Here is a 56,692-nt window from a genome sequence, read left to right on the forward strand (position 1 = left end):
CGCCCTTACCCCTTGGCAAAGTACGCGGCGGCTTTTTTTAGGATGTCGCGCTCCTCGGTCACGCGCCGCAGCTCGGCCTTCAGCCGACGGATCTCCGCCGAGTCGCTCGGCGCTGCGGCGGCCACGGATAGCGGCGCCGTCCTCCTGGCCGCCTGCACCCAGCCATACAACGTGTGCTTGGGGATCCCGATCCGGGACGCCACGTCCACCACCGTAAAGCCGCGCTCCAGCACCTGCTTCACCGCTTCGGCCCGGAACTCATCCGTGTACTGCTTGCTGTTGCCCATAAACACCTCGGTCATTGCCATCAATTATGGCGTCCGGATGTCTACGAAAAGCTGGTCGGTCCATCGGCCACTTTGACGTACGCCCACTCACCACAGGACTGTCCTTGGTAGTCAGGCTTGAACGTGTAGCCTTGTTGAACGTCGGCAATCTGTCCTAGGCGGTAGGTGATCAAAGGGGTCATTTGGTTTTTCGCTCCTTGCTCTCCAACTGCCGCTCGATCTGCTCCAACGCCCGCACATCCTCCGCATCGGCCGCCAGGCGCTCGGCCTCGCGCCGCCGGGCGTCGAACTCGGCGTACCGCTCCAGCGCGAGGCGCTCGGCCACCTGGGCGCTGATCTTGCCGGCGTGGGTCAGCACATCCCGCTCGTTGAATTGCAGGAAGGCGTCGAGCTTGTCCTCCCACTCGCGCATGGTCATGGTCTTGCGGCGGCGGGCCATGTCCTCGGCGTAGTCGAGGTACATGACGACGATGCGGTTGAGCTCGTCGATTTCGGGCTGCTGCAGGTAGTTCTTGGCCACGGTGACGTCGCCCTGCCGCACGCGGCTGCCCTTGAAGCTCGTCAACCCCATGTTCGGCAAGGCGGGGTTGGCGCGGCCCGAGATCAGTTCGGCTGCCGTGTGCCCGGTGACGGCCCACAGCATCTTGTTCTGCACCTTCTTGAAGAAAAGCTGGGCGGCCTCGGACTTGGGGTCGTAGTCCACGGCGGTGGCGTAGATGTCGCGCACCTTTTGATAGAAGCGTTTCTCGGAGGCCCGGATGTCCCGGATGCGTTCGAGCAGCTCGTCGAAGTAGTCCCAGCCGCCGGGTTCCTTCAGGCGTTCGTCGTCCATGACGAAGCCTTTGACCAGGTATTCGCGCAGGTGGGTGGTCGCCCACTGGCGGAACTGGGTGCCGCGCAGGGAGCGCACCCGGTAGCCCACGGCCAGGATCATGTCCAGGTTGTAGTGCTTGAGCGCCCGTCTGACCTGCCGCCCGCCCTCCTGGCGAACTTGTAAGTGTTCCTTACAAGTTGCCTCGGGCTGGAGCTCGCCCTCGGCATAGATGGCCTTGACGTGCAGGGTGATGTTTTGCGGGGTGGTCTGGAACAACGCCGCCATTTCCGCCTGGGTGATCCAGACGCTGCCGCCTTCGGCGCGCAGGCGCACACTCGCCGCGCCGTCCTCGGTGGTGTAGAGGATGAGTTCGCCCGCCATCAGGCCACCTCCACGCCCAGGGCCTTGAGGTGTTCGCGCATGCGCTCGCGCACGTCGGCCAGCTCGCGCTCGAGCTTCTCGATCTCGCGCTGCACCGCCGCCACGTCGATTTCTTCCTCCTCCTCGAAGGTGTCGACGTAGCGCGGGATGTTGAGGTTGAAGTCGTTCCCGGCGATCTCGTCCAGCGGCGCGACGTAGGCGTATTTGTCGACATTACGGCGCTCGGCCACCGTCGAGACGATCTTCTGGAAGTGCGCTTCGGACAGCTGGTTCTGGTTCTTGCCGGGGATGAACTCGCGGCTGGCGTCGACGAACAGCACGTCGCGCACGTGTTCGCGCGAGCCGCCTTTCTCGCGCGCGCGGTCAAACAGCAGGATGGCCACCGGAATCGAGGTGGTCGGGAACAGGTTGCCGGGCAGGCCGACGACGGCATCGAGCAGGTTTTCCTCGATCATCGCGCGGCGGATGCGTCCTTCGGCGCCACCGCGGAACAGCACCCCGTGCGGCACGACGACGGCGACACGGCCCTCCTGGGGCAGCGCGCGTTCGATCATGTTGGTGATGAACGCCCAGTCGCCCTTGGACTTGGGCGGCACGCCGCGCCAGAAGCGGTTGAAGCGGTCGTGGTCCGCGTGCTCCGCACCCCACTTGTCCAGCGAGAAGGGCGGGTTGGCGACAACGACGTTGAACTTCATCAGCCGGTCGCCCTCGATGAGCGCCGGGCTGTTGAGCGTGTCGCACCATTCGATGCGGGCGGCGTCCTTGCTGTGGATGAACATGTTCATCCGCGCCAAGGCCCACGTGGCACCGTTGACCTCTTCACCGAAGAGGGCGTAGTTGTGACTGCCTTGGGCCTCGACCCATTGGGCGGCTTCGATCAGCAAGCTGCCGGAACCGCAGGAGGGGTCACAGATGCGGTCGCCGGGCTTGGGGTTGGCCAAGGCCGCCAGCAGGCGCGAGACCATCTTGGGCGTGTAGAACTCGCCGGCCTTCTTGCCGGCATCGGACCCGAAGCGTTCGATGAGGTAGATGTAAGTGTTGCCGATGACGTCTTCGGAGACCCTGGAGGGGCGCAGGTCGAGCTTGGCGAAATCTTCCAGCAGGGTCTTCAAGCGGCGGTTGCGGTCCTTGGCCTTGCCGAGGTTGGCCTCGCTGTTGAAGTCAATGTTGCGGAAGACGCCCTCGAGCTTGGCCTTGTTCGCGTCCTCGATGTGATCGAGCACGATGTTGATCAGCTCGCCGATGTTGGGCTCGTTGCGGCGCTCGTACAGCGCGTTGAAGTCGCCCAGGAAGCGGTCGATAACGCGGCTTTCCCCGGTCTGCGGATCTTCCTCCTTCAGCTCGACATACGGCAGGATGAAGCGCTCGCGCTCGAGCTTGCGGCGGATGCGTTCGTCGTCATCGCCGTACTGCGCCTTGTATTCAGCGTAGTGGTCGTTCCAGAGGTCGCTGATGTACTTGAGGAACAGCATCACCAGGATGTAGTCCTTGTACTGCGCGGGATCGACCACCCCTCGGAACGTGTCGCACGCGGCCCAGGCGGTGGCGTTGACTTCTTGTTGAGACAGCTTGTCGGTCATTCCTTGCTCCTTGATGGTCGCTGGGCGGGGCGCCCGCTGCCGTGCACCCCGCTCGTTCATCAGCCAGGGATCTTCTTAGGGTCGTTGCCGTGGCTGTCGGACTGACCGATCTTCCCGTCGCGGTTGTGGATCTTCAGTTCGGACCCCTCGCGCTGGCTCATGCGCCGCGCGGCGTCGATGGCCTCCCGCTTGGTATCGTGGTGAGATCCGGCACGGGTCGCCCCGCCGCGCTTGTTGTCCCAACCACCGTTGGGGTTCGGCACGACGTGCCGCGTGTTGCTGGTTGAAGCCTTGTTGGCCATAATTGGTGCCTCAAACGTTGTGTTGAACGACGTGCCGGTCTGAGTAGGTCCAGTACTCGGGCCGGCTTCCTCACCCGCTGACCATCAGCGGGTCTCCTGTGCTTCACGCAGCAGGATTCCTTCGATCAGCGCCTTTCGGCGCCCCCTCAATTCCTCCAGCAAGGCCGCCTCGCGCGACGAGAACTGTGCGACCTCGACGATGAGGCGCTGCCTCTCCAGCGGCGGCAGTGCGACCTCAAGACTGTCAAGCACACCCTTGCCGATCATCTTCACGGCCGTTCCGGCTGCCCGCCCTGCGAGCGCGGCCTGGGTCGCCGGGTGGTTGATGAACCACTGCAGGTAGGCGGGCTCGACGAGCTCGGTGTTCGGCCGAATCAAAAGCATGGGCGCGGCCAGCACGGCGCGGCCAATGTCTGCCCCCACGAGCGCAGCCGAATTGGTCGCCCCCCGCGACCGAAACAACAGGTCCCCCGCGCGAACCAGATGCCGGTCCTTCAGATCGGGCATATGAATGCGCGCCAAGCCCTCGGGGTGGAGGAGGTTGGCGTCGTCGATGTCCTTCATCTGAATCACGGCGACGTCGCCTTCCGCATCCGTTTCCAGACGGCCGCGGAACGAGTAGCCCATGCGGACCTCGGCGATGTCGACCATCGTGACACTCATAGTGCTGTAATCCGATTTCTGCGCTCGATTTCTTGTTCCATGAGCGAATGGTAGGCGCACAAGACAATCTCGTCAAGTGCTGTAAAGGCGTTTCTGCGGTTTCGTGTCGCCGACCTGTGACCCTGGCGAGGGCGGGCGCGTCCAGATCACCGAATTCGCACCCTCGAGCCCGCCGGCTTGCGATCCTGTTCGGAATCCGGGTTGGACGTTGGTGAGGACTACACCACCACCCTTCCACGCCCAACCTCTATCGGTTGGGCGTTTCTGGGTTCCGCGACGCCACGCGGGGCTGCGGGCCGATCTGCGTGTGCCACGCCGCGGCGCCATGAGGCCCGGAAGCCGATCGACTCGAAAACGACGCCGACTTCACGGCGGCCGAGGTGGTGCGCTGGCTGCGCGATGCGGCGATCGGCAGCACCCTGCAGGTCGTCTCGATCCCGCAGGCTTCGCGTTTGCGATCGACGAAGTCCCCTAGCGAAAGGGCATCGTCAACTCTGGCACCCCAACACTCCGCAAGTAGTCGTACACCGGATCGTAAAACGCCGGCGCGCGGGTGGGGTCGGCATCATCGCCCTGCGGCACCACGATCACCGTGCCCTGCCGGGCGCGGGTAAGCAGCACGCGGTAAGCGTTGACGAGATAGGCACGACGGTCGCCCTTGTGGATCTTGGTCCAGCGGTCGCCGATGAAGCTGTGGTGCGTCCACGCGTTGCCGGCGTGGCGCAGGTCTCCGTCCCACACGACGCAGGTCCAGTCGAGCTCCAAGCCCTGCACCTGAAACTCGGTGGCGACGTCTTCGAGGTAGTAGGAGGACCGCGTGTCCTCCTTGCCGGCCAAGAACCAGTGCACGGGGTCGACCTTCACGCGAACATCGATGGCGTGCGGGCGCAGCCGCTGCGCCTCGGACGACACCACGATGCCGTAGCGCTCGCTGCCACGCGCCCGGGCGCGCAGCCACGCCTTGGCCGCAGCAAGATCACGGGTAACGTGTAGCGGAAAGCGAGCCGTGGCCTCGGGCAACAAGGCCTTGGCACCCTCAACATCGAGGTCGAGCAGGCGATTCACGAATTCGGAGTAGCGCTCCGAGCGGAACGAGCGCACCGAGGTGGCCAGATGCAGCGACGGTATCTCGTGCAGCTTCTTTCGTGCCTGTACCTTTGCCTTGAGCTCAGCCACAGTGGCGTCGCCCTGCCCCAGCTCGGGCGAGACATACACCTCCCACTCGGGGAAGCGGCGCTCCACAGAGCCCAGCCACTCCGCAATCCCAGCCTCGCCGGTGTTGATCTCCTGCCCGTTGCCGACCAAGCACACCACCACTGCCCAGGCAGGATGGCGGTCGAGGCAGGAGATCAGGAACTCCGGTTCCGAGAGGTCGAAGCCCGCCTGCCCGCGCTTGCGCTGCATGAAGCTGGCCGTCTGCTCGCGGTTCCACGCGCGTTGGGCCTCATCGAAGATGGCGACATGATCGACGGGCGGCGCGGTGTTGGCCAACCCGTCATCGCGGAAGTGGTGGACGTTCTGGATGAAACTCTTCACCTGCCGACGCGCCTCACCGATGCCAAGTGCGCGACCCTGCTCTTTCTCGCGGCGCACGCGGTCGCGCGCCAAGGCCTCTTGCAGCACCTGCACCAGGGGGCCGTTTCCTGAAAGGTAGACCGCATGCAGCTCGGCCTCGGCATTGGTGCTCCGCGTGGCAACGTCAAGGCCCACCAGCGTTTTGCCGGCGCCGGGCACGCCGGTGACGAAGCAAATCGCCTTGCGGCCCTGCTCGCGGGCCTGCGTGATCACTTGGCTGATAAAGCCCGAGGTCTGGCCCAGGTTGGCGGCATCGCTGCGCGAGATGTCGGCCACGTCGTGCCGCGCATAGAGCGCCATCGCCGCCTCAACGATGGTGGGCGTGGGCTTGTAGCGGCCGCGTACCCACACCTCGGGATCGATGGCCGGTCCTTCGGCCAACTCCAGTGCCAAAGCGATGCCCCGCCTCAAGGTTTCAGGCGTGCAGCGCATGGGCAGGAACAGATTCGGCACCGCGGCGTCCATCGCGGCCTGCACGGTGACGGCACGGGCCTCCGTGGCCACGAGGACCGGCACCACCGGCACGTCGTGGCTCGTCTCGTGGAAGTGTTTGAGATCGAGCGCGTAGTCGACTACCTGGTCGAGATCGGCGGCCAAGAAGGCCTTGGCCCCGACCTTGAACTCAATGACGAATACGACGTGGCGAAGCACCAGAACCGCATCGATTCGTCGACCGAGACGAGGCACATCGAACTCAAGAAAGAGATGCCCTTCAGTATCAACCGCAGCGAGAGCTTCTCGAAGGCATTCGATGCTGCCCTCCCATGCAGCGACTTGCGACTGATCGACGTTGAATGCGGAGCGCTGAGTCAGTTCCCCAAGCACAGCGCGCGAGTCGGTGACCAGAAAATCGACAAGTGGTCGTCCATAACCGTAGCGGCGGTAGCCGCTGGAAGAAGTCTGCACAGGGCCCATGACGCCTCCCGAATCGGCGCCCAGGATAACCGGGCGCAACCAAGAGGAAGCGGCCCCACATATTCCACCGGTACTCCCCCAGCCTCGTGCAGCGCATGGCTGATCTGCCCGAGCTTGTGGATTTTCACCACCGCCAGCCAACACCCCGACCAGAACGTGACGCCCATCAAACAATCCCGGGGGTGGGTTGCGTTGACGTTGTTTTGCAATTCCAGCCGGAATAGCCTCTGCCGGTGCTCGCCTTCCGGCCGAGGTGCCCGATGCCCGCCCCCCTCCCCCGCCCCGCCGCCGTGCTCGGCGCCCTGCTGCTGGTCCTGCCCTTCGCAGCCCGGGCGCAGAGCAGCTTCATCAGCGATGCGCAGGTACAGCGCAGCGGCCTCTGCCTCGAGGTGCCGGGGGCCAGCACCGCCACCGGCGTGCAGCTCGTCCAGAACACCTGCAACGGCCGCGCCGAGCAGAGTTTCGATTTCCAGGTGCTGGATGCCACCCGGCAGGTCTACCGGCTGCGGGCGCGGCACAGCGGTCTTTGCATCGGCGCGGCCAGCACCGCGGCCAATGACGGCGTGGCCCTGGTGCAATCCGGCGCCTGCTCCACGAGTGATGCTGCCCAGCAGTTCCGCCTCGAACGCATGGCGGCCAGCGGCAACCGCTTCCGCCTGCGCCACCTGGCCAGCAACCGCTGCGTGGATGTCTCCGGCAATTCGACCCGCACCGGCGCCCTGGTGCACCTCTGGACCTGCCAGTCGCTGACCTCCGGCCTCAACCAGAACTGGACGCTCGCTGGCGCCGCCGGTGCCGGCTTCGGCAGCGGCACGCCGGTGAGCGTGGCCCAGGCCGATGCCGCGCGCTTCCTCCAGCAGGCCACCTTCGGCCCCACGGCCACCGAGATCAACCGCGTGATGTCGATGGGCTACGAGGCCTGGATCAGCGACCAGTTCGCCCGCCCGGCCACCCTGCACTTCCCGCTGCACCAGTCGATCCACAACGAACTGGTGCCCTACCTCAGCCGCGAGGACGACCGGAACTGCAAGTTCAGCTGGCCCTGCCACCTCACCCGCCACGACACCTGGTGGTTCGCCGCAGTCCATGGCGAGGACCAGCTGCGCCAGCGCGTGGCTTTCGCGCTCAGCCAGTTCTTCGTCATCTCCGACCAGAGCGACAACGTCGGCTACTCGCAGCAGGCCATCTCCGACTTCTACGACATCCTCGTGGTGCACGGCCTCGGCAACTACCGCACCCTGCTCGAGGAAGTGACCTTGAGCCCGCTGATGGGCCGCTACCTCGGCATGCTGCAGAACGCCAAGGCCAACCCCGCGCAGAACACCGAGCCGGACGAGAACTTCGCCCGCGAGGTGATGCAGCTCTTCAGCATCGGTCTCGTAGAGCTGAACATCGACGGCACCCCGCGCCTCGACGCGCAGGGCCGCACCATCCCCACCTACGACAACACCACCATCACCCACTACGCGCGGGTGTTCACCGGCTGGAACTTCCACAATGCGGCGCGCTGGTGGGACTGGGAAGACAACGTCAAGCTGCCCGGCCTGATCAGCAACATGGCGCCCTGGGAGCAGTACCACGACACCGGGGCGAAGGTGCTGCTCGGCAACCGCAGCGTGCCGGCCGGCGGCACCGCGCGGGCCGACCTGCAGGCGGCGCTGGACAGCCTGTTCCAGCACCCGAACGTCGGCCCCTTCCTCGCCCGCCACCTCATCCAGCGCCTGGTCACCAGCAACCCTTCCCCGGCCTACATCCGCCGGGTGGCCGAAAAGTTCAACGACAACGGCGCCGGCGTGCGCGGCGACATGCAGGCGGTGGTGCGCGCGGTGCTGATGGACCCCGAGGCCCGCGACGCCACGCTGGCCCAGCAGTACGGCTATGGCAAGGTGAAGGAACCGATGCTGCGCTTCTCCGCGGTGCTGCGCGCCTTCGGCGCCCAGGGCCAGGCGGTGTCGGCAAGCGGGCTCGCTCCCACTCGCGCGCTGCTGCGCAACCGCGGGATCGGCGCCGACACCGCCCAGGCGGTGATGAGCTCGCCTTCGGTGTTCAACTTCTACCGCCCGAACTTCCAGCCCACCGGGGAACTGCGGCAGCGCGGCCTGTACGCCCCGGAGCTGCAGATCCTCAACGAGGCGGTGGCGATCAGCACCCTCAACCACTACTACGCCCGGCTGAACCGCACCGACCGCGACGATGCCGGCATCGCCACCACCACCACCGATCCCATCTTCTATACCACCCAGTACCGCTTCAATCTCGCGGCGGAGAAGGCCCTGGCCGCCGCGCCGGAGAAACTGGTCGACCGCCTCGACCTGCTGCTGATGGCCGGCCGCATGCCCGAGGACATGCGCCGGATCCTGATCGATGCCGCCTACGCCATGCCGATGAACGACGGCGGTGGCGACCGGGTGGAAGACCTGATCTTCCTCATCGCCTCCTCCTCCCAGTTCGCCGTGCAGAGGTAAGCCCATGGACCGCATCGACAAGGCGAACGACCGCCGCCGCTTCCTCGCCGGTGCCGGGCGCATCGCGCTCGGCAGCGCCGCGGCCATGGCCACCATGGGCCAATGGCAGATGGTGCAGGCCGCCACCCGTGCCGCGGGCAAGTACCGGGCCGTGGTCTGCGTCTACCTGTTCGGCGGCAACGACAGCTTCAACATGCTGGTGCCGCGCACGGCTTCGGCCCATGCCACCTACCAGGCGGCACGCCCGGCGCTGGCGGTGCCGCAGTCCAGCCTGCTGCCGATCTCGCCCGTGGCAGGCGCGGCCGGCATCGACTGGGGCCTGAATCCGGCCATGCCGGAACTGCGCGCCCTGTTCGAGGAGGGCCGCGCTGCCCTGCTCGCCAATGTGGGCCCGCTCGTGGTGCCCACCAGCAAGACCGACTACCAGCAGCGCCGCGTACCACTGCCGCCGGAACTGTTCTCGCACGTCGACCAGCAGGCCTACTCGATGTCGATGGGCAGCGAGACCGCCGCCCGCCCCGGCTGGGGCGGCCGTCTCGCCGACCGGCTGGAGGCCGCGGGCTACGGCTCGGCCATGCGCCTGCCGATCGGCCTCACGCTCTCCGGCGCCAATGCCTGGATGGCAGGCGCCGAGACCGGCATGTATTCGCTGGGCAGCAGCGGGCCGTCCCAGCTCAACAGCGCGCTGCGCACTGCCACCGACGCGCGCGGCCTGCCGCGCCGCCAGGCCTTCCAGCAGCTGCTGGACGCTGCCCAGCGCGACGGCAACGCCTTCGTGCGCGAGCACGGCCGGATGAACCGCCGCGCCATCGATTTCAGCGAGTTCGTGTTCCAGGCTTTCAACGCCGCGCCCGCCCCCAGCACTCCCTTCCCCACCGGCCGCTTCGGCGACAGCCTGCGCACGGTGGCGCGGATGATCTCGGCCCGCGGCCTGCTCGGCCAGCGCCGGCAGATCTTCTTCGTCGGCCTGGGCGGCTGGGACACCCACGACACCCAGACCACCCAGCATCCGAACCTGCTCGCCCAGCTGAGCCAGGGCCTGGCCGCCTTCTACCAGGCCACGGTGGAACTGGGCGTGGCCGATGCCGTGACCACCTTCACCATGAGCGACTTCGGCCGCACCCTGAACAACAATGGCGACGGCACCGACCATGGCTGGGGCGGCCATGGCTGGATCCTGGGCGGCGACGTGGTGGGCCGGCGCATCTTCGGCACCCTGCCGGAATACGCCCTGGGCTCGGCCCGCGACGTGGGGCGTGGCCGCATGATCCCGACCACGCCGGTCGAGCAGCTCGGCGCCACCCTGGCCCGCTGGTTCGGCCTGGGCTATGGCGATACGCACGAGATCTTCCCCAACCTGCGCAACTTCGGCGCCGGGGCCGATTACCTGCCGATGCTGGCGAGCAGCAATGCGCTGATCGAGGATCCCGAGTTCATGAAGGACCGCCGGCGCGGCTGAGGCGCACGCCGCCCTGACGCCTGGCGCCATACGCACTGGTATGCTCGGCACTTCCCTGCCCGTGGAGTGCTGCGTGCTTCGCCTGCTCGCCCCTGCCTTCGCCCTCCTCTTTCTCGCCGCCTGCGCCAGCGGCGGGCCACCGAAGCGGATCTTCCCGCCCGAACTGCGCGCCCAGGAGCTACGCCTGGACGGTGAGACGGCCACCCTGCAACTGCGGCTCCAGAGCTTCAGCACGGTGCCGAGCGAATGGCTGGCATACGACCTCAGCCTGGAACTCGCCGGCCAGCCGGCGGCCCGCCTGAGCGGCAGCCCAGGCATCAATGTGCTGCCGCAGGCCGCCGAAACCTTCCCGGTCCCCCTGGCCCTCGACCCTGCGGCGCTCGAGCGCGTCCGCAGCGCCTTGGCGAACGGCACGGCCCTGCGCTACCGCCTGCACGGCACCGTTACCCTGCGCCCGAACGGCCGCGCCAGCCCCATCGACTATGGCAGCGCGATCAGCCCAGTACCCGGCCTCGAGGGCGTGCTGCGCTGATCCCACCGGCCCGCGCCCGGCCTCGCTTCCGCCCCTTCCCTCCCCCACGCCTCTCTGACGCCATCCATGAACACCTACAAAGCTCCCCTGCGTGACATGCGCTTCGCCTTGTTCGACGTGATCCAGGCCGAAGCCCTCTACGCCCGGCTCGGCATCGAGGCGGCACAGCGCGACGTGCTCGACGCCGCGCTCGAGGAGGCGGCGCGTTTCAACGAAACCGTGCTCGCTCCGCTGAACACCGTGGGCGACCGCGAAGGCTGCCAGTTCGACAAGGCCAGCGGCGCGGTGAAGACGCCCAGCGGCTTCAAGGAGGCCTACCAGCAGTTCGTCGAGGGCGGCTGGGCCGGCATCACCGCCCGCGCCGAGCTTGGCGGCATGGACCTGCCGGAGAGCTTCGGCGTGCTGATGAAGGAGATGATCGATGCCGCCAACCTCGCCTGGGGCAATTATCCACTGCTCTCGCACGGCGCCACCGAGGCACTGAAGCACCACGGCGAGCCCTGGCAGCAAGAGGTGTTCCTGAAAGCGATCGTGGAAGGCCGCTGGACCGGCACCATGTGCCTCACCGAGCCGCACTGCGGCTCCGACCTCGGCCTTTTGAAGACCCGCGCCGAACCGCTCGCCGACGGCAAGTACGCCATCACCGGCACCAAGATCTTCATCACCGGCGGCGAGCACGATCTGGCCGAGAACATCGTGCATCTCGTGCTGGCCCGCCTGCCCGACGCCCCGGCCGGCACCAAGGGCATCTCGCTGTTCATCGTGCCCAAGGTGAAAGTCGAACGCGACGGCACGGTGGGCGAACGCAACGCGGTGCGCTGCGGCTCCATCGAGCACAAGATGGGCATCCACGGCTCGGTCACCTGCGTGATGAACTTCGATGGCGCCGAGGGCTATCTCATCGGCCAGCCGAACAGGGGCCTCGCGGCCATGTTCACCATGATGAACACCGCCCGTCTCGCGGTCGGCATCCAGGGCCTCGGCCTGATCGACCGCGCCTTCCAGAACGCCCTGCGCTACAGCCGCGAGCGCCTGCAGATGCGCGCGCTCTCCGGCGCGAAGGAGCCCTCGAAGCCGGCCGATCCGATCATCGTGCACCCCGATGTGCGGCGCATGCTGCTCACCAGCAAGGCCCTGGCCGAGGGCGGCCGCCTGCTCGCCTACCATGCCGCCACCCTGGTCGACGTGCTGGAGCGCAGCCAGGACGAGGGCGAGCGCAAGGCCGCCGACGAGCTGCTGGGCTACCTCACGCCCATCGTCAAGGCCTGCCTCACCGAGTGGTCGGTGGAGTGCACCTACAACAGCCTGCAGTGCTTCGGCGGCCATGGCTATGTGGCCGAGTGGGGCATGGAGCAGCTCGCCCGCGACGCCCGCATCACCACCATCTACGAGGGCACCACCCAGATCCAGGCCCTCGACCTGCTCGGCCGCAAGGTCATGCAGCTGCAGGGAGCCGGCCTGAAGCAGTTCCTCGGCATGGTGCAGCGCTTCTGCGAGCAGCAGATCGAGAATGCCGCCCTGGCCGAGTTCGTCGCCCCGCTCGCCGCCCTGGCCAAGGAGTACGCCGATCTCACCCTGGCGATCGGCAAGAAGGCCGCGGCGAACCCGGAAGAGATCGGCGCCGCCTCGGTCGATTACCTGTTCTACTCCGGCTACCTCGCCCTCGCCTACTGGTGGGCGAAGGCCGTGGCCACCGCTGAGGCCGGCGACTACCCCGCCGAGTTCAAGGCCATGAAGCGTGAGACGGCGCGTTTCTACTTCCAGCGCCTCCTGCCGCGCACCCGGCTGCACAAGGCCGGCATCGAGGCCGGCGCAGCCTCGCTGATGGGGCTGGATGCCGCGCTGTTCGACAGCTGAGCCCGGCGCCGGGGCGGGCTCCTCCGCCCCGGCAGCCCGGCATGCGCGGAAACGAAAAACCCGCCGGTGACGGCGGGTTTTTCGTGCCAGGTGATGTGGTCGGGGTAGCCGGATTCGAACCGACGACCACCAGTCCCCCAGACTGGTGCGCTACCAGGCTGCGCTATACCCCGAGAGGTCCCGCCGTGGCGGGGCGCGAAGTATAGCCGAGGGCGGGGCCGCTTGGCGACAGGCGGGCAGCACGCACGCCGGCGGCTCAGGAAGACCTCAGGGCTTCAGGAGCAGGAGCAGCGACTCCAGTTCCTCGCGAAGCTCGCGCAGGGCGGCAGGATCGACCCCGCCGCGTGCCCTGGCCGCGGTGGCCGGCGCCTGCTTCTCGCTCTCGATGCGCAGGCGCGCGCCGCCGATGGTGTAGCCCTCTTCGTAGAGCAGGCTGCGGATCTGGCGGATCACCAGCACGTCCTGCCGCTGGTAGTAACGGCGGTTGCCGCGGCGCTTCACCGGCTTGAGCGTGGGGAACTCGGTTTCCCAGTAGCGCAGCACGTGCGGCTTGACGTCGCAGAGCTCCGCCACCTCGCCGATGGTGAAGTAACGCTTCGCCGGGATCGGCGGCAGTTCGCGGTTACTTCCCGGGTCCAGCATAGGCGTCCACGCGCTCCTTGAGCTTCTGGCCGGGGCGGAAGGTCACCACGGTGCGGGCGAGGATCGGAATCTCCTCGCCGGTCTTGGGATTGCGCCCCGGACGCTGGTTCTTGCGCCGCAGGTCGAAGTTGCCGAAGCCCGAGAGCTTCACCTGCTTGCCCTGCTCCAGCGAGCCGCGCAGCACGTCGAAGAAGGCATCGACGAACTCCTTGGCCTCCCGCTTGTTGAGGCCCACGTCCTCGAACAGACGCTCCGCCATTTCCGCCTTGGTCAGTGCCACGCCGGTCTCCCGTCAGCGAAGTCGGGCGCCGCAGTCGCGCTCCAGGGCCGCCAGCGCGGCCTGGACCGCCCGATCGACGTCCAGATCGGTCAGGGTGCGGGAAACATCCTGCAAAATCAAGCCCATAGCGAGGCTTTTGAGCCCGCTTTCGAGCCCCTTGCCGGCGTAGCGGTCGAACACCCGCACTTCCCGCAGCAGGGGGCCCAGGGCGGCTTTCAGGCTGGCTTCCAGCCGCGCCCAGGGCAGGTCCTCGGCCACCACCACGGCAAGATCGCGGCGCACCGCCGGGAAGCGCGAGAGCTCGCCGGCCTTCGGCACCGCCCGGACCTCGAACCGGGCCAGGTCGAGCTCGGCCAGCACCACCTCGTCCTCGAGGTCCAGGGCCCTGGCCAGCGCCGGATGCAGGTGGCCGACGAGGCCGATCGCCTCTCCCTCCAGCCGCACGCGGGCGCTGCGCCCCGGATGCAGCCAGGGCAGGTCGGTGACCGGCTCGAAGGCCAGCGCCGCCGCGAGCGGGCCGGCCAGGGCCTCGAGATCGCCCTTGAGATCGTAGAAATCGACCTCGCGCGCCGGCACCGCCCACTGCTCGGCCTGCGCGCTGCCCACTGCGGCGAAGGCGAGCCGCCGGGTCTCGACGGGCGCCTCGCCGGCCGTGGCCGGGGCATGGAAGACCCGGCCGATCTCGAACAGGCGCACACGGCTCTGCTGGCGGGCGAGATTGCGGCGCAGGGCCTCCACCAGCCCCGGCAGCAGCGAGGTGCGCATGGTGCCGAGATCGGAGGCCAGCGGATTGAGCAGGGCCACGGCCCCGGCCTCGAGGCCCCAGCGCTGCAGCAGGGCGGCATCGACGAAGGCGAAGTTGATCGCCTCGCTGTAGCCGCGGGCGGCCAGCTGGCGGCGCAGGAAGGCCTCCGGCAGCCGGGTCTCGGTATGGTCGGCGAGCGGGATCTCGCCGGAGGGCAGGGCCGCCGGCACGGTGTCGTACCCGTGGATGCGCGCCACCTCCTCGATCAGGTCCTCCTCGATGGCGATGTCGAAGCGGCGGCTGGGCGGGGTGATGCGCCAGCCTTCGGCCGTGGTCTCGACCGCCATGCCAAGGGCGCCGAAGATGCGCGCCACCTCGGGCTCCGGCACCTGCTGGCCGAGCACGCGGGCAAGGCGCTCGCGGCGCAGCATCACCGGGGCGCGGCGCGGCAGGTCGGGCTCGTTCACCGCCTCGACGACCGGCCCGGCCTTGCCGCCGAGGATCTCCAGCACGAGGCGGGTGGCGTATTCCAGCGCCAGGCGCGGCAGCTCCGGGTCCACGCCGCGCTCGAAGCGGTGCGAGGCATCGGTGTGCAGGCCGAGCCTGCGGGCCCGACCGATGATGGCCGAGGGCGCGAAATGCGCCGACTCGAGGAAGACCCGGGTCGTGCCCTCGGTGATGCGGGTATCGAAGCCGCCCATCACGCCGGCCAGCGCCACCGGGCGGTCGGCGTCGGTGATGACGAGGAACCCGCCGTCGATCGCGACCTCGCGTTCGTCGAGCAGCTTGAGCGACTCACCCTCGCGGCCATGGCGCACGCCCACCGGCCCCGTCAGGGTGTCGGCGTCGAAGGCGTGCATCGGCTGGCCGAGCTCCAGCATCACGAGGTTGGTGATGTCGACGAGCGGGCTGATCGGCTTGAGGCCGCAGCGCTTCAGCTTCTCGGTGAGCCAGACCGGCGAGGTCGCGTTCGGGTCCAGGCCTTCGATGAGGCGCCCGCAGTAGCGCGGGGCGTCGGCGCCAGCGTTCAGCTCCACGGGCAGCATCGCTGCCGAGGTCGGGGCCACCGGCGCCGCCTCGAAGGGCCTCACCCCGGCTCCCAGCGCGGCCGCCACGTCGTAGGCGATGCCGCGGACCGAGAAACAGTCGGCGCGGTTCGGTGTCAGTTTCAGTTCGATGCGCGCGTCCGGCAGGCCGAGATAGGCGCTGAGCGGAGTCCCCACGGGCGCATCGGCAGGCAGTTCGAGCAGGCCCGAAGCATCGGGGTCGATGCCGAGCTCCTTGGCCGAGCACAGCATGCCGAAGCTGTCCACGCCGCGGAGCTTCGCCACCTTGATGCCGAGGCCGCCCGGCAGCATCGCGCCCACGGTGGCCAGCGGCGCCTTCAGGCCCGCGCGCGCGTTCGGCGCGCCGCAGACGATCTGCACCGTCTCGCCGCCGCCGGTCGCCACCGTGCACACCTGCAGGCGGTCGGCTTCCGGATGGCGCACGGCCTCGAGGATCTCGGCGACGATGACGCCCGGCAGCTCGCCGCCGATCGGCTCCACGCCTTCCACTTCCAGTCCGATCGCCGTGAGCGCCGTACACAGCGCCTCGCGGTCGGCCTCGACGGCCACGTGCTCGCGCAGCCAGCTTTCGTTGAACTTCATGCGAACTGCCCCAGGAAGCGGACGTCGTTGTCGAAGAAACTGCGCAGGTCGTTCACGCCATAGCGCAGCATGGCAAAGCGCTCGACGCCGAGGCCGAAGGCAAAGCCGGTGTATTTCTCGGGGTCGATGCCGCAGTGGCGCAGCACGTTCGGATGCACCATGCCGCAGCCCAGCACCTCCAGCCAGCGCGTGCTGCCATCCGGCTGCTGCCAGGCGATGTCCACCTCGGCGGAGGGCTCGGTGAAGGGGAAATAGCTCGGGCGGAAGCGCATCTCGAAGTCACGCTCGAAGAAGGCGCGCACCAGCGCCTTCAACGTGCCCTTGAGCTCGGCGAAGCTGACACCCTCGCCGACCACGAAGCCCTCGATCTGGTGGAACATCGGGGTATGGGTCTGGTCGCTGTCGCTGCGGTAGACCTTGCCGGCGGCGATCACCCGCAGCGGCGGCGTTTTGCCCTGCATGGCACGCACCTGCACCGGCGAGGTATGGGTGCGCAGCAGGTGGCCATCGGCGAAGTAGAAGGTGTCGTGCATCGCCCGCGCCGGGTGGTGCGGCGGGAAGTTCAGGGCCTCGAAGTTGTGCCAGTCGTCCTCGATCTCGGGGCCGTCGGCGAGGTCGTAGCCCAGCCCGCGCAGGATGCCGGTGAGGCGCTCGATGGTGCGCGAGACGGGGTGCACCACGCCCATGCCGCCGTCGCGGCCCGGCAGGGTCACGTCGATGCGCTCGGAGGCGAGCCGGGCCGCGAGTGCCGCCGCCTCCAGCACGGCCCGGCGTGCGGCGATGGCCTCGCCGATCGCGTCGCGCGCCCTGTTGATGCCCTCGCCGGCCGCCTTGCGCGCTTCCGGCGGCAGGCTGCCGAGGGACTTGAGGAGGGCAGTCACCCGGCCGCTCTTGCCGAGCAGGCCGACGCGCAGCGCTTCGAGCGCCTCCAGCGTCGGAGCGGCGGCGATATCGGCCAGGGCGGTGGTGGTAAGGGATTGCACGTCGCTCATTCGGGACGACCCCAGGTGGTGACGACCCGCGCCGGAAAGACGGGGCCCGGAAAAACGAAAGGGAAGGACTTGCGCCCTTCCCTTTCGCGTTCGGGAACCGGCCCGCGCCCCCCCACTCGGGGCTGGCGGCGGGACGGCGCCGGATTACGCCACGAGAGCGCGCTTGGCCTGCTCCGCCACGGCCGCGAAGGCCGCCGCGTCGTGGATGGCCAGATCGGCCAGGGCCTTGCGGTCCAGCGAGACGTTGGCCTTCTTCAGGCCATTCATCAGGCGGCTGTAGCTCAGGCCGTTCAGGCGGGCCGCCGCGTTGATGCGGACGATCCACAGCGAACGGAAATCACGCTTCTTGCGCTTGCGGCCGATGTACGCGTACTGCTGGGCCTTGGTGACGGCCTGCTTGGCGACGCGGAAGACCTTGCGGCGGGCGTTGTAATAGCCCTTCGCAGCGGCGATGACCTTCTTGTGGCGGCGGCGCGCCGTGACACCACGCTTGACTCGTGCCATGGGTCAGTCCTCCTCAGAGATAGGGCAGCATGCGGTCCAGGCGGCCCGCATCCTCGGCACGGACGTGGTTCGTCTGCCGCAGGTTGCGCTTCCGCTTGGTCGCCTTCTTGGTGAGGATGTGGCTACGGTTGGCGTGGCCGCACTTGTACTTGCCGGAGGCCGTCTTGCGGAAACGCTTGGCGGCAGCCCGGTTGGTCTTGATCTTGGGCATAACGGGTCCTTTCGGAGTGCTGTTGACTGGCCGGGCGACGGCTCGGGGCCGCGCTTTCCTTCCTGCCCGGACCGGCGGTACCGGGGCGCTGCGGGCAGCGCCCCGGGGATCCTCGCTGCCCGCGCCTCGCGGCACGGACACCCCGCGCAAGGCGGGAACCGTGGATTATGGAACGGAAACGCCCGCCTTGGCAAGGCGGGCGCTCATCGTCCGGCGGGGGCCGGCCGCCGCACGGCGGCGGGCGGGATTCAGCCCTTCTTCTTCGGAGCCAGCATCATCACCATCTGCCGGCCCTCGAGGCGGGGCCGCTGCTCGACGACGACCTCGTCGCGCAGGTCGTTCTCGATCTTCTCCGCCATGGCGATGCCAAGCTCCTGGTGGCTCATCTCGCGGCCGCGGAAGCGGATGTTGATCTTGACCTTGTCCCCGTCCTCGAGGAAGCGGCGGATGTTGCGCAGCTTCACCTCATAGTCGCCCACGTCGGTGGTGGGGCGGAACTTGAGTTCCTTGATCTCGACCTGCTTCTGCTTTTTCTTGGCCGCCGAAGCCTTCTTCTGCTGTTCGAAGCGGAACTTGCCGAAATCCATGATCCGGCAGACCGGGGGGTCTACGTTGGGCTGGATCTCGACGAGGTCGAGGCCGGCGTCCTCGGCCATGCGCAGGGCCTCGTCCCGCGACAGGATGCCGACGTTCTCGCCTTCGGGACCGATCACGCGCACGCGGGGGACGCGGATCTCGTGGTTCCGACGATTGGGCTTTTCAGTGCTGATGGGGCAGTCTCCAAGGGGGTGCGGGCCGGCACCGTTCAGGCGCCGGGGCCATTCTCCGCCGCCAGCCGCGCCGCGAACGCCGCAACCGGCATCGACCCGAGGTCGGTGCCCTCGCGGGTACGCACCGCGACCATGCCGGCCTCCTTCTCGCGGTCGCCCACGACCAGGAGGTAGGGCACTTTCTGCAGCGTATGCTCGCGGATCTTATAGCCGATTTTCTCGTTCCGCAAATCGGATTCGACCCGGAAGCCTTGATTCATAAGGGTTTTCCGCACCTCGGCGACGTAATCGGCCTGGGCGTCGGTGATGTTCATCACCACCGCCTGCACCGGGGCCAGCCAGGGCGGGAAGGCGCCGGCATGGTTCTCGATCAGGATGCCGATGAAACGCTCCATCGAGCCCACGATGGCCCGGTGCAGCATCACCGGGTGGCGGCGCTGGCTGTGCTCGTCCACGTACTCGGCGCCGAGGCGCTGCGGCATCATGAAGTCCACCTGCATGGTGCCCACCTGCCAACTGCGGCCGATCGAATCGCGCATGTGGTACTCGATCTTCGGGCCGTAGAAGGCCCCCTCCCCCGGCAGTTCCTCCCACTCGACCCCGGCCGAGCGCAGGGCGGCACGCAGGGCCTCTTCCGCCCGGTCCCAGGTGGCGTCGTCGCCAAGGCGCGATTCCGGGCGCAGGGCGATCTTCATGGCGATGTCGGTGAAGCCGAAATCGGCGTAGACCTTCATCGCCTGGCGGTGGAAGGCCGTCACCTCGGCCTCGATCTGGTCCTCGGTGCAGAACACATGGCCGTCGTCCTGGGTGAAGCCGCGCACGCGCATGATGCCGTGCAGGGCGCCCGAGGGCTCGTTGCGGTGGCAGGCACCGAACTCGCCGTAGCGGATCGGCAGGTCGCGGTAGCTGTGCAGGCCCTGCTTGAACACCTGCACATGGCCCGGGCAGTTCATCGGCTTCAAGGCATAGGTGCGCTTCTCCGACTCGGTGAAGAACATGTTGTCCTTGTAGTTGTCCCAGTGGCCGCTCTGCTTCCATAGCGAGACATCGAGCACCTGCGGGCAGCGCACTTCCTGGTAGCCGGAATCCCGGTAGACGCGGCGCATGTACTGTTCCACCACCTGCCACAGGCGCCAGCCCTTGGGATGCCAGAACACCAGGCCCGGCCCCTCCTCCTGCACATGGAACAGGTCCTGGGCCTTGCCGATCTTGCGGTGGTCGCGCTTCTCGGCCTCCTCCAGCTGGTGCAGGTAGGCCTTGAGGTCCTTGTCGTTGAGCCAGGCGGTGCCGTAGATGCGGCTCAGCATCGGCTTGCTGGAATCGCCGCGCCAGTAGGCGCCGGCCACCTTCATCAGCTTGAAGGCGCGCAGCTTGCCGGTATCCGGCACGTGCGGACCGCGGCACAGGTCGGTGAACTCGCCCTGCGAGTAGAGCGAGAGCTCCTCGTCGGCCGGGATGGCCTCGATGATCTCGGCCTTGTAATGCTCGCCAAGGCCGCGGAAGAAGGCGATGGCCTCGTCGCGCGACTTCACGCTGCGCGACACCGGCAGCTGCTCGGCGACGATCTTCTGCATCTCGGCCTCGATCTTCGGCAGGTCCTCCGGGGTGAAGGGACGCTCGTAGGCGAAGTCGTAGTAGAAGCCGTTGTCGATCACCGGCCCGATGGTGACCTGGGCCCCGGGATAGAGCCTCTGCACCGCCTGGGCCAGCAGGTGGGCGGTGGAGTGGCGCAGGATCTCCAGCGCGTCCGGGTGCTTGTCGGTGACGATCTCCAGCGCGGCGTCACGCTCCAGGCGGTGGCTGGTATCGACCAGCCGGCCGTCGACCTTGGCAGCGAGGGCGGCCCGGGCAAGGCCGGCACCGATCGAGGCGGCGACCTCGGCCACCGTGGTGCCGGGCTCGACCTCGCGCCGGGAACCGTCGGGAAGGGTGATGGCGATCATGGGAGGCTCCTGTCGGGCCGCGGCGGGGCTGGCCGGACCCGGAAAAGAAAAAGGGCGCACAGGCGCCCTTTTCGGAATTCCAGAGGGGACTGCGCGGGACTCGAACTCAAGGGTATCCGGTGCGCGTCATGGTGATCGTGTTCGTTCGAACTACGACTCTCTGGTGGTTCGGAGTGTGGTGGGCGGTACAGGGTTCGAACCTGTGACCCCTACCATGTCAAGGTAGTGCTCTACCGCTGAGCTAACCGCCCGTCGGGCCCCGAGCATCCCCGGGGCCAGCCGAGTCGGGCATTGTACACCAGATTCCCGGAAGGCCGGCAAGACCGTATCAGCCGGCGAGCAGCCCCGCCTTCAGGCGGTGGATCTGGTCGCGCACCTCGGCCGCCTGCTCGAACTCGAGATCACGGGCGTGGCGGAACATCTGCGCCTCGAGTTCGGCAATACGCTTCGCCACGGCCTCGGGGTCGGTCCAGGCGCCGGCTTCCGCCGTGGCGCCGGCAAGGACGGCCTGCCCGGAACCGCGCCCGCGGGCCTTGCCCCGCCCCTTCGCGGCCTCGGGCTCGGCACGAGCGCCCTCCATGATGTCGCGGATCTCCTTGCGCACCGTCTTCGGCACGATGCCATGCTCGGCGTTGTAGGCCGCCTGCTTCTCGCGGCGGCGCGCCGTCTCATCGATCGCCGCCTTCATCGAGGGCGTGATGCTGTCGGCGTAGAGGATGGCCTTCCCGCGCACGTTGCGGGCCGCCCGGCCGATGGTCTGGATCAGGCTGCGTTCGGCGCGCAAGAAGCCCTCCTTGTCGGCGTCGAGGATGGCCACCAGCGAGACCTCGGGCATGTCGAGGCCTTCGCGCAGCAGATTGATCCCCACCAGTACGTCGAAGGCGCCGAGCCGCAGGTCACGCAGGATCTCGACCCGCTCCACGGTATCGATATCGGAGTGCAGGTAGCGCACCCGGATGCCATGCTCGCCGAGGTAGTCGGTGAGGTTCTCGGCCATCTTCTTGGTCAGGGTGGTGACCAGCACCCGGTCGCCCCAGCCCACGCGCTCGCGGATCTCCGAGAGCAGGTCGTCGACCTGGGTGGCCACCGGCCGCACCTCGACCTCGGGGTCGAGCAGGCCGGTGGGCCGCACCACCAGCTCCACCACCTCGCCCTGCGAACGCTCGAGCTCGTAGCTGCCCGGAGTGGCCGAAACGAAGATGGTGCGCGGCGAGCGCCGCTCCCATTCCTCGAAGCGCAGCGGCCGGTTGTCGAGCGCCGAGGGCAGGCGGAAGCCGAATTCCACCAGGGTTTCCTTGCGCGAGCGGTCGCCCTTGTACATGCCGCCGAGCTGCGGAACGGTGACGTGCGACTCGTCCACCACCAGCAGGGCATCGGGCGGGAGATAGTCGAACAGGCAGGGCGGCGGCTCGCCCGGCATGTGGCCGGTGAGGTGCCGGCTGTAGTTCTCGATGCCCTTGCAGAAGCCGATCTCGGCCAGCATCTCGAGGTCGAACTGGGTGCGCTGCTGCAGGCGCTGGGCTTCCACCAGCCGGTTCCTGGAATAGAACCATTCCAGCCGCTCGCGCAGCTCGTCCTTGATGGTCTCGATGGCATCCAGCACCGTGCGCCGGGTGGTGACGTAGTGCGACTTCGGGTAGATCGTGAAGCGCGGCAACGGGCGCAGCACCTCGCCGGTGAGCGGGTCGAACATCGACAGGCGCTCGATCTCGCCGTCGAACAGCTCGATGCGCAGGCACTCGTCCTCGATCTCGGCCGGATGCACGTCGATGGTCTCGCCGCGCACCCGATAGGTGCCGCGGCGCAGTTCCATGTCGTTGCGGGTGTACTGCATCTCGGTGAGGCGGCGGATCAGCTCGCGCTGGTCGAGCCGGTCGCCGCGCACCAGGTGCAGCACCATGCGGAAGTATTCGTTCGGGTCGCCAAGGCCATAGATCGCCGAGACCGAGGCCACGATCAGGGCATCGCGCCGCGACAGCAGGGCCTTGGTGGCCGAGAGCCGCATCTGCTCGATGTGCTCGTTCACCGCGCTGTCCTTCTCGATGAAGGTGTCGGTGGAGGGCACGTAGGCTTCGGGCTGGTAGTAGTCGTAATAGCTGACGAAGTACTCGACGGCATTCTCCGGGAAGAAGGCCTTGAACTCCCCGTACAGCTGCGCGGCCAGGGTCTTGTTCGGCGCCAGCACCAGAGTAGGCTTCTGGATACGCTCGATGACGTTGGCGATGGTGTAGGTCTTGCCCGAGCCGGTGACGCCGAGCAGGGTCTGCGCTGGGAGGCCGGCCTCGAAGCCGGCTACCAGGCGCTCGATCGCCGCCGGCTGGTCGCCGGCGGGGCGATAGTCGGAATGCAGGACGAAGCGCTGCTCCATGGCCTCAGCCGTACCGGCGCGCCACGTACTCGTCGATGATCGCAACGAACTCCTGCGCGATGTTCTCGCCGCGCAGGGTCGTGGCCTTCTCGCCATCGATGAACACCGGGGCGCTCGGCGCCTCGCCGGTGCCCGGCAGGGAGATGCCGATGTTGGCGTGGCGCGACTCGCCGGGGCCGTTCACCACGCAGCCCATCACCGCGAGGCTGAGGTTCTCCACGCCGGGATGCTTCAGCTTCCACTCCGGCATTCGCTCGCGCACGTGTTCCTCCACCCGCTTCGCCAGTTCCTGGAAGAAGGTGCTGGTGGTGCGACCGCAGCCCGGGCAGGCGGTGACCATCGGCGTGAAGGCGCGCAGGCCCATGGTCTGCAGCAGCTGCTGGGCGACGATGACCTCCTGCGTGCGCGACTGACCGGGCTCGGGCGTGAGCGAGATACGAATGGTGTCGCCGATGCCCTCTTGCAGCAGCACGGCGAGCGCCGCCGTGCTGGCCACGATCCCCTTGCTGCCCATGCCGGCCTCGGTGAGGCCGAGATGCAGCGGATACTCGCAGCGGGCGGCGAGCTCGCGGTAGACGGCGATCAGCTCCTGCACACCGCTCACTTTGGCCGAGAGGATGATGCGGTCCTTCGGCAGGCCGAGCTCGACAGCCCGCTCGGCGGAATCCAGCGCCGAGCGCACCAGGGCCTCACGCAGCACCCGGGCGGCGTCCCAGGGCTCGGCGCGCTTCGCGTTCTCGTCCATCAGGGCGGCGGCGAGGGCCTGGTCGAGTGAGCCCCAGTTGGCGCCGATGCGCACCGGCTTGCCGTACCGCAGGGCCTTCTCGATGATCGCCGCGAACTGGGTGTCCTTCTTCTTGCCGAAGCCGACGTTGCCGGGATTGATGCGGTACTTCGCCAGCGCCTCGGCGCAGGCCGGGTGCGCTTCGAGCAGGGCATGCCCGTTGTAGTGGAAGTCGCCGATGATCGGGACATCCACGCCCATCATCTGAAGCCGGTCGCGGATGTGCGGCACGGCGGCGGCGGCTTCCTCGTTGTTGACGGTGATCCGCACCTTCTCCGAGCCCGCCCGCCACAGCTCGGCGATCTGCTGGGTGGTGGCCTTGATGTCGGCGGTGTCGGTGTTGGTCATCGACTGCACGACCACCGGAGCGCCGCCGCCGACGACGACGCGCCCCACGCGGACGGGAAGGGAACGGCGCCGTGGCGCCGGGCTGGCGGAACTCATGCAGGAACTCACTCAGGCCGGCGCATCGGCCGGGGTGTAGCGGTAGAGAAAGTAGTCGCCCAGGGCCTGGGCGAGGCGCAGGCCCTTGAGCGTGGGGCCGGGCCGGGCATCGAGCAGGCGCTCGGCCTCGTCCTGTTCGCGGCCCACGTGCAGGGTCTCGCCCTGCGGCAGGCGCTGGGCGGTGAGATAGAGCCACTCATTGCCGCCGTAGGGCGGGCGCAGCTCGAGCGCCCGGACCGGGCTGCGGGTGGACGGCGCATTGCCGGCCAGGGCCACGGCCGCCGCGCTGCGCGAGAGCAGCTCGACGCCGGCCATCACCTGGCCATCGGCCTCGTAACGCAGCCAGCGCAGCAGACCGAGCATCCAGTCGGCCTCCTCGTCCTCGCCGGCGACCTGGATGCCGATGACCTCACCTACCCGCAGCCGGAGCTGCGGGTCCTGGGCCCAGCGCATGCGGTAACCGCCGAGGCTCTGGTCGACGACGGTGGCCGGCACGCGGACCGTGCGGGCCATGTTCTCGGCGCTGGCACTGGCCCAGGCGGCACGCTGGGCCTCCTCGATGCGTCCCTCGAGCACGTGGCGGGCAAAGGAATCGAAGTCGCGGCCGCCGCTGGCCTCGAAATGCAGGCCGGAGAGGCCGAACACGGTCTCCACCCGGTGCCCGGCCTCGAGCCGCGAGAACTGCCGCGAGGCCGCCTGCGAGAAGGCACGGCGCAGCTTGCGCAGGCCATCCACCGGGAACTTCACCGGCATGCCGTGATCCGGCACCACCGTGGCCTCGTCCTCGCCGCCCGCGGCGAGCGCGGCCTCCACGGCGGCGGCGAAGTTCACCAGATCGAGATGCCAGCGCGCCGGCGCCTTGCCGCCCGGCCCCTCGTCGGCATCCTCGGCCACGCCGACCGAGGTGCCGGAGGGCTCCTCGCGCAGCGGGCTGCGCGGGGCGAAGGCCTCGCACATCAGCCAGACCCGTTCCTGCTCGGCCTGCGAGAACGCCCGCGGGCTGCACAGGGCGAACAGCAGCACCCGCACGTAGGCCTGGTGCAGGGAAGGCTGGCCGGGCACCAGCGGGTCGTCCACCGGGCGGCGGTCGAGCTCGCGCAGTTCGGCGAAACGGAGGCTGCGGTGCAGGCCGCGCCAGGCCTCGGGCGGAAGTTCGGCATACACCCGCCAGGCTGCCCGCATGGCCTCGACGTAATGGTGCACGGCGCGCGCCAGGGCCTCGCCCACCCGGCCGCCGCGCAGCCAGGGCAGGCTGCCCGAAGGGGCGCAGAGATCGGCAGCCGCCATGCGGTAGGCATGGGCGAGGCGGAGGTGCAGCTGGGCGAGTTCGCCGGGCAGCGCGGCAAGCTCGCCGGCGAGGGGCAGTGGCTTGCCGGCGGTCTGCCGTTCGACGAAGGCCGCCGCCTCGAGCACCAGCGGGCGCAGCACATCGGCCACTTCATGCCGCGCCGCGCCTTTCTGCAGGGGCTGGGTGGCAAGCCCCTCGAGGGCTCCGAGCAGGGCGCGGCGCGTGGCATGGGCATCGGCACGAGGCAGGGCCTCGGCCCAGGCGGCAGCGCGCTTGCCGTCGACGGCGAAGACGGGCTCGGCCCGGTGGCCGGGCGGAAGGACCTCCCCCAAACGTCGATACACTTCGCTCATGCCGTACCGTCCTGTTCCGAGACCCCCAGTGTACCGTTGCCCGCACGGAGGCACGGCATGAACGGAGGGGGCACGCGCCCGGCCCTGCGCCCTGCGCAGCTCAATGCCCTGGCGCGCGATCTGCTCGAGGGCAGCTTCCCCTCGATCTGGGTGGAGGGCGAGATCTCCGGCCTCGCCCGCCCGGGCTCGGGACATCTCTACTTCAGCCTGAAGGACGAGCGCGCCCAGGTGCGCTGCGCGATGTTCAAGGGCAAGGCGCAGTGGCTGCGCTTCGCCCCGCGCGACGGCATGCAGGTGCTGGCGCGCGGCACCCTTACCCTGTACGAGCCCCGGGGCGACTGCCAGCTGCTGCTGGAGCACCTGGAGGAAGCCGGCGAGGGCGCGCTGCGCCGGGCCTTCGAGGCGCTGAAGGCGAAGCTCGAGGGCGAGGGCCTGTTCGCGGAGGCGCGCAAGCGCCCGCTGCCGCGCTTCGTGCGCCGTCTTGGCATCCTGAGCTCGCCGAGCGGCGCAGTGATCCGCGACATCCGGAGCGTGCTCGCCCGCCGCTGGCCCCTGCTCGAGGTGGAGCTGCTGCCGGTGCCGGTGCAGGGGGCGCAGGCCGCCCCGGCGATCATCGAGACCCTGCGCGCCGCCTATGCCGCCGGCCGCCACGACGTGCTGCTGCTGGCCCGCGGCGGCGGTTCGCTGGAAGACCTCTGGTGCTTCAACGACGAGGCCCTGGTGCGCACCCTCGCCGCCTCGCCGGTGCCGGTGGTCTCGGCCATCGGCCATGAGGTGGACTTCACCCTGGCCGATTTCGTCGCCGATCTGCGCGCCCCCACCCCCTCGGCCGCCGCCGAGCTCTTGGTGCCGGACCGGGGCGAAATGCGTTCGCGCCTTCAGCACCTGCAGGCCCGCCTGCGCCGACGCCTCGACCAGGCGATGGAGCGCGCGCGGCAACGCGCCGACCACGCCGGCCTGCGGCTGCAGGCCGGGCATCCGCGGCGCCGGCTCGAGCGCGGCCGCGAGCGCACCGCTGGCCTGCGGCAGCGCCTGCAGGCCACCCAGACCGCCCGCCTCGCCCGCCGCCAGGCCGCCCTGGATGCCCTGGCCCGGCGCCTTGCCGCCCAGGCTCCGGCTCTGCGCCTGCAGCGCCTGCGGCAGCGGCTGGCCTTGCTGGGCAACCGCCAGCACACCGCCCTGCGCCGCGGCCTGCAGGCCCGGCTCGGCCTGCTGCGCGAGCTGGGCCGCGGCCTGCATGCGGTGAGCCCGCTCGCCACCCTCGGGCGCGGCTACGCCATCCTGCAGCGCGAGGACGGGCAGGCGGTGCGCGCCGCCAGCGAAGTCGCCCCCGGCGAGCCTCTGGAAGCGCGGCTGGCGGAAGGCCGGCTGCGGCTGCGCGTGGACGGAGCCGCGCCGTGATCCCCACCCCGCTCTGGCTGGCGAACCGCCCGCGGGCCACCGGGCGCACCCGCCCGCTGCACGATGCCTGGACCGGGCAGTGCATCGCCGAGGTGGCGCAGGCCGGTCCTGCCGAGATCGAGGCCGCGATCGCCGCGGCAGAGGCCGCCCGCCCGGCCATGGCCGCCCTGCCCGGCTGGCGCAGGCGCGAGGTGCTGGAGCATCTGCTCGCGCGGGTGGCGGCGAATGCCGAGCGCCTTGCCGCCACCCTCACCGCCGAGAGCGGCAAGCCGATCAGCGCGGCCCGGGCGGAAGTGGCCCGTGCCCAGGCCACCCTGCGCGAAGCTGCGGCGGAAGCCGGTCGCCTCGATGGTCTTGCCCTCGACCTCGACCGCGATGCCGCCACCCGCGGCTGGCAGGGCTTCACCCGCCGGGTGCCGGTGGGCGTGGCAAGCCTCATCACGCCCTTCAACTTCCCGCTCAACCTGGTGCTGCACAAGCTGGCCCCGGCGCTGGCCGCCGGCTGCCCGGTGCTGCTGAAACCGGCTCCGGCCACCCCGCTCTCGGCCCTGGCGCTCGGCGAGTGGCTGGCCGAATGCGAGCTGCCCGAAGGCGCCTTCTCCCTCCTGCCCTGCGCCAACGAGGACGCCGCCCCGCTGGTCGAAGACCCGCGCATCGCCGTGCTCAGCTTCACCGGCGGCCTCGTCGGCTGGGAGCTCAAGGCGCGCGCCGGCCGCAAGCGCGTGGTGCTGGAATTGGGCGGCAATGCCGCCTGCATCGTCGATGCCGACCCCGGCGCCCCGCTCGGGCACGTGGTGCGGCGCCTCGTGGCCGGGGCCTTCGGCCAGGCCGGGCAGAGCTGCATCAGCGTGCAGCGGCTGATCGTGCACCGGCAACTCCTGCCCGCCCTGCGCGAGGCGCTGGTCGAGGCCGTGCAGGCCCTGCCCCACGGCGACCCGCGCGACCCGGCCACGGTGGTGGGGCCGATGATCGACGAGGCCGCCGCCCGCCGCCTCGAGGCGAGGATCGACGAGGCCCTCGCCCGGGGTGCCACCCGCCTCGCCGGCGGCCCGCGGCAGGGCGCCCTGCTGCCCGCCACCCTGCTCGAGGGCGTGCCGCCCGATCTACCGCTCTACCGCGAGGAGGCCTTCGGCCCGGTGCTGCTGCTGGAGGCCGCCGAAGACTTCGAACACGCGCTGGCCCGCGCCAACGACAGCCGCTTCGGCCTGCAGTGCGGCCTGTTCACCGCCCGCCTCGACCACGCCCTGCGGGCCTGGGAGGCGCTGGAGGTAGGCGGCGTGGTGGTGGGCGACGTGCCTACCGTGCGCGTCGACCGCATGCCCTACGGCGGGGTGAAGGACAGCGGTCTTGGCCGCGAGGGGCCGCGCTGGGCCCTGGACGACTTCAGCGACACGCGGCTGCTGGTGCTGGCGCGGCCGTGAGGAGCGCGCAGCCGCCGGAAGCAGACGACCCCGGCGCCGGCCTCCCTGCCCCGATGCGACAATGACGGGATGAGCGATACCGCCCCGTCCAAGCCCACGCCGCGCCAGAGCGTCGATTCCCTGCGCGGCCTGCTGCCCTTCCTCGCCCCGCACAGGCGCCTGATCGCCGCCTGGCTCGGCGCGCTCGCCCTGTCCTCCACCGCCACGCTCTCGCTGCCGGTGGCGGTGAAGCACATGATCGACCGCGGTTTCGGCGGCGGCGACGGGATCGACCGCTGGTTCGCCCTGATGTTCGCCGTGGCGCTGGTGCTGGCCTTCGCCACCGCCCTGCGCTTCTACTTCGTCTCCCTGCTCGGCGAGCGGGTGGTGGCCGACCTGCGCGGCCGGCTCTACGGCCACCTGCTCTCGCTCGACCAGGCCTTCTACGACCGTTCGCGCTCGGCCGAACTGGTGTCCCGGCTCTCGGCCGATACCGAGCTGCTGCGCGGCGTGGTGAGCAGCAGCATGTCGGTGGCCCTGCGCAGCATCGTCACCGTGTCCGGCAGCCTCGTCATGCTGGTCGTCACCAGCCCGAAGCTGGCGGCGCTGGCCATCATCGGCATCCCCCTCGCCGTGCTGCCGGTGGTGCTCGGCGGCCGGCGCGTGCGCAAGGCCAGCGAAGCCACCCAGCACCAGGTGGCCGAGGCCAATGCCCGCGCCGGCGAGACCCTGGGCGCCATCCACACGGTGCAGAGCTACGCCCGCGAGCCCTTCGAACGCGAGCGCTTCGCCGCCGCGCTCGCGGCCACCCTGGTGGTGGCGCGCCGGCGCATCCGCCTGCAGGCCCTGCTCACCGCGGTGGTGATCGTGCTGTTCTTCGGCGCCATCGTCGGAGTGCTCTGGACCGGCGCCCAGGCGGTGATCGAGGGCCGCATGAGCGCCGGCACGCTGGGCCAGTTCATGCTCTACGCCCTGATCGGCGCCGGCTCGGTGGGCGCCCTGGCCGAGGTCTGGGCCGAGGTGCAGCGCGCCGGCGGCGGCATGCAGCGCATCGCCGGCCTGCTGGCCGAGCGCCCGGGCGTCACCGCGCCGCCCCGGCCCACGCCGCTGCCGCCGACGGTGCGCGGCGCCATGGCGCTGCAGGGCGTGCGCTTCCACTATCCCTCGCGCCCCGGGCAGCCGGCGCTCGACGGCGTCGACCTCGAGCTGCGCCCGGGCGAGACGGTGGCCCTGGTCGGCCCCTCGGGCGCCGGCAAAAGCAGCGTGCTGCAACTGCTGCTGCGCTTCTACGACCCGCAGCAGGGCCGTATCACCCTCGACGGCATCGACCTGCGCGAGCTCGACCCGCTGGCCCTGCGCAGCCAGATCGCCCTGGTGCCGCAGGACCCGGTGATCTTCGCCGCCTCGGCGGCCGAGAACATCCGCTACGGCCGGCTGGAGGCGAGCCGCGAGGACATCCTGCGCGCGGCGAGGCTGGCCGAGGCCGACGAGTTCATCCGCGCCCTGCCGCAGGGCTACGAGAGCGAGCTCGGCGAGCGTGGCGCCCGGCTCTCCGGCGGCCAGCAGCAGCGCATCGCCATCGCCCGCGCCCTGCTCAAGGACGCCCCGGTGCTGCTGCTCGACGAGGCCACCTCGGCCCTCGATGCCCAGAGCGAGCACATGGTGCAGCAGGCGCTGGAGCGGCTGATGGCCGGGCGCACCACGCTGGTGATCGCCCACCGCTTGGCCACCGTGCTGCGCGCCGACCGTATCGTGGTGATGGAGGCCGGCCGCATCGTCGACATCGGCACCCATACCGAGCTGCTGGCGCGCAACGGCCTGTATGCCGAGCTCGCCCGGCTGCAGTTCGGCTCTGCCGGCGCGCCGGCAGGGGCGCCATCGGCTACCCTCACGCCCACCGCCTGAGCAAAGCCCGCATGCACGCCGACGCCCTGCCCGAGCCCGAACGCAGCCACCGCGCCATCGCCAGGCTTGCCGCCCTGGCCGAACTGCGCGGCTGCCCCGGCGATCTTCTGCCCCCCCTGCTCGTCGAACTCATGGAGGCCATCGGTGCCGACGGCCTCGGCTTCGAACGCCGCGAGGGCGAAGCCCTGGTGCAGGTGGAGGGCGTGGGCAGTTTCGCCGCCCTCGCCGGCTGCCGTAGCGCCCTTGCCGCCAGCCTCGGTGGTGCTGCCCTGCTCAGCCGCAACCTGGCCGTGGCCGCGGATGCCATGCAAGACCCGCGGGTAGACCGCGCCCTGTGCCTGCGCAGCGACTCCGGTTCGCTGGCCGCCGTCCCGGTGGATGTCTCGGGCCATCCCGCCGGGGTGCTGCTGGCGGGCTGGCGCCGGCCGCATGCCGCCGGCGAACCCGCCCTCGGCCTGCTGCGCATCGGCGCCGGCCTGCTTTCCGGTCTGCTGGCCCGGCACCTGCTCGGCGAGCGCGGCGAAGACCCGGCGCGGCTCATGGCCTCGGCCTTCGCCCAGACCCGCCACGAGGAGGCCGCGCGCCGCCGCCCGGATGAGCTCGACGTGCTCACCGGCCTGCTCGGGCCGGCGGCCTTCGAATCGGCCCTGGCCAGCAGCGCGGCGCACTGGTCGCCGAGCCAGAACAGTGCCGTGCTGTTCATCGACCTCGACCGCTTCCACCGGGTGAACGAGGCGCATGGCCATGCCGTGGGCGATACCGTGCTGCAGCGGGTGGCCGACGTGCTGCGCCGCTGCACCCGCGGCCATGACGTGGTAGCAAGGCTCGGCGACGACGATTTCGCCGTGCTGCTCAACCGCCTCGGCGACCCGGCCCTGCAGGCCGCGGTGGCGGCCGAGCGGATCATCGACGCCGTGCTGGCCGACAACCTCACCAACGAGGGCATGCCGCGCATCGAGCTGTGCATCGGTGCTGCCCTGATCGACCGGGCCGGCCTGGATGCCGCCCGGGTGATGCGCGACGCCGAACACGCCCTGCACGCCGAGAAGTCGGGGCGCGGCTGATGCCGTGCCGCCCGCTGCCGCAGGCCTAGCCGAGCCAGTCCTCGCCGGCCTGCCAGGCCGCCCGGACGGCCTGCCAGGCCCGTGCCGGCACCGGGTCGCCGGCGAGCCGCCACAGCCCGCGTCCCGGGGCCTCCACCATCGGCATCGCATCGAGGCGGCGCAGCAGGGCCTCCAGCGACCATTCGCGCCGCTGGCGCGGCATGCCGGGGCGCCACCAGGGCTGCCCGGCGGTCTCGAACACGATCCGGTCGTCCTCGAAGGCGAGGAAGAACGGCAGGCCACCGAAGTGCTCGCCGGGGCGGGCATGGAGCCGGTGCTGCCGGCGGTCGAGCAGGGCGATCTCCCAGTCCTCGATGGCGGGGCCATGGTGGAAGCGCGCGGGCAGGCCCTCCCGGTGCCGGGCGAAGAGCAGCCAGCGGCCATCGGCCGAGCCGATCATTCCCTGCGCCACGCCGCCGACGGCATGCCCTTCGGCCGTGAGCAGGCCGCCCAGCAGGCGCGGTTCCTGCTCGCGCGGCCAGGCATCCTGCCAGCGGTCGCGGGCGCCGAAGAGCAGCACGGGCGGCGCCGACGGCGGGCGATACTCGACATCGCCGGGCTGCAGCGGCGAGACCGGCGCGCAGCACTCGACCCAGGGCGGCAGAAGGCGCAGGCACCCCGCCCCGGCATCCAGCTGGGCGCGCCGGCCGCGCAGCACCAGCAGCCGGCCCGGAGCGGCCTGGCGGCGGTTCCAGGCATTGTGCTCGGGTGGCCCCTCCAGCGGTCTTAAAGGCTCCGGCAGGTCCTTGGCCGGCTGTTGCCCGCACAGTTCGGTCCATTCGATCTGCCCCTGGTGCACGGCCCGCAGGCGCAGTTCGGCCACCGGCCGGCGCAGGGTGGATACCCGCCCCGAGGCGAGATCGACCAGATGGAGTTGCGATGCCAGAGCGCGGCCGAGCACGCCCTGCAGCACGACGAAGCGCCCTGCCCCGTCCAGCCAGCGCGGCACCGGGCTGATGCCCTCGAGCACGAGCCGTTCGTGGCGCAGCCGGTACGGGCGCTGCTCCCGCGGATCGACCGGCGGCCCCATCGGCTCGAAGACGAGGCAGGGACCCGCAGGATGGCGGGCAAGCAGGGGCTGCAGGCCAGCCGCATCGGCGGGATCCTGCAGGGTACGGAGGCCGGACAGCGGCACGCTGGCCTCGACTTCCTCGAACACCGGCCAGCCCTGTTCATCGACCCTGCAGAACCACGGCAGGGGGCCCGGCGTGAAGTGCTCGTCGAGCACGGCGGCCGAAGCCCGGGCGGGGAAGGACACCCCCGGGAACGGATGGACCGGATGGGCGATTTCCACCCCTTCCTCGCGCAGGGCGGTCGGGCGGGCGGCGCCGAGTCCGGGAATGCCGCGCTCCCAGGTCCTGCCGAAATCGAGCCAGCGCCCCTCGCCACGGGCATGCCACAGGTACCAGCCGGCTGGCGGAACACCGCCTTCGAGGGTCTCGCTGGCGGGAAACAGGGCGGCCCTGCCGTCTTCACGCCACAGCACGGCCTCGAGGGCGCCATGCGACAGGATGAGCGGCAACGGACCGGCCTCGCTCTCGATCCGCCAGTCGGGCTGCTGGGCGTACAGGAGAGCATCGCCCACGTCGAGGATGCGTTCCCGCTCGATCAGGGCGACCCGCCTCAGGCCGGCGGCCGCAGGGCCGAACGCGGCCTCCGTCGGCGGCACCGGCTCGCCCTGCGGCCACCACAGCCCATCGCTGCGGCACACATAGGCCCGGACCCGCTCGAAGCCGAGCTGCGCCAGCCGGGCCGCACTGGTCGGCCCCGAGCACAGCCGGGCCACCAGGCCCGCCCGCCAGGGCCCGCGGAACAGCAGTCGCGCCGGCAGATCCACCACATGGATGGCCTCCTCCTCCTGCCCCCCCACGACCCACCAGCGCCCGTCATCGCTCAGGCCCCACTCCTCGCCCGACAGGCACAGGGCCACCGACAGGGTATGGATGAAGGTGTGCGGCGGCCCGCCCATGCCGCGCTCCCCGGCCGCCACCGTGAGGACCTTCAGGCCGGTCTCTCCGAGCGGCCGCCAGTCATCGGGCGCGTCCCGGGAAGCTTGCAGGGGCACGGAGGACGGGGCGGCCCTGAGCAGGGGCGGCAGCGGGTCCCGGGGCTCGAAGCGCCGGCCGATCCAGCCCAGCGGCAGGAGCAGCAGCAGGCCGGCCAGGAGCGCCAGCAGCACGCCCAGCAGCCACCCGTGGGTGGCGGCCAGCGATTTTCCGATGGCCAGGGCAGCGCCGATGGCGGTCGCGGGCGGCAGCGACAGCAGCCCTGGCAGGCCGAAGCGCGGCCCGAAACGCCGCTGCCCCAGGCTCTGTCCCAGCAAGGCGAGGAGGGCAAACGCGTAGAGCGCCAGCATCGGGGCGGGCGGCAGCACGGCCCCCAGGCCGATGGGAACCAGGAACGCCAGCAGCGTCAGGCAACCCCGCCCCATGCCCCGGAATGCCGGACTCAGAACGCCAGCGCCCGCAGCAGCCGCGGCAGGGGCTCGGTGGCCGCGGCCATGTTGGCCAGCACGTCCTCGAGGGTGATGACCTCGTCCTCCGGCGCACGGCCCGCCGCCCAGTTGGCGACGATGGCAAGGCAGGCGTAATCGAGCCCGAGCTCGCGGGCCAGCGCGGCCTCCGGCATGCCGGTCATGCCCACGAGGTCACAGCCGTCCCGGCGCAGGCGCTCGATCTCGGCCTTCGTCTCCAGCCGCGGCCCCTGGGTAGCCCCGTAGCAGCCGCCGTCCACCACCGGCACCCCGGCAGCCGCGGCGGCGGCCAGCAGGGCCCGACGCAGGGCCGGCGTGTAGGGCTCGCCGAAATCCACGTGCAGGGCCTCGCCCTCGCCATCCCAGAGGCTCACGGCGCGGCCATGGGTGTAGTCGATGAGCTGGTCGGGCACGCCGATCACCCGCGGGCCCCAGGCCTCGGTGATGCCGCCGACCGAGTTGACCGCGACCACCCGGGTCGCGCCGAGGGACTTCAGCGCCCAGAGGTTGGCGCGGTAGTTGATGCGGTGCGGCGGCACGGCATGGCCCTCGCCGTGGCGGGCGAGGAAGGCGATGCGGTGCGGGCCGAAGCCGCCCACCCGCACCGGCGCCGACGGCGTACCCCAGGGTGTCTCGACGGCATGGGTCTCCACGCCTTCGAGTTCGGCCAGCCGGTACAGCCCGGTGCCGCCGATGACGGCGAAGTCGATCGCCCTGTCCGCGCCACTCATGCCTTCGGCTCCCAGGCGTAGATGGCCGGCAGGTTGCGGCCCTGTTCGAAGAAGTCCATGCCGTAGCCGTAGACGTAGAAATCCGGCACCTCAAGACCGATGTGGTCGGCCCGCGCACCGGGCGCGCAGCGCCCGTGCACCTTGCGGCAGAGCACGGCCACCCGCACCTCCGCCGCCCCCTGGTCCTGGCACCACTGGGTGATGCCGACCAGCGTATTGCCCTCGTCGAGGATATCGTCCACCACCAGCACACGCCGTCCTTTGAGCGAGACCTGCGGACGGTGCAGCCACACCAGGGTCTCGCCGGCGGTCTTGCCGCGGTAGCGGGTGGCGTGCAGGTAGTCGAACTCGAAGTCGATGCCGGCCTCCAGCGCCAGCCCGGTGGCGAACAGCATCCCGCCATTCATCACGGTCAGGAACAGCGGCGGCTCGGCGGCAGTGGCATAGGCCGCGCGCAGCTCGGCAGCCACCCGGCGGATGGCAGCATCGATGGCGGCGCGGTCGTGGAGGATGCGCGACTCGCGCAGGGCATCGGCGAGCAGGGGGCGGCTCATGCAGTGAACTCCGGGCCGGACAGGGCCTGCTGGATGGCGGGCCGGCGGGCATCGGCGAGCAGGCCCTGCCAGCCGAGGGCGCCACGCCCCATCAGGCCGACGAGGGCGGCCATATTCCCGGGGCCACGGCCCTCCATCGCCCGCAGGCTGTCCGGGACCAGGGCCGGGGCGCAGACCAGCACCACATCGCAGCCGGCATCGAGGTGGGCATCGATGCGTGCCTTCACCCCGCCGGCCGATTCCGCCGCGGCCATGCCGATGTCGTCGGAGAAGGCCACGCCGCGGAAGCCCATGCGCCCGCGCAGCACGTCCTTCAGCCAGAACGGCGAGTAGCCGGCCGGCTCCGGAGCGACCGCCGGATAGGTGACATGGGCCAGCATCACCGCCTCGGCCCCGGCCTCGATGCCGGCGGCGAAGGGGACGAGGTCCTCGCGCTCCAGCACTTCCAGCGGCCGGGGGTCGATCGCCGCATCGAAATGCGTGTCCTCGCGCACCGAGCCATGGCCGGGGAAGTGCTTGAGCGTGGCCGCCATGCCGGCGGCGTGCATGCCCTGCACGTAGGCACGGGTGAAGGCGGCGACCACCTGCGGGTCGGGATGAAAGGCGCGGTCGCCGATGGCGAGGTTGCCGCGGCCGAGATCCACCACCGGGGCGAAACTGAGATCGAGGCCGATGGCGCGGATCTCGCTCGCCATCAGCCAGGCATGCTCCTGCGCCAGGCGCAGGGCCGCCCCCGGATCGCGCCCATGGAGCGCGCCGAAGGGCGCCAGCGCCGGCAGTTTGGTGAAGCCCTCGACGAAGCGCTGCACCCGGCCGCCTTCCTGGTCCACGCACAGCAGCTGCGGCCGCGGCGCGGCCTCGCGCAGGGCAGCGGCGAGCTCCGCCACCTGCCCGCGCGAGGCGAAATTGCGCTTGAACAGGATCACGCCCGCCACCGCGGGGTGCTGCAGCCAGTCGCGCTCCTCCGCCGACAGCGTGGTGCCGGCAATGCCGATGATCAGCATCCCTCCTTCTCCTCCGGGGTCCAGTGCGCGAACGGCCGCTCGGCCAGCGCGAGGTTGTAGTAGCGGGCGTGTCCGGTCACTTCCGCGCCGAGCCATGCCGGTCGTTCGAAGGCCTCGTCCACCGCGCCCAGTTCGATCTCGGCCACCACCAGCCCGGCATTGTCGCCGTGGAACTCGTCCACTTCCCAAAGGTGCGCGCCGATAGTGACGTAATGCCGGGTCTTGTCGATCAGGCCGCCGACGCAGAGCGCCAGCAGGGCCTCGGCGTCCGCCAGCGGAATCGGGTAATCGAACTCCTGCCGCATGCTTCCGAGTTCACGCGACTTCAGGTTCAGCGCCGCCGTCTCGCCGGCGATGCGCACCCGCACCGAGGCCTTCTGCGCGCCGCTCGCCACCGCGGCATGGTCGTTGAGGTAGCCCTGGGCCATGCGCACACGGCGTCCGGCCTGCGCGCGCCAGGCCTCCCCCACCACCAGGAACTTGCGCTCGATCTCGATGCCCATCAGCGGCGCTCGAACACGGCAATGGATTCGACATGCGCAGTGTGCGGGAACATGTCCATCACGCCGGCGCCGAGCAGGGTGTAGCCACGCTCCTTGACGAGGAAGCCGGCATCGCGGGCCAGCGAGCCCGGGTGGCAGCTCACGTAGACGATGCGCGGAATGGCCTTCAGCGGCAGCTGGGCCAGCACCTCGGCGGCCCCGGCACGCGGCGGGTCGAGCAGCAGCCTGTCGAAGCCGTCGCGCAGCCACGGCTCGCCCGCGAGGTCCTTGGTGAGGTCGGCGGCGAAGAAGCGGGCGTTCGGCAGGCCGTTGGCCTCGGCATTCTGCCGCGCCCGCGCCACCAGCCCGGCATCGCCCTCGACGCCGACGACCTCGAAGCCGCGGCGGGCGATCGGCAGGGTGAAGTTGCCAAGCCCGCAGAACAGGTCGAGCACCCGATCCCCCGGCGCGGGCTGCAGGAGATCGATGGCGCGCGCGATCATCTGGCGGTTCAGGCCGGCGTTGACCTGGATGAAGTCGAGCGGTCGGAACTGCAGGCGCACGCCCACGTCCGCCCCGATGTCGGCCGCGCCGAGGTCGAAGTGCAGGTCGACCTGCTCCGGCCACAGCGGCACCACGCTGTCGATGCCGCCGGGCTGCAGGAACACCGCCACCGCCTCGCGACGGGCGAAGGCCAGCAGCCGTTCGCGATCGCCGTCGGAGAGCGGTTCGAGGTGGCGGAACACCAGCGCCAGCACGCCGCCCTCTCGCGGGGTCCCGCCGTCCAGCGCGCCGTCGCCGGCGATGAACTCGATCTGCGGGATGGTGCGGCGGCCGTCGAGCGATTCCACCAGCGCGGAGAGCGCCGGGATGCGCCGGCCCAGCGCCGGGATCACCGTGTGGCATTCGGACAGGTCGGCAACGAAGCGCGGATCCTGCTCGCGGAAGCCGACGAGGGCCTTGCCCTTCTTCTCGACCCAGCGCACCGAGAGCCGGCCCTTGCGGCGGTAGCCCCACTGCGCGTCGCGGATCGGCGCAAACCACTCGCGCGGCTCGACATGGCCGATGCGCGCCAGGTTCTCGGCCAGCACCCGGGCCTTGGCCTCGATCTGCTTCGCTTCGTCCAGATGCTGCAGCGCGCAGCCGCCGCAGGTGCCGAAGTGGGCACAACGCGGCGCCACGCGGTCGGGCGAGGCCTCGATCACCTCGAAGGCCACGGCCTCGTCGAAGTGGCGGTTCTTCGCCGTCTGCCTCGCCCTCACCCGCTCGCCGGGCAGGGCGCCCGAGACGAACACGGCCTTGCCTTCGCGCCGCCCCACGCCCCGGCCATCATGGGAGAGGTCGTCGATGGCAATCTCGAAGTCGGGATCCAAACGCTGCCGGTGTCGCGCCACGGGAAGCTCGAAAGAAAACGGAGCGCGATTGTATCGCGCCCCGCCCGGGTCCTCGCCGCGTCCCGCGCGCTGCGCGGGCCGGGGATCACTTCTGCTTCCAGTTCCCGGCACTGTCCTGGTACCACCAGCCGGGCCGGGCCTGTGCCACCCATTCACGGGCAAAGGTCTGGCGGATCTGCTCCTCCCACTCCGGCTTGCCGTTCGCCACCGCGATCTCGCGGTACACGGCGCGGCGGTCGCGATTCTCGTCGGCCACCGCCTGGGTGGCGGCGGTGCGCTGCGCCAGCGGCACCTTGGCCGGGTCGCGCAGCACCACGAGGCCGTCGTTGCCGAAGCCGAGCGCTCCGCTGTCGAACAGCGGCGCCAGGGTGGACTGGAAGCGCTCGGCCATGCGCTGCTGGATGGCCTGAATGGCCGGGGTGCGGATGGTGATGTCGGCCCGCTCCTGGGCGTGGGCGCTGCCGATGAAGACGCCCACCGGGTCGAAGCGCCACTCCCGGCGCAGCAGTACCCACTGCGGCAGCGCCTCGCGCTGCACCGAGGCAGAGCCGCCACCGGCGTTGGCGGGCGTCTCGCCGATCACGTCCTCGACGAACTCCTTGGCCGCCTGCTGGGCTTCGGCCGCCGGGAAGTAGACGTTGATCGTCACGCAGGAGGCCAGCAGGAAGAAGGGCAGCAGGATCGCGGCGAGCAGCAGGGGCTTGCGCATGGAGAGCCTCGTCTCGGTGGGCGGACGCCCCGATCCTACCCCGGGGCGAGGGTCTGGCAAGCCACCCGCCCCGGGTCACGCAGGCCGCGTTCAGCCAGCCCCTCATTCGATGCGCAGGGACTCGCCACGGGTGGCGGCGCGCAGCCGGTCGACCAGGGTCGGCCAGTCCACCTCGCGGCGGAAGCCCACCACCTCGATGCGTGGCAGGCCGCGACCCTCGACGATCAGGAAGCCATCGCCGCGCTTCTTGAGGCCGCTCATCATGCAGCGGTTGTCCTTCAGCACGCAGCCGATGCCGATGCGCTCGTAGCCGAAGTCGTCGAAGGTGCGTAGCAGCCGGGCCTGCAGGCCGGCCACGAGGCCGCTGCCGCCGAGATCGGAGATGTCCTGCACGGCACGCTGGCTGATCCGTCGCCGGCCCTTCCACTGCCGGTCGGTGAGCAGGCGGGCATCGAAGGCCACCGGGCTCCAGTCCACGAGGCGCAGGCCGCGCAACCGGCCATCGAGCCGCCCGGTGATCTCGCCGAAACCGAAGGCCCGGGTCAGCGGGGAGAGGTCGATGTCGTCGAAGCGCACGTTCGCCGCGAGTGAAGGGGCGATGCCGAAGGGCCGCTCCACGCTCAGGTCGTCGAGGCGCACCCGCCCCCCGAACAGGGTCATCGCGAGGCCATTGCCGAACACCACGCGGTTGTCCTGGTACACCGCCTGCTCCAGCACGCCGCCCACGCTGCCCTCGAAGGGCGGCCAGCCAAGCCGCTGCGAGAGCGCGCCGAGATCGAGGCGCTCCAGGGCCAGGCCCATCTCGATGCGCAGCGGCGCCGTGCCACGCGGCGGCCGCCACTGGAAGCGTTCCAGCCGCAGCTCGCCGCCCAGCACGCCGGTGCGCATCGGCGAGGCGAGGTCGAGCTGGCCCCGGGCGCTGCGGAAATCGAGATGGCTGGCATCGAGGCCGATGCCGTAGAGGGCCGCCGCGCCCCAGGCGAGGCGGCTGTCGGCCACCGCCTCGTCGCGCGACCAGCGAAGATCGCCCTCGACCCCCGCAAGGCTGAAGCGGCCGCGCGGATCGATGGCGCGGGCATTGCCGAGCTCCAGCTCCAGCCGGCGCAGGCCTTCCTCGTCATAGGCGAAGGTGCCGCCGCCCCGGCCGCCGAGCTGCAGGTCGCCGAAGCCGGTGGGCGCCAGCACGCCGCCGAGGTAGCGTTCCGCCAACAGGCGGAGGTCGGCGGAAGCCCAGTCCGCTGAGAGCCGCACGAGCTCGCCGGTGGCGTCCAGTGCCGCATCGCCGGAGGCTTCGAGCACGCCGGCGTCGCGGAACGCCCAGCGCGGGAAGCGCCAAGGGACACCGGGGGGTGCCTCGCCCTCCAGCGCGAACGCCACGCCCGAGGCCGGCACCGCGAGGTAGACCGGCGCCACCAGCAGTTCGCCGGCCGAGAGCCTGCCTTCCAGCCCGAGGCGCTGGCCGCCGGCCGCATCGTGGTAGCGAAGCGTGAGCGGCACCGACAGCCCCGCCCCGGCGAAGCGGCCGTCCGGGGTATCGAAGCCAAGCCCGGCGAAGCGCAGCTCGGCCTCGACACGCAGGCCCGCGGCCTCTGGCAGCCGCACCTGGCCGGAGACCTCGCCCCCGGCGATCCGCCCCTCCGCCCAGAGCGAGGCCAGGAAGGCCTCCAGCCAGCGCAGCGGCACCTGCCGAAGATCGATGTGCCAGGGCGACTGTCGGTCCTTCGCCACGGCCACGCCACGGCCGCCCCCCGACCAGGCCATGCGCGAGGCCGCCTCCGAGAGATCGACGGCGAGCCTGCCCTGCGGACGCCCGGCCAGACGCACCTCGCCCTCGCAGCGCAGGCGCTGCCCGGTATCGAGCACCGGCTGGCAGGCCCAGTCCACTGCCCTGAGCCGCAGCGAGAGCGCGGGCAGCTCGAGCCCGGCCGCTGAAAGCGAGAGACGCGGTCCCGCCCCGCCCGCCGACTCGGAAAGCCGCAGCTCCAGCCGCTGGCCACGCACCGGGCCGGCCTCGATCCGGCCGATGCGCAGCACAGCCTGACGCTCCGGGGCCGCCCCCGCCACCGCCGCGGCGGAGGGCAGGTCCACCGCCAGGGCCGGCACGGCGCTGCCCAGGATGAGAAAGGAAAAGATGAACACGGCCCCGATGAGCCCGGCAGGGGTAAGCCTTTTCCTATTGCCGGGGGGGAGGGGGGCACGCATCCTGCCAAAAGACGCCGCATCTAAGGAGAGATGCATGAGCCTACGCCTCCTCGTCGTCGAGGACGATGCCGCCAGCCGCGAGTTCATCCGGGCCGCCCTCGCCGGAGGCGCCACGGTGGACACCGCACGCACCCTCGCCGAGGCCGGGACGCAGTGTGCCGAGCACGACTACCACCTGCTGCTGCTCGATGTCGCCCTGCCCGATGGCGAGGGCGATGCCTGGCTGGCCCGGCAGCGCGCCATCGGCAACCGCGCGCCGGCCATCGCCCTCACTGCCGAGCTCGACCATGCCAGGCGCCGCCGCCTGCTGGCCAGCGGCTTTGTCGAAGCCTTGGGCAAACCCATCAGCGAACAGGCCCTGCGCGAGGCCGTGGAACTGCGCCTGGCCGGAAGCACCCGCCGGCCGGAACAGGCCGCGCTCTGGGACGAGGTCCAGGGCCTCTCGGCCGTCGGAGGCGCGGCCGCCACCCTCGACCGCCTGCGCGGCCTGTTCCTCGACGAACTGCCGCGGCAGCGGCGGACCATCGTCGAAGCCCTGGAGAACGGCGATACGGGCGCACTGCGCGCCGTGCTGCACCAGCTGCTGGCCGGCTGCGGCTTCGTTGGCGCGGGCGCGCTGGCCGAGGCCGTGCAGGCCCTGCAGGCCCGTCCGCACCCCGGCCCCGAGGCCAGCACCTTACTCGAGCGGATCGACCGGATGCTGCGCGAGGCCGGGCGCTGAGCGCCCCACCCGCGCCACCTCGGTCATCAGGCTCCAGGCCCTGAGCGGCGCTCCTCCCAGATGGTGGGCGAGCACCGTGCGCAGGGCGAGCCGAAGCTCCGCCAGTTCCTCCGCCGCCGGGCAGCGATCCTCGGCCAACGCGAGCAGGGCGCTGCCGCGCAGGCTTCCCGCGGCATGCGTGCGGTCCCGCCAGAGCCCCTGCCCGGGATCGATGCGGTAGCGCGCGGCCGGATCGAGCGCCTCGCCCTCCACAGTCTCGCCCCAGGGCAGGCCGACGCCGAGGGCATCGAGCAGGTCGCGCTCGAAGCGCCGCAGGCACCAGGCCAGTGGCTGCAGCCGCCCCAGTTCTTCGCGCAGGCGGGCGTAGCGGGCGAACAGCTCGGGGGCCGGATCCTGCCGCGGCAGCAGGCGCAGCAGCAGCTCATTGACGTAGAAGCCGGCCAGGGCCACCTCGCCCACCTGGCGGGGGGCGAGATCGAGCGCCTCCCAGGCACGCAGGTTCCAGAGCTCGCCCCGGGTCTCGGCCGAAAACCCGATCTGCTGCCAGGGCTGGAGGGCGGCACGCTGTGCCTGCCGGCGCGGGCCGCGCACGCCACGGGCCACTGCCCCTACCCGGCCATGCGATTCCGTCAGCAGTTCCACCAGCAGGCTGGTCTCGCGCCAGGCCCGCGCATGGAGCACGAAAGCGCGCTCCTGCCCGATCCGCATCGCCCCGGTCCCCGGAACGGCCCGCCCGGGCGCTACTCGCCGTAGCCGAACTGGCGCAGCGCGGCCTCGTCGTCCGACCAGCCCTCGCGCACCCGCACCCAGGTCTGCAGGAAGACCCGGCGGCCGAACAGCTTCTCCATCGAGAGCCGGGCCGCGCTGCCGATGGCCTTCAGCCGCTCGCCGCCCTGCCCGATCACGATGGCCTTCTGGCCCTCGCGCTCGACCCAGACCACGGCGGCGATGCGCAGCCGCTCGCCTTCTTCCTCGAACGTCTCGATCTCGACCGTGGTCGAGTACGGCACCTCCTGCCCGAGCTTGCGCATCAGCTGCTCGCGCACCAGTTCGGCGGCGAGGAAGCGCTCGCTGCGGTCGGTGATCTCGTCCTCGGCGAACAGCGGCGGCGATTCGGGCAGCACCGAGAGCAGGCTCTTCACCAGCGGCCGCAGGCCGTCCTGTTTGCGGGCGGCGATCGGGTGCACGGCGGCGAACTCGCGTCCCTGCGTGACCTCGGCGATGAAGGGCAACAGCAGGCTCTTGTCGGCCAGCCTGTCCACCTTGTTGATCACCAGCACCACCGGCACGCCGGCATCGCGCAGCAGCGCATAGGCAAGCCCGTCCTCCTCGGTCCAGCGCCCGGCTTCGACCACCAGGGCCGCCGCATCCACGCCATCCACGGCGCCGCGGGCGGCGCGGTTCATGTAGCGGTTCATCGCCCGCCCGCCCTGGTCACGGTGCAGGCCCGGGGTATCCACGAGGGCGATCTGGCCATCCTGGAAGGTGGCGATGCCGAGCAGGCGGTGGCGGGTGGTCTGGGGCTTGGGCGAGACGATGCTCACCTTGGCCCCGACGAGGGCATTGACGAGGGTGGACTTGCCCACGTTGGGGCGGCCGAGCACCGCGACGGTGCCGGCGCGGTGTGGGGTTTCGGTCTCGGGAGAATCGCTCATGCCGGCAGTGTAGCGGCTGCGCGCCACGGCCGCCGCCACGCCAGTCCCGGGAAAGTCATGCCGGCGGCACGCCGGCGCGGCGGCGTGGCGGGTGGGCCGCCTCCAGGGCCGTGAGCAGGGCCTCGGCCGCGGACTGCTCGGCATTGCGCAGGGAACTGCCCTCGCCCTCCACTTCCAGCAGGGGCTCGCCGGCACGGGCACGGACGCGGAAATGCCGGGCATGGTCAGGTCCGCGCGCCTCCACGAGTTCGTATTCCGGGCGTGCCCACTGCCGCGCCTGCAGCCATTCCTGCACCCGGGTCTTGGGATCCTTGTCGGCCTTGCCGGCGGGCAGCGTGGCCAGCCCGTCCTCGAACCAAGGCAGCACGGCCGCCCGGCAGGCGTCCAGGCCGCCATCGAGATAGACGGCCCCGACCACGGCCTCGAGGGCATCGGCCAGGATGGAATCGCGGTGCCGCCCTCCCGACTTGCGCTCCCCCGGGCCCAGCTGCAACTGGTCGCCAAGACCGAGACGGCGGGCAATGGCGGCCAGGGTGGATTCCCGCACCAGCTGCGAGCGCGCCCGGGTCAGGGCGCCCTCGTCGGCCTTCGGCCAGCGCTGGTGCAGGGCCTCGGCCACCAGCAGGGCGAGCACGGCATCGCCGAGGAATTCGAGCCGCTCGTTGTGCGGCACGCCGGCGCTGCGATGGCGCAGCGCGGTCTCGAGCAGGCCAGGATCGCGGAAGCGGTGGCCGAAGCCGGGGCTCATGCCCCGGGCTGGCGGATCGGCGCCGAGTGCTCGAACTTGGCGACGAAGTCGAGGTTGTAGATCAGCGGCTTTCTGATCTCGTACTTCAGCACGAGGAGGAAAGCATCGCCCTCGCGCTGCACCCGGACGAACTCCGGCTGGTAGGACGCGGCGTAATCGATGGTCATCTGCCGGTCCATCGCCTTCCGGATCGTTCCGATGTCGTTCGTACCGACCTCGTTGGCGACCTTGTTCACCGCGTTGCGCATCGAGAAATACTCGATGTAGACCGGCCCGATCTTCATCCCGAGGAACAGGAAGAAGCCGGCGACGGCGAGCACGATGACGAACCCAATGAAGCTGATGCCGCGCTGGTGGTATCGCATGGGGGGCCTCGGTCGGGGTGCGTGGGGCGGGCGTTAACGGATGACGGTGCCAATTCGACGCCAATCGAAGCTGTCGATGCAAGCCCAGTTCGCGCAGTTGAGCCAGATCACGTCGGCGCGCCCGGCCAGGTTGGCCTCCGGCACGAAGCCCCAGAAGCGGCTGTCGTCGGAGGCCACGCGGTTGTCGCCCATCATGAAATAGTGGCCCTCCGGCACCACCCGGCGGCCATCGCCGGGGTTGTAGCGGAAGGGCGCCTGGTCAAGGATGGCGTGCGGGCGGCCCGGCACCAGTTCCTCCATGAAACGCCGGGTGCCGCTCATCTCCACCGCCGGGCGCGGCCCGGTGCCGATGTAGACCTCGCCCCCCTCGTACTTCACCGGCTGGCCGTTGATCGTCAGCCGGTTGTCGCGCACCTCCACCACGTCGCCGGGCAGGCCGACCACGCGCTTGATGTAGTCGGTGCCGGCCGGCGGGTCGTAGGGCGGCGCCGGATTGCGGCCGGGATAGCGGAACACCACCACGTCGCCGCGCCTGGGCTTGCCGGTCTCGAACAGCAGGGTGTTGGTGACCGGAAGGCGCACGCCGTAGGCGAACTTGTTCACCAGGATGAAGTCGCCGATCAGCAGGGTCGGCATCATCGAGGACGATGGGATGCGGAAGGGCTCGTAGACGAAGCTGCGCAGCACCAGCACCACCGCCAGCACCGGGAACAGCGAAGCGAGGAAATCGACGGTGCCCCCTCCCCCAGATTCCGCCCCGGCGGCGGCGCGGCGGCGCGCCAGCACCAGGCGGTCGAGCAGCCAGGCAGCACCGCAGAGCAGGGTCAGGACGGTGAGGATCAGGGCGAAATCGAGCTTCACGCGGGGGCCTTCACTTCGTGTTGTTGTCGACCGAGAGGACGGCCAGGAAGGCCTCCTGCGGGATTTCCACCTTGCCGAACTGCTTCATGCGCTTCTTGCCCTCCTTCTGCTTTTCGAGGAGCTTCTTCTTGCGCGTGGCATCGCCGCCGTAGCACTTCGCCAGTACGTTCTTGCGCAGGGCCTTCACCGTGGAGCGGGCGATGATCTGCGAGCCGATCGCCGCCTGGATGGCGACATCGAACATCTGCCGCGGGATCAGCTCGCGCATGCGCTCGCAGAGCTCCCGGCCTCGGCGCTCGGCCTGGGTGCGGTGCAGGATCATCGACATGGCGTCCACCCGGTCGCCGTTGATCAGCACGTCGACCCGCACGAAGGGGCCCGGCTCGAAGCGCAGGAAGTGGTAATCGAGCGAGGCGTAGCCGCGCGAGACCGACTTCAGGCGGTCGAAGAAGTCGAGCACCACCTCGGCCATCGGCAGCTCGTAGGCGATCTGCACCTGGCTGCCAAGATAGGTGATGCCGATCTGGCTGCCGCGCTTCTCCTCGCACAGCTTGATGATGTTGCCGATGTACTCCTCGGGCGTGAGGATGTTGGCGCGGATGATCGGCTCGCGGATCTCCTCGATTTTGTTCACCGGCGGCAGCCGCGCCGGATTGTCGAGCTTCACCACCGTGCCGTCGGTCTGCACCAGCTCGTAGACCACGGTGGGCGCGGTGGTGACGAGGTCGAGGTCGTACTCGCGCTCCAGGCGCTCCTGCACGATCTCCATGTGCAGCATGCCAAGGAAGCCGCAGCGGAAGCCGAAACCCATGGCCTCGGAGCTCTCCGGCTCGAACTGCAGGGCGGCGTCATTGAGGCGCAGCTTCTCCAGTGCCTCGCGCAGGGCCGGGTAGTCGTCGGCGGCGGTGGGGAAGAGCCCGGCGAACACCCGCGGCTGCATGGTCTGGAAGCCGGGCAGGGGCTTCTCGGCCGGATCCTTGGCGGAGGTCAGTGTGTCGCCCACCGGGGCACCGTGCACGTCCTTGATCGCCGCAGTGAGCCAGCCCACCTCGCCCGGCAGCAGGGCATCCTTCACCTTGCGCTTCGGCGTGAACACGCCGACGTTGTCCACCTCGTGCACGCGGCCGGTGGACATGACGAGGATCTTGTCGCCCTTGCGGATCTCGCCCTGCACCACGCGCACCAGCGAGACCACGCCGAGGTAGTTGTCGAACCAGGAGTCGATGATCAGGGCCTGCAGCTTGTCGGTATCGCCCACCTTCGGCGGCGGGATGCGCTCGACGATCGCTTCCAGCACCTCGCGCACGTTGAGGCCGGTCTTGGCCGAGATCGCGACGGCATCGGTGGCATCGATGCCGATCACCGCCTCGATCTCGCGCTTGGCGCGCTCGACGTCGGCGGTGGGCAGGTCGATCTTGTTCAGCACCGGCACCACCTCGAGGCCCTGCTCGACGGCGGTGTAACAGTTCGCCACCGACTGCGCCTCGACGCCCTGCGCCGCGTCCACCACCAGCAGCGCGCCCTCGCAGGCAGCGAGCGAGCGGCTCACCTCGTAGCTGAAGTCGACATGGCCCGGCGTGTCGATGAAGTTGAGCTGGTAGGTCTTGCCGTCCCGCGCCGTATAGGGCAGCGAGACCGACTGCGCCTTGATGGTGATGCCACGCTCGCGCTCGATCGGGTTCGAATCGAGCACCTGGGCTTCCATCTCGCGCTCCTCGAGCCCGCCGCAGATCTGGATGATGCGGTCGGCGAGGGTCGACTTGCCGTGGTCGACGTGGGCGATGATGGAGAAATTGCGGATGTGCTGCATGGGAGGGCCGGAAGGACGGTGCCCGGTGCGGGCAAGCGCCGGATTATCGCACAGGGGCCGTCCCGGGCCGGGGCGCGGCCGGGCTCCGGGCCCGGCCGCCTTCCCCCTTCCGGACTCAGGGCATCGGCAGTTCCACGAAGCCGGTGCTGCCGGCGTTGCGCACCAGCAGGCGCAGGGTCTCGCCCCGCTTCACCCGGGCCAGGGCCGCCTCGAAGGCCTGCGGCGAGCCGACGTCGCTGCCGTTCACCGCCAGCACCACGTCGCCCACCGAGAGGCCGGCCTGGCGGGCCAGCGGCGAGCCCACGCGGCTGATCCGCACCCCCTCGCCCGGGCGCAGGCCGAGCGCGCGCCGGGTCTCGGCATCCACCGCCTCGACGGCAAGCCCGAGGGCATTGGCCGCGGCCGCCGGACGCGCCGGCGTGGTGGCGGCAATGGCGTTGCCATCGAGCGCATCCAGGGTCACGGTGATGTCGCGGGTGCTGCTGCCACGGCGCACCGTCACCGTGGCCTTGCTGCCCGGGGCCAGCAGGCCCACCTGCGGCGGCAGGTCGGAGGCATTGAGGATCTCGCGGCCATTGAAGGCAGTGATCACGTCACCCGGGCGGATACCGGCCTTGTCGGCGGCGCTGCCGTTGTTGACGCTGTTGACGAAGGCGCCCACCGGACGCGAGAGGCCGAGCTCCTGCGCCCGCTCGCGGGTGACCTGGCCGATCTGCACGCCAAGCACGCCGCGCCGCACCTCGCCGGTTTCGCGCAGCTGGCGGGCGGTGTTCATCGCCACGTCCACCGGGATGGCGAAGGACACGCCGATGAAGCCGCCGGTATTGCTGAAGATCTGCGAGTTGACCCCCACCACCTCGCCGCGCACGTTGAGCAGCGGGCCACCGGAGTTGCCGCGGTTGATCGCCACGTCGGTCTGGATGAAGGGCACGTACTGCTGGCCCGGATCCATGCTGCGGCGGTTGATGCCGGAGACCACGCCGGCGGTCACCGAATGCTCGAAGCCGAAGGGCGAGCCGATCGCCACCACCCACTGCCCGGGCTTGAGGCTGGCAGCATCGCCGATGCGCACCGCCGGCAGGCCGCGGGCCTCGACCTTGAGCAGGGCGATATCCGACATCGCATCCGAGCCGACGATCTTCGCCTCCAGCTCGCGGCGGTCGGCAAACCGCACGATGACCTTCTCGGCCCCCTCGATGACATGGTGGTTGGTGATGATGTAGCCATCGGCGCTGGTGACGAAGCCGGTACCGAAGGAGGTGCCGCCACGCGGTTCCGGCGCCGGCATGCCAGGGCCGATGAAGCGGCGGAAGATCTCCGGCATGGCCTCGTCGATGGCCTGGGCGGCACGGCTGCCGCGGCCGCTGCCGATCTGCGCCTCGATGTTCACCACCGCCGGCGAGACCTGCTCGACGAGGCGGGTGAAATCGGGCAGCTGCACGAGCGGCGCCGCAGCCGGAGCGGCTGCCGGCGCGGAGGACTGCGCCGGCAGCAGCACCGGGGCGAGGGCGAAGGGAGTGAGCAGGGCGAGGGCGAGCAGGGCACGCCGGGGTGATGGCAGGCGCATCGTCATGTCAGATCCTTGGTCGGAAGTCCGTTGCAGGGCCGCAGCCCGAGGCGGGGCGCGGCGTCGAGGCGCTTGGTCAGACGCCCCGCGAGGAAAGTTCCCGCGAGCAGCCCGGCCAGTGCGGCGGCGTTCGGGAAACCGGCCGCCCGGCCGAGCAGGTGGCCGAGGCCGGCTCCCAGCAGCAGGGCGACGAGGGCGAGACCATAGGAACGGAACGCGGCGCGGCGCAGGGCGCGGGCATCCACCAGCACCTCGATGTCCTCGCCCGGCCGCAGGCCGGAAGCCAGGACCGGCAGGCGCTCGGGCTGCCCTTCGGGCGCGGCGAACAGGCTGCACCGCCCGCCACAGCCCGCGCAGCCGCGACAGGTGGACTCCAGCCAGGCCACGTCCAGCCCCTCCGGGGTACTGGCGAGCACGCGGGCACGGCGAGCGAGCCAGCCCTCGCCCGTGGCCGCACCGCCGGAACCGGCCGGCGAAGACGGGCTCAAGGCCGGGGGCCGTCCTGCGGCGGCACGGGCACGCTGTAATCGACGGTGAACGCCGGTGCCGCATGGCGGCTGCGCGGCCAGGGCCGGCTCGGCGCGTCGATGGCCGGAAGCGGGGCGAGCTGCTCGGCCGTGGGCTGCGGGGCACGGGCGAGCAGGGGCGGTTCGGCCGCCGCCGGAGCCGGCAGCGGGCGCGATTCCGGACGCAGCGGCGTCGGGGTAGGCGCCGGCAGCGGGCGGGCCGCCGGCAGGGCGGCCGGAGCGGGAGCCTGGGCCACGAGCGGCGACGGAGCGGCAGGGACGGGCGACGAGCCTTCCGGCTCCGGCCAGGCCAGCACCAGGGCAAAGGCCGAGGCGGCGGCCGAGGCGATGAGGGGCCAGCGGCGGCGCGGCGCCGGGGCGATGTGGGCAGGGGGCTGCGCCGGCAGGGCCTCGGTCTCCAGCGCCCGGGCCACGCGGCCGGCCAGACCGGAAGACACCGGCGCCTGCGCCTGGCGGCGCAGGGCATCACCGATCGCCTGCCAGCGCCCGAGCTGGGCGCGCAGGGCGGCATCGCCATCCAGCCTTCGCTGCACGAATCGGCCGGCCTCGGGCGCGAGCGCGCCGTCGTGCCAGGCGCTCAACTGTTCGCGGAATTCGTCGGGGGCGGTGGTGCTCATGGCATCAGGGGTCCAGCAAGGGGCGCAGTTGCGTGTCGATGGCCTCGCGGGCGCGGAAGATGCGCGAGCGCACGGTGCCGATCGGACAGCCCATGCGCTCGGCGATCTCCTCGTAGCTCAGGCCCTCCACTTCGCGCAGGGTGAGGGCCTCGCGCAGCTCGGGGGCGAGCCCGGCCACCGCCGCCAGCACCTGCTGCTCGATCTCGTTGCGCAGGGTTTCGTGCTCGGGGGTGTCGCCGTCGTGCAGGCGCTCGGCCTCGCGCACGGCCGCCACCTCCTCGTCGTCGATGTCGAGGGCGGCGGGCTGGCGGCCCAGCGAGACGAGATGGTTCTTGGCGGTGTTCACGGCGATGCGGTAGAGCCAGGTGTAGAACTGGGCCTCGCCGCGGAACTGCGGCAGGGCGCGCCAGGCACGGACGAAGGCCTCCTGCACCACGTCCTCGGCCTCGGCTGGATCGCGGACGTGCCGCCGCACCAGGGCGGCGATGCGGTACTGGTACTTCCTGACGAGCAGATCGAAGGCATTCCGGTCACCGGCCTGGACGCGCCTGACGAGTTCGTGGTCGTTGTGGTCCGTGCCCATCCCGGGCCTGCTCCTGCGCATGGGGCGCCGGCGCGGGGCCGCGGGAGGACGCGGACCTGTGACCGGCGGCGAGTGGGAAAGTTCCCGGCGATTTGACCGCGGGAAAGTACAGCCCGGATGATACCGGCCCATCCGCCCTACCCGCCCGTACGGTCACCGCATGTTCGAAGGTCTCCGCCTGCAACACTGGCGCACGGAAGTGCGCGCCGACGGCATCGTCGTCCTCACCCTCGACCGCGCCGACCAGAGCGTCAATGCGCTCTCCCGCGGCGTGCTGGACGAACTCGGCCAGCTGGTCGAACGCCTGGCCATCGAGAAACCGAAGGGCGCGGTGTTCTGCTCCGGCAAGGCCGCCGGCTTCATTCCCGGGGCCGACATCAAGGGCTTCGAGGAAATCGATGCCAGGGGCCAGATCTTCGACTGGATCCGCTCCGGCCAGCTGCTGTTCGACCGCATCGCCCGCCTGCCCTTCCCCACCGTGGCGGCGATCCACGGCCACTGCATGGGCGGCGGCACCGAACTGGCCCTGGCCTGCCGCTACCGCGTGGCGAGCAGCGCCGAGAACACCCGTATCGGCCTGCCCGAGGTGAAGCTCGGCATCTACCCCGGCTGGGGCGGCAGCGTGCGCGCCCCGCGCCTGCTCGGCGCCCCGGCGGCCATGGACCTGATGCTCACCGGCCGCGCCCTGCGCGCCAGCCAGGCCCGGGCGATCGGGCTCATCGACCGGGTGGTCGAAGGCCCGGTGCTGCTGGATGCCGCCATCGAGCTGGCGAAGAAAGGCATGCAACGCCCGTTGAAGCAGCGCCTCACCGCCTGGGCCAGCAACACCTGGCCGGCGCGGCAGGTACTGGCCAACATGATGGTGAAGCAGGTGGCGCGCAAGGCCCGCAAGGAGCACTACCCCGCGCCCTACGCCCTGATCGAGACCTGGCGCCGCACCGGCGTGGGGAATGTCTCCCGCGCCCTGCTGGCCGAGGCGAAGGCGGTCTCGAAGCTCGCCAGCGGCCCGACGGCCCGCAACCTCGTGCGCGTGTTCCTGCTGATGGAGCGCCTGAAGGGCCTGGGCGGCAAGGACCATGGCATCCAGCACGTGCACGTGATCGGTGCCGGCGTGATGGGCGGCGACATCGCCGCCTGGGCCGCCTTCCGCGGCTTTACCGTGACCCTGCAGGACCGCGAGATGAGGTTCATCGAGCCGGCCCTGAAGCGCGCCGACGAGTTCTACGCCAAGAAGATCAAGGACGAAGCGAAGCGCGCCGAGACCCGCGCCCGCCTGCAGGCGGACGTGGAGGGAGCCGGCGTGGCCAAGGCCGACCTCGTCATCGAGGCCATCTTCGAGGATGCCGAGGCCAAGCAGGCGCTGTTCAGGAAGGCGGAGGAATCCCTGAAGCCGGGCGCCATCCTCGCCACCAACACCAGCTCGATCGCGCTGGAAGTGCTGCGCGAGGGCCGCACCGATGCCTCCCGCTTCGCCGGCCTGCACTTCTTCAACCCGGTGGCCCTGATGCCGCTGGTCGAGATCGTCCAGCACGACCGCCTGGATGCCGAGACCACGCGCCGCCTGGCGGCCTTCTGCAAGGCCATCGACAAGCTGCCGGTGCCGGTGGCCGGCACGCCGGGCTTCCTCGTCAACCGCATCCTCGCCCCCTACATGCAGGAGGCCATCCTGCTGTTCAAGGAGGGCGTGCCGGGCGCGGTGATCGACAAGGCGGCACTGAAGTTCGGCATGCCGATGGGCCCGATCGAACTGGTCGATACCGTGGGCCTCGACGTGGCCGCGAGCGTCGGGAAGATCATGGCCGCTTTCCATGGCCAGCCGCTGCCCGAAGGCCTGACGGTCGAGGAGGGCAAGCGCGGCAAGAAGGACGGCCAGGGCCTCTACAAGTGGGAGAACGGCAAGCCGGTGAAGCCCGAGGTGCCGGCCGGCTACACGCCGCCGGAAGACCTCGAGGACCGGTTGATCCTGCCGCTCGTCAACGAGGCCGTGAGCTGCCTTGCCGACGGCACCGTGGCCGATGCCGACCTGCTCGACGCCGGGGTGATCTTCGGCACCGGCTTCGCCCCCTTCCGCGGCGGCCCGATCGCCCATGCCCGCGCCGAAGGTCCGGCCAGGCTCAAGGCCCGGCTCGAACAGCTCGCCGCCGTGCACGGCCCCCGGTTCACGCCCCGCCCCGGATGGGAGACCCTGTGATGCGCCTCGCCACGCTCGCTGCCACCCTCACCGCCGCCCTGCTCCTCGCCGCCTGCGGCGGCCAGGGCTCCGACGATGCCGCCAAGCCCGACGGCCCCAGGCAGCGCCGGGTCAACGTCTACAACTGGTCCGACTACATCACCCCGGAAACGCTGCAGCGCTTCACCCGCGAGACCGGCATCGAGGTGGTGTACGACGTCTACGCCGACAACGAGACCCTGGACGCCAAGCTGGTGGCGCGCAACAGCGGCTATGACGTGGTCTTCCCCTCGGCCCCCTTCGCCCAGAAGCACATCGCCAACGGCCTCTACGCCCCGCTGGACAAGGCCCTGCTGCCGAACCTGGTGAACCTCGACCCGGCCCTGGCTGGCGGCGTCGCCGCTGCCGACCCGGAGGGCCGCTTCATCGTGCCCTACATGTGGGGCACCACCGCCATCGGCTACAACGTGGCCAAGGTGCGCGAGGCCCTCGGCGAGGAGGCCGAGCTCGACACCTGGGGCCTGCTCTTCGACCCCGCCACCAGCGCAAAACTGGCGAAGTGCGGCATCGCCGTGCTCGACGACCAGCAGGAGGCCTTCTCCGCCGCCCTGTTCTGGAAGGGCATGGACCCGAACGGCATGGGCAATGGCGAGATCGACGTGGTGCGCGCGGTGTACGCCCCGGTGCGCCAGCACATCCGCTACTTCAACTCCAGCCGCTACATCGACGATCTTGCCAATGGCGAGATCTGCGTGGCCATGGGCTACAACGGCGACGTGCTGCAGGCCCGCGACCGTGCCGAGGAAGCCGGCACCGGGGTGGAGATCGGCTATGTCATCCCGCGCGAAGGCGCGATCCGCTGGTTCGACGTGATGGCCATCCCGGCCGATGCCCCGAACAAGGCCGAGGCCCATGCCTTCATCGACTTCCTGCTGCGCCCCGACGTGATCGCCCCGATCAGCGAGTTCGTCTCCTACGCCTCGGCCAACCTGCCGGCGAAGGACCTCGTCGACCCCGGGCTGCGCGCCGACCCCGCCGTGTACCCGCCGGAGGAGGTGATGGGCAAGCTGGTGGACACCAAGAAACTGCCGCTGGAGGAGAACGACGCCCGCCAGCGCGCCTGGGCCGACATCAAGCGCGGCGGCTGAAGCGAGATGAGCACGCCGGCCCGCCGCGCGGCCGCCATCGATCCCTGGCAGGACCCGAAGGCCGAACCACTGCTGCGGATCGAGGGTGTCACCAAGACCTTCGGCAAGACCTATGCCGTGGACGATGTCTTCCTCGACATCTACCGCGGCGAGTTCTTCTCCCTGCTCGGCGGCTCGGGCTGTGGCAAGAGCACCCTGCTGCGGATCCTCGGCGGCTTCGAGGTGCCCGACAAGGGCCGGGTGCTGATCGACGGCATCGACATGACCCGGGTGCCGCCCTACGAGCGCCCGGTGAACATGATGTTCCAGAGCTATGCGCTGTTCCCCCACATGACGGTGGAGCAGAACATCGCCTTCGGCCTGAAGCAGGACCGGCGCCCGGCCAGCGAGATCGGCGACCGGGTAGCGGCCATGCTCGACCTGGTGAAGATGGGGCAGTACGGCCGGCGCAAGCCCGACCAGCTCTCCGGCGGCCAGCGCCAGCGCGTGGCCCTGGCGCGCGCACTGGCAAAGCAGCCCAAGCTGCTGCTGCTCGACGAACCGCTGGGCGCGCTCGACAAGAAGCTGCGCGAGCACACCCAGTTCGAGCTGGTGAACATCCAGGAGCGCACCGGCACCACCTTCGTCATGGTCACCCACGACCAGGAGGAGGCGATGACCATGAGCAGCCGGGTGGCGGTGATGGACGCCGGCCGCATCCTCCAGGTCTCGACCCCGGCCAACCTCTACGAGTACCCGCACTCGAAGTTCGTGGCCGAGTTCATCGGCGCGGTGAACATGCTGCGCGGCACCGTGCTGGAACAGCAGGAGGAACGCGTGCTGGTGCACTGCCATGACCTCGACTTCGATACCTGGGCGCGCTACGCCGAGCCCATCCCGGTGGGCACCGACGTGGACGTGGCGATCCGCCCGGAGAAGATCGACGTGGCCGAGGCCGAGCCTTCGGGCGTGGACAACGTGGTGCGTGGCCGGGTGGTGGAGATCGCCTACCTCGGCGACGTATCGATCTACCACGTGCAGACCGACGACGGCTTCGTGCTGCGGGTGCAGGAAACGCATGCCGCCCGCAGCGCCGACCCGCACTACAACTGGGGCGACGTGCTCTACCTCGTCTGGCACGCCCGCGACGCCATCGTGCTCACCGCCTGAGCATGCAGCGCGGGGCTGCCAATGCCGGCTGGTGGGACCTCTGGTACCAGGTGGTGCTGGGCCTGTTCCGGCAGATCGGCGCCCTCGGGCGCGAGCTGCGCGGCAGCCGCGGCCGCTACCTCGTCATCGCCGTGCCGATGCTCTGGCTGCTGGCCTTCTTCCTCGCCCCGCTGCTGGTGGTGCTGAAGATCAGCCTGTCCCAGCGCACCGGCGGGGCCCCGCCCTACTCCGACCTCGTGGCCTTCGGCGGCGATGGCCTGGTGCAGATCACCCTGAGCTTCGCCGGCTATGCCCGCCTGCTCACCGACCCGATCTACATCGAGAGCTACATCAACTCGCTGCAGTTCGCCTCGGTCTCCACCCTCGCCTGCCTGGTGCTTGGCTACCCCATCGCCTACGGCATCGCCCGCGCCAGTCCGGGCTGGCGACTGTTCCTGCTGATGCTGGTGGTCCTGCCGTTCTGGACCAGCTCGCTGCTGCGCACCTATGCCCTCACCGGCCTGCTGCGCGACAACGGCCTCGTCAACCAGGCCCTGCTGGCGCTCGGCCTCGTCGATGCCCCGGTGCGGCTGATCGACACCCCGTTCGCGGTGTACCTCGGCATCACCTACAACTACCTGCCCTTCATGGTGCTGCCGCTGGTGGCCAACCTGATGCGGCTCGACTTCACCCTGCTGCAGGCCGCCGCCGACCTCGGCGCCCGCCCCTGGCGCGCCTTCCTCTCGGTCACCCTGCCGCTCTCGCTGCCCGGCATCCTTGCCGGCTCGCTGCTGGTGCTGATCCCGGCGGTGGGGGAATACGTCATCCCGGCCCTGCTCGGCGGCCCGGGCTCGCTCTCCATCGGCCAGCGCATCTGGGAAGACTTCTTCAACGCCCGCCACTACCCGCTGGCAGCGGCGGTGGCCATGGCCATGCTGGTGCTGATCGTGGTGCCGATGCTGCTGTTCGAATCGGTGCAGGAACGCCGGGCCCGCCGGGAGGCGGAACGCGCGTGAGCGAGCGCCGCCCCTTCCTGCTCTATACCGCGATGGCGTTCGGCTACGCCTTCCTCTACCTGCCGATCGCCAGCGTGGTGCTGTTCTCCTTCAACGAGTCGCGCTCGGTGAGCCTGTGGAAGGGTTTCTCCCTGCAGTGGTACGGGCGCCTGTTCGAGAACCAGGCGGTGATCGACGCCGCCCTGCTCTCGCTGCTGATCGCCGCCATGGCCTCGACGCTCGCCGTGGTGATCGGCACGATGGCCGCGCTCGCCCTCTCGCGCTTCGGGCGCTTCAGGGGCCGGGGCCTGCTCTCGCTGATGAGCTCGGCGCCGCTGGTGATGCCGGACGTGATGCTCGGCATCAGCGCCCTCTTTCTGTTCATCACCCTGCAGCAGCTGGTCGGCTGGCCGCAGGGCCGGGGCATCGACACCATCACCATCGCCCATGTGACGCTGTGCGTCTGCTATGTCACGGTGGTGGTGCGCTCGCGCCTGGTGCAGACCGACCACAGCCTCGAGGAAGCGGCGATGGACCTCGGGGCGCGGCCGTGGAAAGTGTTCTTCCTCGTCACCCTGCCGCTGATCTGGCCGGCCCTGCTGGCCGGCTGGCTGCTCGCCTTCACGCTCTCGCTCG

The 56,692-nt window shown here is 70.4% G+C and carries 48 protein-coding genes, 2 tRNA genes and 1 pseudogene (1 of these 51 cut by a window edge); 14 read left to right on the forward strand and 37 right to left on the reverse strand.

Annotated features, from left to right (window positions below; translation table 11 throughout):
• Positions 1 to 128: 128 nt before the first annotated feature.
• The 6 genes and pseudogenes from G408_RS15745 to G408_RS14440 form a co-directional block, all read right to left on the reverse strand.
• Positions 129 to 308 (reverse strand): annotated as a pseudogene (locus tag G408_RS15745) (transposase); the annotation flags it as partial.
• A 157-nt stretch (positions 309 to 465) separates the two neighbouring features.
• Positions 466 to 1,482 carry a virulence RhuM family protein gene (locus G408_RS0110925; RefSeq protein ID WP_037413082.1) on the reverse strand — a complete coding sequence of 339 codons (1,017 nt, stop codon included), beginning with the start codon at positions 1,480 to 1,482 and terminating at the stop codon, positions 466 to 468.
• Positions 1,482 to 3,062: a type I restriction-modification system subunit M gene (locus G408_RS0110930; protein ID WP_028771115.1), complete on the reverse strand. Its 1,581-nt coding sequence runs from the start codon at positions 3,060 to 3,062 to the stop codon at positions 1,482 to 1,484. The genes G408_RS0110925 and G408_RS0110930 overlap by 1 nt, the downstream gene beginning before the upstream one ends.
• A 59-nt stretch (positions 3,063 to 3,121) precedes the next feature.
• Positions 3,122 to 3,364, reverse strand: a complete 243-nt coding sequence (locus G408_RS15175; protein WP_028771116.1) for a DUF2188 domain-containing protein — start codon at positions 3,362 to 3,364, stop codon at positions 3,122 to 3,124.
• 84 nt (positions 3,365 to 3,448) lie between these two features.
• On the reverse strand, positions 3,449 to 4,015 hold the full coding sequence (locus G408_RS0110940; RefSeq protein ID WP_211226673.1) for a restriction endonuclease subunit S: 567 nt from the start codon (positions 4,013 to 4,015) through the stop codon (positions 3,449 to 3,451).
• A 483-nt stretch (positions 4,016 to 4,498) separates the two neighbouring features.
• Positions 4,499 to 6,517 carry a DUF2075 domain-containing protein gene (locus G408_RS14440; protein ID WP_037413083.1) on the reverse strand — a complete coding sequence of 673 codons (2,019 nt, stop codon included), beginning with the start codon at positions 6,515 to 6,517 and terminating at the stop codon, positions 4,499 to 4,501.
• A gap of 260 nt (positions 6,518 to 6,777) precedes the next feature.
• Between G408_RS14440 and G408_RS0110950 the strand changes: the two genes are divergently transcribed.
• From G408_RS0110950 to G408_RS0110965, 4 genes are all read left to right on the forward strand, one after another.
• Positions 6,778 to 8,982: a DUF1800 family protein gene (locus G408_RS0110950; RefSeq protein WP_051282920.1), complete on the forward strand. Its 2,205-nt coding sequence runs from the start codon at positions 6,778 to 6,780 to the stop codon at positions 8,980 to 8,982.
• A 4-nt stretch (positions 8,983 to 8,986) separates the two neighbouring features.
• Positions 8,987 to 10,441: a DUF1501 domain-containing protein gene (locus G408_RS14445; RefSeq protein WP_051282921.1), complete on the forward strand. Its 1,455-nt coding sequence runs from the start codon at positions 8,987 to 8,989 to the stop codon at positions 10,439 to 10,441.
• A 73-nt stretch (positions 10,442 to 10,514) separates the two neighbouring features.
• The gene (locus G408_RS14450) at positions 10,515 to 10,973 is read left to right on the forward strand and encodes a hypothetical protein (RefSeq protein ID WP_156890138.1); all 459 of its coding nucleotides are present in this window, start codon (positions 10,515 to 10,517) and stop codon (positions 10,971 to 10,973) included.
• Between the two features lie 66 nt (positions 10,974 to 11,039).
• Positions 11,040 to 12,830 (forward strand): acyl-CoA dehydrogenase C-terminal domain-containing protein, encoded by a 1,791-nt coding sequence (locus G408_RS0110965; protein WP_028771119.1) that lies wholly within the window; start codon positions 11,040 to 11,042, stop codon positions 12,828 to 12,830.
• Between the two features lie 96 nt (positions 12,831 to 12,926).
• On the opposite strand, the gene G408_RS0110970 is transcribed toward G408_RS0110965, so the two are convergent.
• The 13 genes from G408_RS0110970 to G408_RS0111030 form a co-directional block, all read right to left on the reverse strand.
• Positions 12,927 to 13,003, reverse strand: a tRNA-Pro gene (locus G408_RS0110970).
• A gap of 94 nt (positions 13,004 to 13,097) precedes the next feature.
• Positions 13,098 to 13,472, reverse strand: coding sequence for a MerR family transcriptional regulator (locus G408_RS0110975; RefSeq protein WP_028771120.1), 375 nt, complete (start codon positions 13,470 to 13,472; stop codon positions 13,098 to 13,100).
• On the reverse strand, positions 13,453 to 13,752 hold the full coding sequence (locus G408_RS0110980; protein ID WP_028771121.1) for an integration host factor subunit alpha: 300 nt from the start codon (positions 13,750 to 13,752) through the stop codon (positions 13,453 to 13,455). The genes G408_RS0110975 and G408_RS0110980 overlap by 20 nt, the downstream gene beginning before the upstream one ends.
• Positions 13,753 to 13,764: 12 nt before the next feature.
• The gene (gene pheT, locus G408_RS0110985; protein ID WP_028771122.1) at positions 13,765 to 16,146 is read right to left on the reverse strand and encodes a phenylalanine--tRNA ligase subunit beta; all 2,382 of its coding nucleotides are present in this window, start codon (positions 16,144 to 16,146) and stop codon (positions 13,765 to 13,767) included.
• The gene (gene pheS / locus G408_RS0110990) at positions 16,143 to 17,138 is read right to left on the reverse strand and encodes a phenylalanine--tRNA ligase subunit alpha (protein WP_028771123.1); all 996 of its coding nucleotides are present in this window, start codon (positions 17,136 to 17,138) and stop codon (positions 16,143 to 16,145) included. The genes pheT and pheS overlap by 4 nt, the downstream gene beginning before the upstream one ends.
• 144 nt (positions 17,139 to 17,282) lie before the next feature.
• Positions 17,283 to 17,642, reverse strand: coding sequence for a 50S ribosomal protein L20 (gene rplT / locus G408_RS0110995; RefSeq protein WP_028771124.1), 360 nt, complete (start codon positions 17,640 to 17,642; stop codon positions 17,283 to 17,285).
• A gap of 13 nt (positions 17,643 to 17,655) precedes the next feature.
• Entirely contained in the window at positions 17,656 to 17,853 is a 198-nt protein-coding gene (rpmI, locus tag G408_RS0111000) for a 50S ribosomal protein L35 (protein WP_002811096.1), read from the reverse strand.
• Between the two features lie 248 nt (positions 17,854 to 18,101).
• Positions 18,102 to 18,623, reverse strand: coding sequence for a translation initiation factor IF-3 (infC, locus tag G408_RS0111005; RefSeq protein WP_084628233.1), 522 nt, complete (start codon positions 18,621 to 18,623; stop codon positions 18,102 to 18,104).
• 35 nt (positions 18,624 to 18,658) lie between these two features.
• The gene (gene thrS, locus G408_RS0111010) at positions 18,659 to 20,566 is read right to left on the reverse strand and encodes a threonine--tRNA ligase (protein ID WP_028771126.1); all 1,908 of its coding nucleotides are present in this window, start codon (positions 20,564 to 20,566) and stop codon (positions 18,659 to 18,661) included.
• A gap of 176 nt (positions 20,567 to 20,742) precedes the next feature.
• Positions 20,743 to 20,817 (reverse strand) — tRNA-Val (locus G408_RS0111015).
• Positions 20,818 to 20,894: 77 nt separating this feature from the next.
• Positions 20,895 to 22,934: an excinuclease ABC subunit UvrB gene (uvrB, locus tag G408_RS0111020; protein WP_028771127.1), complete on the reverse strand. Its 2,040-nt coding sequence runs from the start codon at positions 22,932 to 22,934 to the stop codon at positions 20,895 to 20,897.
• 4 nt (positions 22,935 to 22,938) lie between these two features.
• Positions 22,939 to 24,162: a flavodoxin-dependent (E)-4-hydroxy-3-methylbut-2-enyl-diphosphate synthase gene (gene ispG, locus G408_RS0111025; RefSeq protein ID WP_028771128.1), complete on the reverse strand. Its 1,224-nt coding sequence runs from the start codon at positions 24,160 to 24,162 to the stop codon at positions 22,939 to 22,941.
• Positions 24,163 to 24,174: 12 nt separating this feature from the next.
• Entirely contained in the window at positions 24,175 to 25,803 is a 1,629-nt protein-coding gene (locus tag G408_RS0111030; protein WP_028771129.1) for a hypothetical protein, read from the reverse strand.
• Positions 25,804 to 25,860: 57 nt separating this feature from the next.
• Between G408_RS0111030 and xseA the strand changes: the two genes are divergently transcribed.
• The 4 genes from xseA to G408_RS0111050 all read left to right on the forward strand — a co-directional run bounded on the left by xseA (position 25,861) and on the right by G408_RS0111050 (position 31,573).
• Complete coding sequence (gene xseA, locus G408_RS0111035; RefSeq protein ID WP_028771130.1) at positions 25,861 to 27,204, forward strand: exodeoxyribonuclease VII large subunit; 1,344 nt, start codon at positions 25,861 to 25,863, stop codon at positions 27,202 to 27,204.
• Positions 27,201 to 28,625, forward strand: coding sequence for an aldehyde dehydrogenase family protein (locus tag G408_RS0111040; protein ID WP_028771131.1), 1,425 nt, complete (start codon positions 27,201 to 27,203; stop codon positions 28,623 to 28,625). Before xseA ends, G408_RS0111040 begins: the two co-directional genes overlap by 4 nt.
• A gap of 69 nt (positions 28,626 to 28,694) precedes the next feature.
• A complete protein-coding gene (locus tag G408_RS14455) occupies positions 28,695 to 30,509 on the forward strand; it encodes an ABC transporter transmembrane domain-containing protein (RefSeq protein ID WP_051282923.1) in 1,815 nt (604 codons plus the stop codon).
• A gap of 11 nt (positions 30,510 to 30,520) precedes the next feature.
• A complete protein-coding gene (locus G408_RS0111050) occupies positions 30,521 to 31,573 on the forward strand; it encodes a GGDEF domain-containing protein (protein WP_028771132.1) in 1,053 nt (350 codons plus the stop codon).
• A 25-nt stretch (positions 31,574 to 31,598) separates the two neighbouring features.
• On the opposite strand, the gene G408_RS15365 is transcribed toward G408_RS0111050, so the two are convergent.
• The 8 genes from G408_RS15365 to G408_RS0111090 all read right to left on the reverse strand — a co-directional run bounded on the left by G408_RS15365 (position 31,599) and on the right by G408_RS0111090 (position 41,098).
• Positions 31,599 to 33,986, reverse strand: a complete 2,388-nt coding sequence (locus G408_RS15365; RefSeq protein WP_156890139.1) for a hypothetical protein — start codon at positions 33,984 to 33,986, stop codon at positions 31,599 to 31,601.
• Between the two features lie 74 nt (positions 33,987 to 34,060).
• Positions 34,061 to 34,816: an S-methyl-5'-thioinosine phosphorylase gene (locus G408_RS0111060; RefSeq protein WP_028771134.1), complete on the reverse strand. Its 756-nt coding sequence runs from the start codon at positions 34,814 to 34,816 to the stop codon at positions 34,061 to 34,063.
• On the reverse strand, positions 34,813 to 35,370 hold the full coding sequence (locus G408_RS0111065) for a hypoxanthine-guanine phosphoribosyltransferase (RefSeq protein ID WP_028771135.1): 558 nt from the start codon (positions 35,368 to 35,370) through the stop codon (positions 34,813 to 34,815). Before G408_RS0111065 ends, G408_RS0111060 begins: the two co-directional genes overlap by 4 nt.
• Positions 35,367 to 36,374 carry a beta-N-acetylhexosaminidase gene (gene nagZ, locus G408_RS0111070; RefSeq protein ID WP_028771136.1) on the reverse strand — a complete coding sequence of 336 codons (1,008 nt, stop codon included), beginning with the start codon at positions 36,372 to 36,374 and terminating at the stop codon, positions 35,367 to 35,369. Before nagZ ends, G408_RS0111065 begins: the two co-directional genes overlap by 4 nt.
• Positions 36,368 to 36,877: a CYTH domain-containing protein gene (locus tag G408_RS0111075; RefSeq protein WP_028771137.1), complete on the reverse strand. Its 510-nt coding sequence runs from the start codon at positions 36,875 to 36,877 to the stop codon at positions 36,368 to 36,370. The genes nagZ and G408_RS0111075 overlap by 7 nt, the downstream gene beginning before the upstream one ends.
• Positions 36,877 to 38,250, reverse strand: coding sequence for a 23S rRNA (uracil(1939)-C(5))-methyltransferase RlmD (gene rlmD, locus G408_RS0111080; protein WP_028771138.1), 1,374 nt, complete (start codon positions 38,248 to 38,250; stop codon positions 36,877 to 36,879). Before rlmD ends, G408_RS0111075 begins: the two co-directional genes overlap by 1 nt.
• Before the next feature lie 85 nt (positions 38,251 to 38,335).
• Positions 38,336 to 38,959, reverse strand: coding sequence for a YdbL family probable chaperone protein (locus G408_RS0111085; RefSeq protein WP_028771139.1), 624 nt, complete (start codon positions 38,957 to 38,959; stop codon positions 38,336 to 38,338).
• A 102-nt stretch (positions 38,960 to 39,061) separates the two neighbouring features.
• Complete coding sequence (locus tag G408_RS0111090; RefSeq protein ID WP_028771140.1) at positions 39,062 to 41,098, reverse strand: translocation/assembly module TamB domain-containing protein; 2,037 nt, start codon at positions 41,096 to 41,098, stop codon at positions 39,062 to 39,064.
• Between the two features lie 97 nt (positions 41,099 to 41,195).
• On the opposite strand from G408_RS0111090, the gene G408_RS14460 reads away from it, so the two are divergent.
• Positions 41,196 to 41,882, forward strand: a complete 687-nt coding sequence (locus G408_RS14460; RefSeq protein WP_051282924.1) for a response regulator — start codon at positions 41,196 to 41,198, stop codon at positions 41,880 to 41,882.
• On the opposite strand, the gene recO is transcribed toward G408_RS14460, so the two are convergent.
• The 10 genes from recO to rpoE form a co-directional block, all read right to left on the reverse strand.
• Positions 41,838 to 42,590 (reverse strand): DNA repair protein RecO, encoded by a 753-nt coding sequence (gene recO, locus G408_RS14465; RefSeq protein WP_051282925.1) that lies wholly within the window; start codon positions 42,588 to 42,590, stop codon positions 41,838 to 41,840. The two genes, G408_RS14460 and recO, sit on opposite strands and share 45 nt — an antisense overlap.
• A gap of 32 nt (positions 42,591 to 42,622) precedes the next feature.
• On the reverse strand, positions 42,623 to 43,537 hold the full coding sequence (era, locus tag G408_RS0111105) for a GTPase Era (RefSeq protein WP_028771141.1): 915 nt from the start codon (positions 43,535 to 43,537) through the stop codon (positions 42,623 to 42,625).
• Between the two features lie 55 nt (positions 43,538 to 43,592).
• Entirely contained in the window at positions 43,593 to 44,285 is a 693-nt protein-coding gene (rnc, locus tag G408_RS14470; RefSeq protein WP_051282926.1) for a ribonuclease III, read from the reverse strand.
• Positions 44,282 to 44,650, reverse strand: a complete 369-nt coding sequence (locus G408_RS0111115; protein WP_028771142.1) for a DUF4845 domain-containing protein — start codon at positions 44,648 to 44,650, stop codon at positions 44,282 to 44,284. Before G408_RS0111115 ends, rnc begins: the two co-directional genes overlap by 4 nt.
• Before the next feature lie 33 nt (positions 44,651 to 44,683).
• Positions 44,684 to 45,511, reverse strand: coding sequence for a signal peptidase I (lepB, locus tag G408_RS0111120; protein ID WP_028771143.1), 828 nt, complete (start codon positions 45,509 to 45,511; stop codon positions 44,684 to 44,686).
• A 10-nt stretch (positions 45,512 to 45,521) separates the two neighbouring features.
• On the reverse strand, positions 45,522 to 47,321 hold the full coding sequence (gene lepA / locus G408_RS0111125; RefSeq protein ID WP_028771144.1) for a translation elongation factor 4: 1,800 nt from the start codon (positions 47,319 to 47,321) through the stop codon (positions 45,522 to 45,524).
• Positions 47,322 to 47,436: 115 nt separating this feature from the next.
• Positions 47,437 to 48,894, reverse strand: coding sequence for a Do family serine endopeptidase (locus G408_RS0111130; protein WP_028771145.1), 1,458 nt, complete (start codon positions 48,892 to 48,894; stop codon positions 47,437 to 47,439).
• Complete coding sequence (locus G408_RS15185) at positions 48,891 to 49,376, reverse strand: SoxR reducing system RseC family protein (protein ID WP_169719235.1); 486 nt, start codon at positions 49,374 to 49,376, stop codon at positions 48,891 to 48,893. The genes G408_RS0111130 and G408_RS15185 overlap by 4 nt, the downstream gene beginning before the upstream one ends.
• On the reverse strand, positions 49,373 to 50,032 hold the full coding sequence (locus G408_RS14930) for a sigma-E factor negative regulatory protein (protein WP_051282928.1): 660 nt from the start codon (positions 50,030 to 50,032) through the stop codon (positions 49,373 to 49,375). Before G408_RS14930 ends, G408_RS15185 begins: the two co-directional genes overlap by 4 nt.
• 4 nt (positions 50,033 to 50,036) lie before the next feature.
• Entirely contained in the window at positions 50,037 to 50,615 is a 579-nt protein-coding gene (rpoE, locus tag G408_RS0111145) for an RNA polymerase sigma factor RpoE (protein WP_028771146.1), read from the reverse strand.
• A 160-nt stretch (positions 50,616 to 50,775) separates the two neighbouring features.
• On the opposite strand from rpoE, the gene G408_RS0111150 reads away from it, so the two are divergent.
• The 5 genes from G408_RS0111150 to G408_RS0111170 form a co-directional block, all read left to right on the forward strand.
• A complete protein-coding gene (locus G408_RS0111150; RefSeq protein ID WP_028771147.1) occupies positions 50,776 to 52,806 on the forward strand; it encodes a 3-hydroxyacyl-CoA dehydrogenase NAD-binding domain-containing protein in 2,031 nt (676 codons plus the stop codon).
• The gene (locus tag G408_RS0111155) at positions 52,806 to 53,933 is read left to right on the forward strand and encodes a polyamine ABC transporter substrate-binding protein (protein ID WP_211226674.1); all 1,128 of its coding nucleotides are present in this window, start codon (positions 52,806 to 52,808) and stop codon (positions 53,931 to 53,933) included. Before G408_RS0111150 ends, G408_RS0111155 begins: the two co-directional genes overlap by 1 nt.
• Positions 53,934 to 53,939: 6 nt before the next feature.
• The gene (locus tag G408_RS0111160; RefSeq protein ID WP_028771149.1) at positions 53,940 to 55,082 is read left to right on the forward strand and encodes an ABC transporter ATP-binding protein; all 1,143 of its coding nucleotides are present in this window, start codon (positions 53,940 to 53,942) and stop codon (positions 55,080 to 55,082) included.
• 137 nt (positions 55,083 to 55,219) lie between these two features.
• The gene (locus tag G408_RS14485; RefSeq protein ID WP_245584317.1) at positions 55,220 to 56,077 is read left to right on the forward strand and encodes an ABC transporter permease subunit; all 858 of its coding nucleotides are present in this window, start codon (positions 55,220 to 55,222) and stop codon (positions 56,075 to 56,077) included.
• On the forward strand, positions 56,074 to 56,692 hold the 5' portion of the coding sequence (locus tag G408_RS0111170) for an ABC transporter permease subunit (RefSeq protein WP_028771150.1). Its footprint extends 194 nt past the window's final position; only the first 619 of its 813 coding nucleotides appear in the window; the start codon lies at positions 56,074 to 56,076; its stop codon lies off the right edge, out of view. The genes G408_RS14485 and G408_RS0111170 overlap by 4 nt, the downstream gene beginning before the upstream one ends.

The sequence above is a fragment of the Silanimonas lenta DSM 16282 genome (genome assembly GCF_000429065.1).
Taxonomy (GTDB): Bacteria; Pseudomonadota; Gammaproteobacteria; order Xanthomonadales; family Xanthomonadaceae; genus Silanimonas; species Silanimonas lenta.

Excerpts from the sequence above, each read along its gene's own strand:
- G408_RS0110965 (WP_028771119.1), top strand. The coding sequence starts at position 11,040 with ATGAACACCTACAAAGCTCCCCTGCGTGACATGCGCTTCGCCTTGTTC.
- recO (WP_051282925.1), bottom strand. The coding sequence starts at position 42,590 with ATGCGGATCGGGCAGGAGCGCGCTTTCGTGCTCCATGCGCGGGCCTGG.
- G408_RS14460 (WP_051282924.1), top strand. The coding sequence starts at position 41,196 with ATGAGCCTACGCCTCCTCGTCGTCGAGGACGATGCCGCCAGCCGCGAG.
- G408_RS0111130 (WP_028771145.1), bottom strand. The coding sequence starts at position 48,894 with ATGACGATGCGCCTGCCATCACCCCGGCGTGCCCTGCTCGCCCTCGCC.
- rnc (WP_051282926.1), bottom strand. The coding sequence starts at position 44,285 with ATGAGCCCCGGCTTCGGCCACCGCTTCCGCGATCCTGGCCTGCTCGAG.
- G408_RS0110940 (WP_211226673.1), bottom strand. The coding sequence starts at position 4,015 with ATGGTCGACATCGCCGAGGTCCGCATGGGCTACTCGTTCCGCGGCCGT.
- G408_RS15175 (WP_028771116.1), bottom strand. The coding sequence starts at position 3,364 with ATGGCCAACAAGGCTTCAACCAGCAACACGCGGCACGTCGTGCCGAAC.
- G408_RS14455 (WP_051282923.1), top strand. The coding sequence starts at position 28,695 with ATGAGCGATACCGCCCCGTCCAAGCCCACGCCGCGCCAGAGCGTCGAT.
- G408_RS0111075 (WP_028771137.1), bottom strand. The coding sequence starts at position 36,877 with ATGGGCATCGAGATCGAGCGCAAGTTCCTGGTGGTGGGGGAGGCCTGG.
- G408_RS14485 (WP_245584317.1), top strand. The coding sequence starts at position 55,220 with ATGCTCTGGCTGCTGGCCTTCTTCCTCGCCCCGCTGCTGGTGGTGCTG.
- G408_RS14440 (WP_037413083.1), bottom strand. The coding sequence starts at position 6,517 with ATGGGCCCTGTGCAGACTTCTTCCAGCGGCTACCGCCGCTACGGTTAT.
- rpmI (WP_002811096.1), bottom strand. The coding sequence starts at position 17,853 with ATGCCCAAGATCAAGACCAACCGGGCTGCCGCCAAGCGTTTCCGCAAG.
- G408_RS0110925 (WP_037413082.1), bottom strand. The coding sequence starts at position 1,482 with ATGGCGGGCGAACTCATCCTCTACACCACCGAGGACGGCGCGGCGAGT.
- G408_RS0110950 (WP_051282920.1), top strand. The coding sequence starts at position 6,778 with ATGCCCGCCCCCCTCCCCCGCCCCGCCGCCGTGCTCGGCGCCCTGCTG.
- nagZ (WP_028771136.1), bottom strand. The coding sequence starts at position 36,374 with ATGCTGATCATCGGCATTGCCGGCACCACGCTGTCGGCGGAGGAGCGC.
- G408_RS0111085 (WP_028771139.1), bottom strand. The coding sequence starts at position 38,959 with ATGCGCAAGCCCCTGCTGCTCGCCGCGATCCTGCTGCCCTTCTTCCTG.
- G408_RS0111115 (WP_028771142.1), bottom strand. The coding sequence starts at position 44,650 with ATGCGATACCACCAGCGCGGCATCAGCTTCATTGGGTTCGTCATCGTG.
- G408_RS0111155 (WP_211226674.1), top strand. The coding sequence starts at position 52,806 with ATGCGCCTCGCCACGCTCGCTGCCACCCTCACCGCCGCCCTGCTCCTC.
- G408_RS0111050 (WP_028771132.1), top strand. The coding sequence starts at position 30,521 with ATGCACGCCGACGCCCTGCCCGAGCCCGAACGCAGCCACCGCGCCATC.
- thrS (WP_028771126.1), bottom strand. The coding sequence starts at position 20,566 with ATGATCGCCATCACCCTTCCCGACGGTTCCCGGCGCGAGGTCGAGCCC.
- rplT (WP_028771124.1), bottom strand. The coding sequence starts at position 17,642 with ATGGCACGAGTCAAGCGTGGTGTCACGGCGCGCCGCCGCCACAAGAAG.
- pheS (WP_028771123.1), bottom strand. The coding sequence starts at position 17,138 with ATGAGCGACGTGCAATCCCTTACCACCACCGCCCTGGCCGATATCGCC.
- G408_RS0111150 (WP_028771147.1), top strand. The coding sequence starts at position 50,776 with ATGTTCGAAGGTCTCCGCCTGCAACACTGGCGCACGGAAGTGCGCGCC.
- ispG (WP_028771128.1), bottom strand. The coding sequence starts at position 24,162 with ATGAGTTCCGCCAGCCCGGCGCCACGGCGCCGTTCCCTTCCCGTCCGC.
- G408_RS0111060 (WP_028771134.1), bottom strand. The coding sequence starts at position 34,816 with ATGAGTGGCGCGGACAGGGCGATCGACTTCGCCGTCATCGGCGGCACC.
- G408_RS0111030 (WP_028771129.1), bottom strand. The coding sequence starts at position 25,803 with ATGAGCGAAGTGTATCGACGTTTGGGGGAGGTCCTTCCGCCCGGCCAC.
- uvrB (WP_028771127.1), bottom strand. The coding sequence starts at position 22,934 with ATGGAGCAGCGCTTCGTCCTGCATTCCGACTATCGCCCCGCCGGCGAC.
- G408_RS0110930 (WP_028771115.1), bottom strand. The coding sequence starts at position 3,062 with ATGACCGACAAGCTGTCTCAACAAGAAGTCAACGCCACCGCCTGGGCC.
- G408_RS14445 (WP_051282921.1), top strand. The coding sequence starts at position 8,987 with ATGGACCGCATCGACAAGGCGAACGACCGCCGCCGCTTCCTCGCCGGT.
- G408_RS14930 (WP_051282928.1), bottom strand. The coding sequence starts at position 50,032 with ATGAGCACCACCGCCCCCGACGAATTCCGCGAACAGTTGAGCGCCTGG.
- rpoE (WP_028771146.1), bottom strand. The coding sequence starts at position 50,615 with ATGGGCACGGACCACAACGACCACGAACTCGTCAGGCGCGTCCAGGCC.
- lepA (WP_028771144.1), bottom strand. The coding sequence starts at position 47,321 with ATGCAGCACATCCGCAATTTCTCCATCATCGCCCACGTCGACCACGGC.
- pheT (WP_028771122.1), bottom strand. The coding sequence starts at position 16,146 with ATGAAGTTCAACGAAAGCTGGCTGCGCGAGCACGTGGCCGTCGAGGCC.
- G408_RS0110975 (WP_028771120.1), bottom strand. The coding sequence starts at position 13,472 with ATGCTGGACCCGGGAAGTAACCGCGAACTGCCGCCGATCCCGGCGAAG.
- era (WP_028771141.1), bottom strand. The coding sequence starts at position 43,537 with ATGAGCGATTCTCCCGAGACCGAAACCCCACACCGCGCCGGCACCGTC.
- G408_RS0111160 (WP_028771149.1), top strand. The coding sequence starts at position 53,940 with ATGAGCACGCCGGCCCGCCGCGCGGCCGCCATCGATCCCTGGCAGGAC.
- xseA (WP_028771130.1), top strand. The coding sequence starts at position 25,861 with ATGAACGGAGGGGGCACGCGCCCGGCCCTGCGCCCTGCGCAGCTCAAT.
- G408_RS0111065 (WP_028771135.1), bottom strand. The coding sequence starts at position 35,370 with ATGAGCCGCCCCCTGCTCGCCGATGCCCTGCGCGAGTCGCGCATCCTC.